We start from the raw sequence: 57,671 nt of genomic DNA on the forward strand, positions 1-57,671 counted from the left end.
GGATGTTCCTGCTGTATTGGTTGAAAATAAACCCTTCGCCAGCAGCACATGAACAAGTTTCGTCAGGTGAGTAAATCAAATATTTATTGACTTAGGTCACCAGATACTTTAACCAATATAGACATACAGCACAGACAGATAAAAATTACAGAGTACACAACATCCATGAAACGCATCAGCATCACCATTACCACAACCATCACCATTACCACAGGTAACGGTGCGGGCTGACGCGTACAGGAAACACAGAAAAAAGCCCGCACCGAACAGTGCGGGCTTTTTTTTCGACCAAAGGTAACGAGGTAACAACCATGCGAGTGTTGAAGTTCGGCGGTACATCAGTGGCAAATGCAGAACGTTTTCTGCGGGTTGCCGATATTCTGGAGAGCAATGCCAGGCAGGGGCAGGTAGCGACCGTTCTTTCTGCCCCCGCTAAAATTACCAACCATCTGGTGGCGATGATTGAAAAAACCATCGGAGGTCAGGACGCATTGCCCAATATCAGCGATGCCGAACGTATTTTCGCCGAACTGTTGACTGGACTCGCCGACGCCCAGCCGGGCTTTCCGCTGGCGCAACTGAAAGTGTTTGTTGAGCAGGAATTTGCCCAAATCAAGCATGTGCTGCATGGGATCAGCCTGCTCGGACAGTGCCCGGACAGCATTAACGCCGCGCTCATCTGCCGTGGCGAAAAGATGTCGATCGCCATCATGGCGGGGTTACTGGAAGCACGCGGCCACCACGTTACCGTTATTGATCCGGTCGAAAAACTGCTGGCGGTGGGACACTATCTTGAATCCACTGTCGATATTGCCGAATCGACTCGTCGCATCGCCGCCGGACGTATTCCCGCTGACCACATGGTGCTGATGGCCGGTTTCACCGCCGGTAATGAGAAAGGCGAACTGGTGGTGCTGGGGCGTAACGGTTCTGATTACTCAGCTGCGGTTCTGGCTGCCTGCTTACGTGCCGACTGCTGTGAGATCTGGACGGATGTCGACGGTGTTTATACCTGCGACCCGCGTCAGGTGCCTGATGCCAGGTTACTGAAGTCGATGTCTTATCAGGAAGCGATGGAGCTCTCCTATTTCGGCGCGAAAGTGCTACACCCTCGTACCATTACCCCCATCGCACAGTTCCAGATCCCTTGCCTCATCAAAAATACCGGTAACCCGCAGGCGGCAGGCACGCTGATCGGCGCCAGTCGCGATGAAGACGATCTGCCGGTGAAGGGGATTTCAAACCTCAACAATATGGCGATGTTCAACGTCTCCGGTCCTGGTATGAAAGGGATGGTGGGGATGGCGGCGCGTGTGTTTGCGGTGATGTCCCGCGCGGGAATTTCCGTCGTACTGATTACCCAGTCTTCTTCTGAGTACAGCATCAGCTTTTGTGTGCCACAGGCAGACTGTGCCCGTGCACAGCGCGCCTTGCAGGATGAGTTCTACCTCGAGCTGAAAGAGGGCGTACTGGAACCCCTGGCGGTGACTGAGCGGCTGGCGATTATCTCCGTCGTCGGGGATGGCATGCGGACGCTGCGCGGTATCTCGGCGAAATTCTTTGCCGCACTGGCGCGCGCCAATATCAATATCGTGGCGATTGCGCAGGGTTCTTCCGAGCGTTCTATTTCAGTGGTGGTTAACAATGACGACGCCACGACAGGCGTACGCGTCACCCATCAGATGCTGTTCAATACCGATCAGGTAATTGAAGTGTTTGTCATTGGCGTGGGTGGGGTAGGCGGTGCGTTGCTGGAGCAGCTTAAGCGTCAGCAAACCTGGCTGAAGAAAAAACATATCGACCTGCGCGTGTGCGGCGTGGCGAACTCCAGAGCGCTGTTGACCCATGTGCATGGCCTGAATCTTGAGAACTGGCAGGCCGAGCTGGCTGAAGCGAAAGAGCCGTTCAATCTGGGGCGCTTAATTCGCCTGGTGAAGGAATATCATCTGCTGAACCCGGTGATTGTTGACTGTACCTCCAGTCAGGCGGTGGCCGATCAATACGCTGATTTCCTGCGCGAAGGCTTCCACGTGGTCACGCCGAACAAAAAGGCGAATACCTCGTCGATGGATTACTACCATCAGTTGCGTTTCGCTGCCGCGAAATCACGGCGTAAATTCCTCTATGACACCAACGTGGGTGCCGGTCTGCCGGTGATCGAAAACCTGCAAAACCTGTTGAACGCGGGCGATGAGTTACTGAAATTCTCCGGCATTCTGTCTGGTTCACTGTCGTTTATTTTCGGTAAGCTCGACGAAGGCATGAGCCTTTCTGAAGCGACCCGCATCGCGCGTGAAATGGGCTATACCGAGCCAGACCCGCGTGACGATCTTTCCGGAATGGATGTGGCGCGTAAGCTGCTGATCCTTGCCCGTGAAACCGGACGCGAGCTGGAGTTGTCTGACATCGTCATTGAACCGGTGTTGCCGAAAGCATTTGATGACTCCGGCGACGTTGACGCGTTCATGGCGAATCTGTCGCAGCTTGACGACGCGTTCGCCGCTCGCGTGGCAAAAGCCCGTGATGAGGGCAAAGTATTGCGCTATGTTGGCAACATCGAAGAAGACGGCGTGTGTCGAGTGAAAATTTCTGAAGTGGACGGTAACGATCCGTTGTACAAAGTGAAAAACGGCGAAAATGCGCTGGCTTTCTACAGCCACTACTATCAGCCGCTGCCGTTGGTTCTGCGCGGTTATGGCGCGGGCAACGACGTCACGGCGGCAGGGGTATTTGCTGACCTGTTGCGCACCCTCTCATGGAAGCTAGGAGTTTAACATGGTTAAAGTTTATGCCCCGGCTTCCAGTGCCAATATGAGCGTTGGATTTGATGTGCTCGGGGCGGCAGTGACCCCCGTTGATGGCGCATTGCTGGGCGACGTGGTAACGGTCGAGGCGGCGGACAGTTTCAGTCTGAACAATCTGGGTCGCTTTGCTGACAAACTGCCGTCAGAACCGCGTGAAAATATTGTCTACCAGTGCTGGGAGCGTTTTTGTCAGGAGTTGGGTAAGCAAATTCCGGTGACGATGACGCTGGAAAAAAATATGCCGATCGGCTCCGGATTAGGCTCCAGCGCCTGCTCGGTGGTGGCGGCGCTGGTGGCGATGAATGAGCACTGCGGTAAGCCGCTGAATGATACGCGCCTGCTGGTGATTATGGGGGAGCTGGAAGGGCGTATCTCCGGCAGCATTCATTACGATAACGTCGCGCCGTGCTTCCTCGGCGGTATGCAATTGATGATCGAAGAAAACGGCATTATCAGTCAGCAGGTGCCAGGCTTTGATGAGTGGCTGTGGGTGCTGGCCTATCCAGGCATTAAGGTCTCCACCGCAGAAGCGCGGGCTATTTTACCCGCACAATATCGTCGCCAGGATTGCATTGCCCACGGGCGACACCTGGCCGGGTTTATTCACGCCTGCTATTCCCGCCAGCCAGGGCTTGCGGCGAAACTGATGAAGGATGTGATTGCCGAACCGTATCGCGAGCGTCTGCTGCCTGGTTTTGCCCAGGCGCGTCAGGCCGTCGCCGAAATTGGCGCGCTGGCGAGCGGGATTTCCGGTTCAGGGCCGACGCTGTTTGCGCTCTGCGATAAAATGGATACGGCGCAGCGCGTGGCGGACTGGCTGGGCAGTCACTACCTGCAAAATCAGGAAGGCTTTGTTCATATTTGCCGGCTGGATACGGCGGGCGCACGAGTACTGGGATAATTGATGAAACTCTACAATCTTAAAGATCACAACGAGCAGGTTAGTTTTGCGCAGGCCGTCACGCAGGGGCTGGGCAAAAATCAGGGGCTGTTTTTCCCGCACGATCTGCCGGAATTCAACCTGACAGAAGTTGATGAGATGCTGAACCAGGACTTCGTCAGCCGCAGCGCGAAGATCCTGTCCGCGTTTATCGGCGATGAAATCCCGCAAGAGATCCTCGAAGCGCGCGTGCGCGCTGCCTTTGCTTTTCCGGCACCGGTTGCCCAGGTGGAGGGTGATGTCGGCTGTCTGGAGCTGTTCCACGGTCCGACGCTGGCGTTTAAAGATTTCGGCGGGCGTTTTATGGCGCAGATGCTGACCCACATCAGCGGCGACAAACCGGTGACCATTCTGACGGCAACCTCCGGTGATACCGGCGCGGCTGTGGCGCATGCGTTTTATGGTCTGCCGAACGTGCGCGTGGTGATCCTCTATCCGAACGGCAAAATCAGTCCGTTGCAGGAAAAACTGTTCTGTACGCTGGGCGGCAACATTGAAACCGTCGCCATCGACGGTGATTTTGATGCCTGCCAGGCGCTGGTCAAACAGGCGTTTGATGATGAAGAGCTGAAAGTGGCGCTGGGACTGAACTCGGCTAACTCCATCAATATCAGCCGTCTGCTGGCGCAGATTTGTTACTACTTTGAAGCTGTTGCGCAATTGCCGCAGGAAGCGCGGAATCAACTGGTTGTTTCTGTTCCAAGCGGCAACTTTGGCGACCTGACGGCGGGCTTGCTGGCGAAATCCCTCGGCCTGCCGGTGAAACGTTTTATCGCCGCCACTAACGTTAACGACACGGTGCCACGCTTCCTGCGGGAGGGACAGTGGGCGCCAAAAGCGACCCAGGCAACGTTGTCCAACGCGATGGACGTGAGTCAGCCGAACAACTGGCCGCGCGTAGAGGAACTGTTCCGCCGTAAAATCTGGCGTCTGAATGAGCTCGGTTACGCTGCTGTGGATGATGAAACTACCCAGGACACGATGCGTGAACTGAAAGCGAAGGGCTACACCTCTGAGCCGCATGCGGCAGTGGCGTACCGCGCTCTGCGTGACCAGCTCAATCCGGGCGAGTACGGCCTGTTCCTCGGCACCGCGCACCCGGCGAAGTTTAAAGAGAGCGTAGAAGCTATCCTGAACGAAACGCTGGATCTGCCGAAAGAACTGGCGGATCGTGCGGATCTGCCGCTGCTTTCGCAACATCTGCCGGCAGATTTCGCTGCTCTGCGTAAGCTGATGATGACGCGCAGTTAAGTTTGTCATCGTTTTGAACAAGCCGGGGATACCCGGCTTTTTTATGGAGAAAATAAGGAGAAATTACGCAGAGAAAAAGCAGAAATTCCCAATAAATGCGGACACTTAGAGATTAGGATTGCGGAGAATAACAACTCACGTTCCCATCACGTAATCTCCTTTCATCGACCCGAAACGGGCAATGACAGAAAGGAGTTCCTCATGAACAAACTGAAACCTGTGCTTCTGGCGCTCTCCATGATGCTGGTGACTCCACTTGCCGTGCAGGCGGCTGAAATCACCCTGGTTCCTGCCGTTACATTACAGATTGGCGATCGCGATAATCACGGTAACTACTGGGATGGCGGAAGCTGGCGCGACCATGGCTGGTGGAATAAACACTATGAATGGCGCGGAAATCGCTGGCAGTCGCACGGACCGCGTCCGCAACCGCACTATGATAAACACGATGACCGTCGTCATGACGATCATCGTCCAGGTCCTGGCGGGAAACACCATTAATGCGGATGCCGGGCAGACGCGCGTCTCCCGGCAGAGTATTACTGCTCGTGACGCTTAAACACCAATTCGCCATTCCCGGAGGCGGCGTCATCAAAGAAGTAACCTTCGCTGTTGAAGTCGGTGAGCTGTTCGGGCTTCGTCAGACGGTTTTCAATGATGTAGCGGCTCATCAGGCCGCGCGCCTTTTTAGCGTAGAAACTGATGACTTTGAACGTGCCGTTTTTCTCGTCGAGGAAGACGGGTTTGATTAGCTCAGCGTTCAGTTTCTTCGGCTTTACGGATCGGAAGTATTCATCTGATGCAAGGTTAATCACCACCTGGTCGCCCTGTGCGGCGAGCGCTTCATTGAGCTTATCCGTGATGATATCGCCCCAGAATTGATACAGATCCTTTCCTTTCGCGTTCTCCAGACGAATGCCCATTTCCAGACGATAAGGTTGCATCAGATCCAGCGGGCGCAGCACGCCGTACAGACCTGAGAGCATACGCAAATGCTGCTGGGCAAAATCGAAATCGGCTTCGCTGAAGGTGTCGGCCTGTAATCCGGTATAGACGTCACCTTTGAAGGCCAGAATAGCCTGGCGCGCGTTTTCCGGCGTGAAGTTCGGCTGCCAGTCGTGAAAACGGGTGGCGTTCAGGTCAGCGAGCTTATCGCTGATGTGCATCAGTTTACCGATCTGCGGGGCTGAGAGTTGGCGCGCCACATGGATCAGTTGCTGGGAGTGGTCCAGCAACTCAGGCAGCGTATGGCGCGTTGTCGCCAGCGGGCTCTGGTAGTCGAGCGTTTTTGCAGGTGAAATCAAAATCAGCATATCCAGTCCTTGCAGGAAATTTACTGCGACTGTAGCAAAAAACACGGCTGAGTTGATCGATAGTTGCGATTAGTCTCGCGGTATGTCGTCCCAGGCATCTGGCGCCAGTTGCTGTTCAATATCCGGATAGCGCAGCGGATCAAAGACCGGACGAACCCCCAGTTTTCGCTGACGCAAGTAGTCGCTGGCCAGGGTATGCACCACCGGAGAGAGCAGCAATATTGCCGTCAGGTTAGTGATCGCCATGCAGGCCATGATGATATCTGCCAACTGCCATAGCAGCGGGAAGCTGAGCAACGTTCCGGCCACCACCGTTGAGCAGGTGGCAATACGTAAAATCCAGATGGTGCGCTTATTATCCAGGTTCAAAAAGTACAGGTTGTTTTCCGCATAGATGTAGTTGACCACAATGGAGCTGAAGGCAAAAAGAATCACGATAACCGCGACGAACGCAGCCCCCCAGTCACCGACCAGCACATTCATTGCTTTCTGCACCAGTTGGATCCCTTCCATTGGCGCATAGGTCGTGCCGTTGCCCGCCAGTAAAACCAGCATCGCCGTTGCACTACAGACGACCAGCGTATCGATAAAAATACCGATCATCTGCACAATCCCCTGCGCCGCAGGGTGCGGCGGCCAGGATGATGCGGCGGCAGCGGCGTTAGGCGTTGAGCCCATCCCGGCTTCATTGGAAAACATACTGCGTTGAAAACCGCTGGTGATCGCCTGGCTCAGCGTATATCCCGCGACGCCGCCCGCGGCTTCTTGCCAGCCAAATGCGCTTTTGACGATAGAAATGATGATGTCAGGCAACTGACCGATGTTGATCAGACAAACCACCAGGCTGGTGACCACCCACATCAGCGCCATCACCGGGACGAACCACTGCATCATCCGTGCCACGCCCTTGATCCCCCGAACAATGACCAGCAGGGCGGCTATCGCCATGACAATACCGGTGGCGATCGGCGGGAAATCAAACGCGAATTTGAGGGCGCGGGACACGGAGTTGGCCTGCACGCTGTTGAACACCAGTCCGTAGGCGATCAGCAAAAAGATGGCGAATAACACGCCCATCCAGCGCATGCCTAACCCACGCGCCATATACCAGGCGGGGCCACCGCGAAACTGACCGTGTCGATCGCGCTCTTTGTAGAGCTGTGCAAGGGCGCATTCGGCAAACGAGGTCGCCATACCAATGATGGCGGCGACCCACATCCAGAACACTGCGCCAGGTCCGCCTGCGGTAATGGCCAGCGCCACGCCCGCCAGGTTGCCGCTACCGATACGGGCGGCAAGGCTGGTACAGAGTGACTGAAACGACGTTAACCCTCCCGGCTGCGGGTTAATGCTGTTTTTCAGGCTTCTGCCAAACTGGCGGATATAGCGAAATTGTACGAAGCCTGTGCGCCAGGTAAACCAACACCCTGCCCCGAAGAGCAGGTAGATCATCACCGATCCCCATAGCACATCATTAATAAACGCGAAAAAATCAGGCATTAACATCCCTCTTGTTGCTGCCGGTACGCTGTAACAACCCTGTGTAAGCGTTACCAATTGTCAAATAGTATATACGCTGCCGGGCAATTGATAGCGACCTCGTAGTATACATGAGGTTGAGCGCCTGAATGGCGTGCCACATCAAGGCCGGGCCCAGAAATTGTCCACAGGTGCCCTCAAGGGGGATTAGCGCATTGTCTGCGGTTGCGCTGTCACTACGTCGTGTTATCATCAGGGCAGACCGGTTACATCCCCCTAACAAGCTGTTTAAAGAGAAACACTATCATGACGGACAAATTGACCTCCCTTCGTCAGTTCACCACCGTGGTGGCCGACACCGGAGATATCGCGGCAATGAAGCTGTATCAGCCGCAGGATGCCACAACCAACCCTTCTCTCATTCTTAACGCAGCACAGATCCCGGAATATCGTAAGCTGATTGATGACGCTGTTGCCTGGGCTAAGCAGCAGAGCAGCGACCGCGCGCAGCAGATTGTTGACGCAACCGACAAACTGGCAGTGAACATCGGTCTGGAGATCCTGAAACTGGTCCCGGGTCGTATCTCCACTGAAGTGGATGCTCGTCTGTCCTACGACACCGACGCATCTATCGCCAAAGCGAAACGCATCATCAAACTGTACAACGATGCAGGCATCAGCAACGATCGCATTCTGATCAAACTGGCTTCAACCTGGCAGGGCATCCGCGCGGCAGAGCAACTGGAAAAAGAAGGCATCAACTGTAACCTGACGCTGCTGTTCTCCTTCGCGCAGGCGCGCGCTTGTGCTGAAGCGGGCGTGTTCCTGATCTCCCCGTTCGTGGGTCGTATTCTTGACTGGTATAAATCCAATACCGACAAGAAAGAGTATGCTCCGGCTGAAGATCCGGGTGTGGTTTCCGTAACGGAGATCTACGAATACTACAAACAGCACGGCTACGAGACGGTTGTGATGGGCGCAAGCTTCCGTAACATCGGCGAAATCCTTGAGCTGGCTGGCTGTGACCGCCTGACCATCGCACCGGCACTACTGAAAGAACTGGCGGAAAGCGAAGGGGCTATCGAGCGTAAACTGTCCTTCTCTGGCGAAGTGAAAGCGCGCCCGGAACGCATCACTGAAGCTGAGTTCCTGTGGCAGCACAACCAGGATCCAATGGCGGTAGACAAACTGGCGGACGGTATCCGTAAGTTTGCTGTCGACCAGGAAAAACTGGAGAAAATGATCGGCGACCTGCTGTAATCATTTTTGCCCAATGTAGCGTGGTCGGTACGCCGGTCACGCTACCTCTTCTGAACCCTGTCTGTCCTTCCCTTCGCAGTGTATCATTCTGTTTAACGAGACTGTCTAAACGGAATAATCATGAACACCTTACGTATTGGCTTAGTTTCCATTTCTGACCGCGCCTCCAGCGGCGTCTATCAGGATAAAGGCATCCCTGCGCTGGAAGAGTGGCTATCGACGGCGCTGACCACCCCATTCGAGGTGCTGACGCGCTTGATTCCTGACGAACAGGCCATCATCGAGCAAACGTTATGTGAGCTGGTGGACGAGATGAGTTGCCATCTGGTGCTGACCACCGGGGGCACCGGTCCTGCACGTCGTGATGTCACGCCGGATGCCACCCTCGCGGTCGCCGATCGTCAGATGCCTGGCTTTGGCGAACAGATGCGGCAGATTAGTCTGCACTTTGTGCCGACGGCGATTTTGTCACGCCAGGTTGGGGTTATCCGCAAGCAGGCGTTAATCCTCAACTTACCGGGACAGCCAAAATCCATCAAAGAGACCCTGGAAGGGGTGAAGGATGCCGAAGGCAAGGTCGTGGTGGCGGGTATCTTCGCAAGTGTACCGTATTGTATACAGCTTCTTGAAGGGCCGTATGTGGAAACTGCACCGGAAATCGTAGCATCTTTTCGCCCGAAAAGCGCAAGGCGTGAAACAAACGCCTGAAGTTAGTCTTTTCGTAAGATAAGCGGCGGTGAAAGTGGCGTGTTGATTTGTTTACGATATAGTAAGTTTTGCTTTACAGATATCTTTCATAACATCCAACGTTCCACTGACTTATGGTTCGCTATGCCACAACATACACGCCCCCTGAATCGCCAGGATTATAAAACGCTGACGCTGGCCGCCCTTGGCGGTGCGCTTGAGTTTTACGATTTCATTATCTTCGTCTTTTTCGCAGCCGTAGTGGGGGAGTTGTTTTTCCCCGCCGATATTCCCGAATGGCTACGTCAGGTACAAACCTTCGGCATCTTCGCTGCCGGATATCTGGCGCGTCCGTTAGGCGGCATCATCATGGCGCATTTTGGCGATCTGGTCGGGCGCAAAAAGATGTTCACCCTGAGCATTCTGCTGATGGCGGTGCCAACGCTGGCGATTGGTTTGCTGCCAACTTACGCCTCTATGGGGATTGTCGCGCCGTTATTGTTGCTGCTGATGCGTATTTTGCAGGGGGCGGCGATTGGCGGTGAAGTTCCGGGCGCATGGGTGTTTGTGGCCGAGCACGTTCCCGAACGTCGTATCGGTATTGCCTGCGGAACGCTAACGGCGGGTCTGACGGTGGGGATCCTGCTGGGTTCCGTGGTGGCCACTCAGGTTAATACCCTTTTGACGCAACAGGCCGTACATGACTATGGCTGGCGAATTCCGTTCCTGTTGGGCGGGGTTTTTGGTCTGGTGGCGATGTATTTACGCCGTTGGTTACAGGAAACACCGGTTTTTCTGGAGATGCAACAGCGTAAGAGGCTGGCGCAGGAACTGCCGGTGAAGTCGGTCGTGGTTAAACACCAGAAGGCGGTGGTGATCTCCATGCTTCTGACCTGGCTGCTTTCCGCAGGGATTGTGGTGGTGATTTTAATGTCGCCAGTCTGGCTGCAAAAGCAATACGGCCTGGCCCCGGCTCTGACGTTGCAGGCAAACAGCGTGGCGACCATTATGCTCTGCGTGGGTTGCCTGTTGGCAGGCTTCATCGTCGACCGTGTAGGCGCCAGCAAAACCTTTATTGTTGGCAGCATATTATTGGCCTGTTCGAGCGGGTTGTTCTATCACCTGTCGGGCACACATCCGCAACACTTATTTCTGCTCTATGGGTTGGTGGGCCTGTGCGTAGGAGTGGTGGGCGCGGTGCCATACGTGATGGTGCGCGCGTTTCCTGCGGAAGTCCGCTTTACCGGCATTTCATTTTCCTACAATGTCTCTTACGCCATTTTCGGTGGGCTGACGCCGATTGCCGTCACGCTGCTGATGAGCGTCTCGCCGATGGCACCGGCATGGTATGTGCTGGCGTTGTCGCTGGTGGGATTGGGACTGGGAATCTGGCTGCGACAGGATATGTATTATCGCGATACGGAAATGCAGGCTGAGCTACAACAGCCGTAATAATGATCCCCCCTTAACGGGGGGATACTGACGATCAGTGTTTTTCGCCAATCGGCAGAATGGTACGACCGAACTGTTCGTTCAGCACTTCACCCATCGCCAGATAAATGGCGCTGGCACCACACACTAAGCCAACCCAACCAGCAAAGTGGATCACCGCTTCGTTACCCGCGATGTTACCCACGGCCAGCAGAGCGAACAGAACGGTCAGGCTCAGGAAGACGAACTGCAAGGCGCGTGCGCCTGTCAGCGTGCCAAAGAACATGAACAGGGTGAATACGCCCCACAGACCCAGGTAGGCACCGAGGAACTGCGCATTAGGCGCTTCTGTCAGACCCATTTTCGGCATCAGCAGGATCGCAACCAGCGTCAGCCAGAACGAGCCGTAAGAGGTGAATGCAGTCAGACCGAAGGTGTTCCCTTTCTTGTATTCCAGCAGGCCGGCAAAAATTTGCGCGATACCGCCGTAGAAAATTCCCATCGCGAGAATAATACCGTCAAGGGCGAAGAAACCCGCGTTATGCAGGTTAAGCAGAATGGTGGTCATGCCGAAGCCCATCAGGCCCAGCGGTGCCGGGTTAGCCAACTTAGTGTTGCCCATAAATCCTCAAAATCATCATTAATTGAATGGTGAAATAGTTATCCCCGCTAAAACATGACACCGTTCGGGGCGCGGCATAATAATCAGGAGAAAAGGGGCTGTCTATGATCTGAGAAGGGGAAAATGGATTATTTTCCCCTGTGACCGATATCACGCTCTTGTCGCGTTGATCATCCGGCGCAAACAGGCGATTTGCAGTACGGCCGGGATCGTGACGCGATAGGCGCTGCCGCTTACCGCTTTCACGCCGTTTAGCGCTGCGCCCACCGGGCCGCCGAGACCTGCGCCACGCAGCAAACCATGACCCAGTACGCTCATTGCGGCATGGGTGCGCAGAATACGGGTAAGCTGACCAGAAAGGAGGTGTGAAACCCCTTTTGCCAACTGGCGATCTTTCAGGAGGAGCGGCAGCAACTCTTCAAGCTCAGTGACTTTTGCATTGACAGCTTGCAGGAACACCTGCCGTTGCTCCGCGTCCATCTTTTTCCATGTGTTGCGTAGAAAATGCTCCAGTAACTGTTGCTCGATGTCGAAAGTGGACATCTCTTTATCCGCCTTGAGCGACAACCGACTGGAAACATCGAGCAAAATGGTACGATACCGCTTTCCGTGTCCCCGTAGCTTATTGACGATGCTATCGCCACCGAAATGCTGAAACTCGCCAGCAATTAGTTGCCAGTTCTGACGGTGCTGCTCCGGGTGTCCTTCCATCGCTTTAAACCGTTCGCTGTGATTTAACACGCTCGACAGACGAGTTTTCCCTTTTTCATTATGCGTCAGCAAGCGGGTAAATTCGGCCAGTTGCTCTTCGCTACAATGCTGAAGAAAATCCAAATCCTCGTCATTTAAATAAGTGACATTCATCTTAGGTTCAACTTTTGCAATTTTTCAGAAAAACAGCGGGTTAGTCGTCGCCGATAATTTTCAACGTCGCCATATCAGAAGAGTTCACCGTGTGACCTGAGAAGGTGATTTTTGATACGCAGCGTTTATTGTCGTTATCGCTATTGATGTTCATCCACTCAGTGGTCTGCCCTTCTTTAATTAAGTGCGGAACATTCAGGCTCTGGTTGGCGCTGCGTGATGCTTTGAAATAGACAGAGGCGCCGCTGAGCTGAACGTCGCCGTGATCGCTGGTTAATTGAATCCGTTTGACCGGGCGGCAGACGGGAATTTTCAGCGCCAGATCGTTGGTTTCATTACGGGGCATTGCAATGACCCCCAATACTTTGTGGTCGTTAGCCTGAGCGCTTGTGGTGAACAGAACGCCCACAAGCAAGCTGGCGGAGATCGTCAGAACAGATTTCATGGTCTTTCTCTTTTAGAGGGTCAGCAAAATGATCTTTATCTTACCCCTCTCTTTGTACTGATCCATGCCGTAATCTTTTCTTTTTATTACAATTTTCATGTGAATTGTTGCTTTGTTTTCATGGTTTCAGTGAATATTTTCGCCCATGAAAACGCTGTCGCTGGTCAGCTAACCCGGCTTTAATGGCCTTTTATTACGCTGGGAATAAATATTTTTTTTTCATTCCCCCCTTGATGAAGTGGGTTGCGACCCCACTTAGTAGTCAACCGCAGTGGTGAGTCTGAAAAAAAACGAATCAGGGTAGTTGAAACCGCACGTTTCGCCCTTATTACAGACTCACAACCACATGTTGACCGAATTTTTAGTGGAGACGTTTAGATGGGTAAAATTATTGGTATCGACCTGGGTACTACCAACTCTTGTGTAGCGATTATGGATGGCACCACCGCACGCGTGCTGGAGAACGCCGAGGGCGATCGCACCACGCCTTCTATCATTGCTTATACCCAGGATGGTGAAACTCTGGTTGGTCAGCCGGCTAAACGTCAGGCAGTGACAAACCCGCAAAACACCCTGTTTGCGATTAAACGCCTGATTGGCCGCCGCTTCCAGGACGAAGAAGTACAGCGTGATGAAGCCATCATGCCGTACAAAATCATCGGTGCTGACAACGGTGATGCATGGATTGATGTAAAAGGTCAGAAAATGGCACCGCCGCAGATCTCTGCTGAAGTGCTGAAGAAAATGAAGAAAACGGCGGAAGATTACCTGGGCGAACCGGTAACTGAAGCGGTTATCACTGTACCTGCTTACTTCAACGATGCTCAGCGTCAGGCAACCAAAGATGCCGGTCGTATCGCAGGTCTGGAAGTCAAACGTATCATCAACGAACCGACTGCCGCAGCGCTGGCTTACGGCCTGGATAAAGAAGTCGGTAACCGTACTATCGCGGTCTATGACCTCGGTGGCGGTACGTTCGATATCTCTATTATCGAAATCGACGAAGTTGACGGCGAAAAAACCTTCGAAGTTCTGGCGACCAACGGTGATACTCACCTGGGTGGTGAAGACTTCGACAGCCGTATGATCAACTATCTGGTTGACGAATTTAAGAAAGATCAGGGCATTGACCTGCGTAACGATCCGCTGGCCATGCAGCGCCTGAAAGAAGCAGCAGAAAAAGCGAAAATTGAGCTTTCTTCTGCACAGCAGACCGACGTGAATCTGCCGTACATCACTGCAGATGCGACCGGTCCGAAACACATGAACATCAAAGTGACTCGCGCGAAACTGGAAAGCCTGGTCGAAGATCTGGTGAACCGTTCCATCGAGCCGCTGAAAGTCGCTCTGCAGGACGCTGGCCTGTCGGTATCTGATATCAACGACGTTATCCTCGTTGGTGGTCAGACGCGTATGCCAATGGTGCAGAAGAAAGTGGCTGAGTTCTTTGGTAAAGAACCGCGTAAAGACGTGAACCCGGACGAAGCCGTGGCGATTGGTGCTGCTGTCCAGGGCGGTGTATTGACCGGTGATGTGAAAGACGTACTGCTGCTGGACGTTACCCCGCTGTCTCTGGGTATCGAAACCATGGGCGGTGTGATGACTGCACTGATCAACAAAAACACCACTATCCCGACCAAGCACAGCCAGGTGTTCTCTACCGCAGAAGACAACCAGTCTGCGGTCACCATCCATGTGCTGCAGGGTGAACGTAAACGTGCGTCTGATAACAAATCTCTGGGTCAGTTCAACCTGGATGGGATCAGCCCGGCGCCGCGCGGCATGCCGCAGATCGAAGTGACCTTCGATATCGATGCTGACGGTATCCTGCACGTTTCCGCGAAAGACAAAAATAGCGGTAAAGAGCAGAAGATCACCATCAAGGCGTCTTCTGGCCTGAATGAAGAAGAAATTCAGAAAATGGTTCGCGAAGCCGAAGCGAATGCTGAGTCTGACCGTAAGTTTGAAGAGCTGGTTCAGACCCGCAACCAGGGCGACCATCTGCTGCACAGCACGCGTAAGCAGGTTGAAGAAGCTGGCGAGCAGTTACCGGCTGACGACAAAACGGCCATCGAGTCTGCGCTGACCGCACTGGAGACGGCGCTGAAAGGCGAAGACAAAGCGGCCATCGAAGCGAAGATGCAGGAGCTGGCGCAGGTTTCCCAGAAACTGATGGAAATCGCTCAGCAGCAGCATGCACAGCAGCAGGCGGGCTCCGCTGACGCTTCTGCAAACAACGCGAAAGATGATGATGTTGTCGACGCTGAGTTTGAAGAAGTGAAAGACAAAAAATAATCGCCCTTTGAACGGGTAATTACTGGCACGGGCGAAGAGGTTTCCTCTCCGCCCGTGCACGCATGTTAAGGGCAGAAAAAAGAGATGGCTAAGCAAGACTATTACGAGATTTTAGGCGTTTCCAAATCAGCGGAAGAGCGTGAAATCAAAAAGGCCTACAAGCGCCTGGCCATGAAATTTCACCCGGACCGTAACCAGGGTGATAAAGAGGCCGAAGCCAAGTTTAAAGAGATCAAAGAAGCGTATGAAGTCCTGACCGACTCGCAGAAACGCGCTGCTTATGACCAGTACGGTCACGCCGCGTTTGAGCAAGGCGGGATGGGCGGCGGCGGCGGTTTTGGCGGCGGCGCTGACTTCAGCGATATCTTTGGTGACGTTTTTGGCGATATCTTTGGCGGTGGTCGGGGTCGTCAACGTGCTGCGCGTGGGGCCGATTTACGTTACAACATGGATCTCACCCTGGAAGAAGCCGTACGTGGCGTGACCAAAGAGATCCGCATTCCGACGCTGGAAGAGTGTGATGTTTGCCACGGCAGTGGCGCGAAAGCGGGGACTCAGCCGCAGACCTGTCCGACCTGTCATGGTTCCGGTCAGGTGCAGATGCGCCAGGGCTTCTTCGCGGTTCAGCAAACCTGTCCGCACTGTCAGGGACGCGGTACGCTGATCAAAGATCCGTGCCATAAGTGTCACGGTCATGGTCGCGTCGAGAAGAGCAAAACGCTGTCGGTTAAAATCCCGGCAGGCGTGGATACCGGTGACCGCATTCGTCTCTCTGGCGAAGGTGAAGCCGGCGAGCACGGCGCACCGGCAGGGGATTTGTACGTTCAGGTTCAGGTAAAACAGCACCCAATTTTCGAACGTGAAGGTAACAACCTGTACTGTGAAGTGCCGATCAACTTTGCGATGGCAGCACTCGGCGGCGAGATTGAAGTTCCGACGCTGGATGGCCGCGTGAAGCTGAAAGTCCCCAGCGAAACGCAGACCGGAAAACTGTTCCGTATGCGTGGCAAAGGCGTGAAGTCGGTTCGCGGCGGCGCGCAGGGCGATTTGCTGTGCCGTGTCGTGGTCGAAACGCCGGTCGGTCTGAACGAGAAACAGAAGCAACTGCTCAAAGATCTGCAGGAAAGCTTTGGCGGCCCAACCGGTGAAAAGAACAGCCCGCGCTCCAAGAGTTTCTTTGACGGCGTGAAAAAGTTCTTTGATGATTTGACCCGTTAATCACGTCTGCCGTATCGGCCAAAAGCCTGGGATTGCGAAATCTCAGGCTTTTTTTATGTCTCTATAACTCGAAAAAACCGATCGTTCTATCACAGATAATCTGATTTTAACGATTATTCATGCGAAGTATGATAGTAATTACGAAGTATTCACCCAATAGAGAGAATAAAAAGTGAAACATCTGCATCGTTTCTTTAGCAGTGATGCCTCTGGGGGCATCATTCTTATCATCGCCGCCGTGCTGGCTATGCTGATGGCCAATATGGGTGTAACCAGTGGATGGTATCGCGACTTTCTCGAGACGCCAGTCCAACTGCGCGTTGGCGCGCTTGAGATCAATAAAAACATGTTGCTGTGGATCAACGACGCCCTGATGGCGGTGTTTTTCCTGCTGATTGGCCTTGAGGTCAAACGCGAGTTGATGCAGGGTTCTCTGGCGAGTCTGCGACAAGCGGCTTTCCCGGTGATTGCCGCCATCGGCGGAATGATTGTTCCGGCGCTGCTGTATCTGGCATTCAACTATGCCGATCCTATCACCCGCGAAGGCTGGGCGATCCCGGCCGCCACGGATATCGCATTTGCCCTGGGCGTGCTGGCCCTGCTCGGCAGTCGGGTGCCGCTGGCGTTGAAAATTTTTCTGATGGCGCTGGCGATCATTGATGACCTGGGCGCGATCATTATCATCGCCGTCTTCTACACCCACGATCTGTCGATGGTGTCATTGGCGGTGGCGGCATTTGCGATTGCGATTCTGGCGCTCCTTAATCTGTGCGGCGTCCGGCGCACGGGGGTATACATCCTCGTCGGGGTGGTACTGTGGACCGCCGTGCTGAAATCTGGCGTTCATGCGACGCTGGCGGGCGTGATCGTCGGCTTCTTCATTCCGCTGAAAGAGAAGTACGGGCGTTCTCCGGCGAAGCGTCTGGAACACGTTCTGCATCCGTGGGTGGCGTATCTGATCCTGCCGCTGTTTGCCTTCGCCAATGCGGGCGTTTCGTTGCAGGGCGTGACAATGGACGGGCTGACCTCCATCCTGCCGCTGGGCATCATTGCGGGCCTGCTGGTGGGTAAGCCGCTGGGTATCAGCCTGTTCTGCTGGCTGGCGCTGCGTCTGAAGCTGGCGCAACTGCCGGAGGGAACCTCGTTCCCGCAAATCATGGCGGTCGGCATCCTGTGCGGCATTGGCTTTACGATGTCGATCTTTATCGCCAGCCTGGCCTTTGGCAGCGTGGATCCGGAGCTGATTAACTGGGCGAAGCTGGGGATCCTGATTGGCTCCTTGCTGTCGGCAGTGATTGGCTACAGCTTGCTGCGCGCACGTTTACGCCCGTCAGTCTGATCGGGGCGAGTTAGCTGGGGAGCCGCTTCCGGCTCCCCCTTTGTGACATTTATCAGAGAGAGTGTATGTCCCACATTAATTACAACCATCTCTATTACTTCTGGCACGTCTATAAAGAGGGATCCGTGGTCGGTGCGGCGGAGGCGCTCTATTTAACGCCGCAAACCATCACCGGGCAGATTAAAGCGCTTGAGGAACGCCTGCAGGGTAAACTCTTCAAGCGTAAGGGGCGCGGTCTGGAGCCCAGTGAGCTTGGCGAACTGGTTTTTCGCTATGCGGATAAAATGTTTACCCTAAGCCAGGAGATGCTGGATATCGTGAACTACCGCAAAGAGTCCAATCTGTTATTTGACGTAGGCGTGGCGGATGCGCTGTCGAAACGACTGGTCAGCAACGTACTGGATGCCGCCGTCGTTGAAGATGAACAGATCCACCTGCGCTGTTTTGAATCGACCCACGAGATGCTGCTGGAGCAACTCAGCCAGCATAAGCTGGACATGATTATCTCAGACTGCCCGATTGACTCAACGCAGCAGGAAGGGCTGTTTTCGGTGAAGATTGGCGAATGTAGCGTGAGCTTCTGGTGTACCCAGCCGTTACCGGAAAAACCCTTCCCGGCCTGCCTGGAAGAACGACGGTTGCTGATTCCCGGACGGCGTTCGATGTTAGGCCGCAAGTTGCTGAACTGGATCAATTCCCAGGGGCTGAAGATTGAGATTCTGGGGGAGTTTGACGACGCCGCATTGATGAAAGCCTTTGGCGCGACGCACAATGCGATTTTCGTGGCCCCAACGCTTTATGCGCATGACTTTTACGCGGACGATTCGGTGGTAGAAATTGGTCGCGTGGAGAATGTGATGGAGGAATATCATGCCATCTTTGCCGAGAGGATGATTCAGCATCCAGCGGTACAGCGTATCTGCAATACGAACTATTCGGCGTTATTTACGCCCCAGAACAAATAGTCCAGACATAAAAAAACCCGCTTGCGCGGGTTTCTTCACAAAGCAACAATCAACAGGCGATTAAGCCAGTTTGTTGATCTGTGCAGTCAGGTTAGCTTTATGACGTGCAGCTTTGTTTTTGTGGATCAGACCTTTAGCAGCCTGACGGTCCACGATTGGTTGCATTTCGTTAAATGCTTTCAGTGCAGTAGCTTTGTCGCCAGCTTCGATAGCTGCGTATACTTTCTTGATGAAAGTACGCATCATAGAGCGACGGCTTGCGTTGTGCTTACGAGCCTTTTCAGACTGAACGGCGCGCTTCTTAGCTGATTTGATATTAGCCAAGGTCCAACTCCCAAATGTGTTCTATATGGACAATTCAAAGGCCGAGGAATATGCCCTTTTAGCCTTCTTTTGTCAATGGATTTGTGCAAATAAGCGCCGTTAATCTAGCGACGCTACGTTACGTATTGATGGCGCAGGATTCTACCAGCTTGCGGGCTGTGAATACAGCTTTTCAGCGATAAAAATTGAATTGCTTTGTCAGTTTGTGGTCGGTATTTGCCTCAGGGTAATGAAATCCATCTGCTTTCTGTTTCGCCACATCAATCGCCGGTTAACCTTGACCGCCGTACAAGGTATACTTTGGCGATTTTCACTGTTTTGAGCCAGACATGAAGCTGATACGCGGCATACATAATCTCAGTCAGGCCCCGCATGGGTGTGTGCTGACTATTGGTAATTTCGACGGCGTACATCGTGGTCATCGTGCGCTGCTGCAAGGTTTGCAGGAAGAAGGGCGCAGGCGTGGCTTACCGGTGATGGTGATGATTTTTGAACCACAGCCGCTTGAACTGTTTGCGACAGATAAAGCCCCTGCGCGGCTGACCCGCCTGCGTGAAAAATTGCGTTATCTCGCGCAATGCGGCGTCGACTACGTGCTGTGCGTGCGATTTGATCGCCGTTTTGCTGCCCTCACGGCGCAGACCTTTATCAGCGAATTGCTGGTGAATCGTCTTGGCGTGCAATTTCTCGCGGTGGGGGATGATTTCCGCTTTGGCGCTGGTCGCGAAGGCGATTTCTTGTTATTACAGAAGGCCGGTGTGGAATATGGTTTCGATATCACCAGCACCCAAACCTTCTGCGAAGGTGGCGTTCGTATCAGCAGTACCGCCGTGCGTCAGGCGCTGGCAGAAGACAATCTGGTCCTCGCCGAAAGCCTGCTGGGCCATCCGTTTACCATCTCTGGTCGCGTCGTGCACGGTGATGAACTTGGGCGCACCATTGGTTTCCCGACGGCGAATTTACCGCTGCGTCGTCAGGTTTCCCCGGTAAAAGGGGTCTATGCGGTGGAAGTGATGGGGCTTGGCGAGACGCCGTTGCCCGGCGTGGCGAACATCGGGACCCGCCCGACGGTTTCGGGCGTGCGCCAGCAACTGGAAGTGCATTTGCTGGATGTTGCAATGGACCTCTATGGTCGCCATATAGATGTTGTACTGCGTAAAAAAATACGCAATGAACAGCGATTTGCCTCGCTGGATGAACTCAAAGCGCAGATTGCGCGAGATGAATTAACTGCCCGTGATTTTTTTGGGCTAACAAAACCGGCTTAAATGCCTGGGTAATCAATACGGAACCGAGAATCTGATGAGTGACTTTAAATCAACCCTGAATTTGCCGGAAACAGGGTTCCCGATGCGCGGCGATCTCGCCAAACGCGAACCGGGAATGCTGGCGCGTTGGACTGATGATGACCTGTACGGCATCATTCGTGCGGCCAAAAAAGGCAAAAAAACCTTCATTCTGCATGATGGCCCTCCTTATGCGAATGGCAGCATTCATATTGGTCACTCGGTTAACAAGATTCTGAAAGACATTATCGTGAAGTCCAAAGGACTCGCGGGATATGACTCGCCTTACGTTCCGGGTTGGGACTGTCACGGTCTGCCGATCGAGCTGAAAGTGGAGCAGGAGTTCGGTAAGCCGGGCGAAAAATTTACCGCAGCGGAGTTCCGTGCGAAGTGCCGTGAATACGCCGCAACCCAGGTTGACGGTCAGCGTAAAGACTTTATTCGTCTGGGTGTGCTCGGCGACTGGTCTCATCCGTATCTGACGATGGACTTCAAAACGGAAGCCAACATCATCCGTGCGCTGGGTAAAATCATCGGCAATGGTCACCTGCATAAAGGCGCGAAGCCTGTGCACTGGTGCGTAGACTGCCGTTCTGCGCTGGCTGAAGCGGAAGTGGAATACTACGACAAAACCTCTCCGTCCATCGACGTGGCGTTTGTTGCTGCGGATCAGGATGCGGTGAAGGCGAAATTTGGCGTGACGAATGCCAATGGCCCAATCTCGCTGGTGATCTGGACCACCACGCCGTGGACGCTGCCGGCAAACCGCGCGATCTCCATTGCGCCTGACTTTGATTATGCGCTGGTACAGATCGACGGCCAGGCAGTGATCCTGGCGAAAGATCTGGTTGAAAGCGTGATGCAACGCATCGGCGTGACGGACTACACCGTTCTCGCAACCGTAAAAGGCGCGGAGCTTGAGCTGCTGCGCTTTACTCATCCGTTTATGGGCTTCGACGTTCCGGCGATCCTTGGCGATCACGTGACGCTGGATGCTGGTACCGGTGCAGTACATACCGCGCCGGGTCATGGTCCGGATGACTATGTTATCGGCCAGAAATACGGTCTGGAAGTCGCTAACCCCGTGGGGCCGGACGGCGCTTATCTGCCGGGCACCTGGCCGACGCTGGACGGTGTGAACGTCTTTAAAGCCAACGATCTTATCGTTGAACTGTTGCGTGAAAAAGGCGCGCTGCTGCATGTTGAGAAAATGCAGCACAGCTATCCATGCTGCTGGCGCCACAAATCGCCGATCATCTTCCGTGCGACCCCACAGTGGTTCGTCAGCATGGATCAGAAAGGTCTGCGCGCACAGTCTCTGAAAGAGATCAAAGGCGTGCAGTGGATCCCGGACTGGGGTCAGGCACGTATCGAATCGATGGTTGCGAACCGTCCTGACTGGTGTATCTCCCGTCAGCGTACCTGGGGCGTGCCGATGTCTCTGTTCGTTCACAAAGACACGGAAGAGCTGCACCCACGCGCCATCGAACTGATGGAAGAAGTGGCGAAGCGTGTTGAAGTTGACGGTATTCAGGCCTGGTGGGATCTCGACCCGAAAGATATCCTGGGTGATGAGGCCGATCAGTACGTGAAAGTGCCGGATACCCTGGACGTCTGGTTTGACTCAGGGTCAACCCACGCCTCCGTCGTGGATGTGCGTCCGGAGTTCGCCGGTCATGCCGCGGATATGTATCTGGAAGGCTCCGATCAGCACCGTGGCTGGTTCATGTCTTCTTTGATGATTTCCACCGCGATGAAAGGCAAAGCGCCGTATCGCCAGGTACTGACGCACGGCTTTACCGTTGATGGTCAGGGCCGCAAAATGTCCAAGTCCATCGGTAACACCGTTTCGCCGCAGGATGTGATGAACAAACTGGGCGCCGACATTCTGCGTCTGTGGGTGGCATCAACTGACTACACCGGTGAAATGGCCGTTTCGGATGAGATCCTCAAACGTGCTGCCGACAGCTATCGTCGTATTCGTAACACCGCGCGCTTCCTGCTGGCGAACCTGAACGGGTTTGATCCGGTAAAAGACATGGTGAAACCGGAAGAGATGGTGGTACTGGACAGATGGGCGGTCGGCTGCGCGAAAGCGGCTCAGGAAGATATCCTGAAAGCGTACGAATCCTATGATTTCCACGAAGTGGTGCAGCGCCTGATGCGTTTCTGCTCCGTTGAAATGGGCTCGTTCTATCTCGACATCATCAAAGACCGTCAGTACACCGCGAAAGCGGACAGCGTGGCGCGTCGCAGCTGCCAGAGCGCGCTGTACCATATCGCGGAAGCGCTGGTACGCTGGATGGCACCGATCATGTCCTTCACCGCAGATGAAATCTGGGGCTACCTGCCGGGCTCCCGTGAGAAGTATGTTTTCACCGGCGAGTGGTACGAAGGTTTGTTCGGTCTGGCGGATAGCGAAGCGATGAACGATGACTTCTGGGACGAGCTGCTGAAAGTGCGCGGCGAAGTGAACAAAGTTATCGAACAAGCGCGTGCGGATAAGAAAGTGGGCGGTTCTCTGGAAGCGGCAGTGACCCTGTACGCGGAACCTGAACTGGCTGCCAAACTGACCGCGCTGGGCGACGAATTACGATTTGTCCTGTTGACCTCCGGGGCGAAAGTCGCTGACTATGCCGGGGCTTCTGCTGACGCGCAGCAGAGCGAAGTGCTCAAAGGGCTGAAGATCGCCCTGAGCAAAGCCGAAGGTGATAAGTGCCCGCGTTGCTGGCATTACACGACGGATGTCGGCAAGGTAGCGGAACACGCAGAAATCTGCGGTCGCTGTGTCAGCAACATCGCCGGTGACGGCGAAAAACGTAAGTTTGCCTGATGAGTAAGCCTCTTTGTTCAACAGGGCTACGCTGGCTGTGGCTGGTGGTAGTCGTGCTGATTATCGATTTGGGCAGCAAGTACCTGATCCTCCAGAATTTTGCTCTGGGGGATACGGTGCCGCTGTTCCCGTCGCTTAATCTGCATTATGCGCGTAACTATGGCGCGGCGTTCAGCTTCCTCGCCGATAGCGGCGGCTGGCAGCGCTGGTTCTTTGCCGGTATTGCGATCGGTATCTGTGTCATTCTGGCGGTGATGATGTACCGCTCCAGAGCGACGCAGAAGCTGAATAACATCGCGTATGCGTTAATCATTGGCGGTGCGCTGGGGAACCTGTTCGACCGCCTGTGGCATGGCTTCGTTGTCGATATGATCGATTTCTACGTCGGGGACTGGCATTTTGCTACGTTTAACCTCGCCGACAGTGCGATTTGTGTCGGTGCGGCGTTGATTGTGCTGGAAGGTTTTTTACCCTCCAGAGAGAAAAAAGCCGCATAACCATTGCCGGGCGGCGGCGTAAATGCCTTATCCGGCCTACAAAATAGCGTGAACCTTGTAGGCCCGATAAGCGCAAGCGCCATCGGGCAAACCGGTGAGTCACAACAAGTGAGCAACCTGCATGTCTAAATCAGTACAGAGTAACAGTGCGGTGCTGGTGCACTTCACCTTAAAACTCGACGATGGCTCCACCGCAGAGTCAACCCGTAATAACGGCAAGCCCGCGCTTTTCCGCCTGGGGGATGGTTCTCTGTCTGAAGGACTGGAGCAACATCTTCTCGGACTGAAAGACGGCGATAAAACCACCTTTTCCCTGGAACCGGATGCTGCGTTTGGCATCACGACGCCTGACCTGATTCAGTACTTCTCGCGCCGCGAATTTATGGACGCAGGCGAACCTGAAATCGGGGCTATTATGCTTTTTACCGCAATGGACGGCAGTGAGATGCCTGGTGTGATCCGTGAAATCAATGGTGACTCCATCACCGTTGATTTCAACCATCCGCTGGCCGGGCATACCGTTCATTTTGATATTGAAGTGCTGGAAGTCGATCCGGCACTGGAGGCGTAAAATGCAGATCCTGTTGGCCAACCCGCGCGGCTTTTGCGCCGGTGTAGACCGCGCTATCAGCATTGTTGAAAACGCGCTGGCCATCTACGGCGCGCCGATTTATGTTCGTCACGAAGTGGTGCATAACCGTTACGTGGTCGACAGCCTGCGCGAGCGCGGGGCGATTTTCATCGAACAAATCAGTGAAGTGCCGGACGGCGCGATCCTTATCTTCTCCGCCCACGGTGTTTCTCAGGCGGTGCGCAACGAAGCGAAAGGCCGCGATCTCACCGTCTTTGACGCAACCTGTCCACTGGTGACCAAAGTGCATATGGAAGTGGCGCGCGCCAGTCGTCGTGGTGAAGAGTCAATTCTGATTGGTCACGCCGGGCATCCGGAAGTCGAAGGCACGATGGGGCAGTACAGCAACCCGGAAGGGGGCATGTATCTGGTTGAATCGCCGGAAGATGTTTTTTCGCTTAACGTGAAAAACGAAGGCAAGCTCTCCTTTATGACCCAGACTACGCTCTCTGTGGACGATACGTCAGACGTGATTGACGCGCTGCGTCAACGCTTCCCGAAAATCGTCGGCCCGCGTAAAGATGACATCTGTTACGCCACCACGAACCGTCAGGAAGCGGTGCGCGCGCTGGCAGAGCAGGCGGATGTCGTGCTGGTGGTGGGGTCAAAGAACTCGTCTAACTCCAACCGCCTGGCCGAACTGGCGCAGCGGATGGGGAAAGCCGCGTTTCTGATTGACGATGCGACCGATATCCAGGAAGCCTGGGTGAAAGAGGCGCAATGCGTGGGTGTCACCGCGGGCGCGTCGGCACCGGATATTCTGGTGCAAAACGTCATCACGCGCTTGCAGGAGCTGGGTGGCGGCGAGGCTATCCCGCTGGAAGGGCGTGAAGAGAATATCGTTTTCGAAGTGCCGAAAGAGCTGCGTGTGGATGTTCGTGAAGTAGAATAATTTAGTTCACGCTAATCTATGCGAAGATGCCGGGTCTGATACCCGGCATTTTTTATGGAGGAATCATGCGTCTGCCCATTATTCTCGACACCGACCCGGGCATTGATGATGCTGCGGCGATTGCCGCCGCGCTGTTTGCCCCGCAGCTCGACCTGCAACTGATGACCACGGTCGCCGGTAACGTCTCCGTGGAGAAAACCACCCGCAACGCTCTGCAACTGCTGCATTTCTGGAATGCCGATGTGCCTCTCGCACAGGGGGCTGCGACGCCGCTGCTGCGGTCGCTACGCGACGCGGCTTATGTCCATGGCGAATCAGGCATGGAAGGCTACGATTTTGTCGAGCATGACCGACAACCGCTGGCGAAACCGGCGTTTATTGCCCTTCGTGACGCGCTGATGAGCGCCCCGAAGCCGATCACGCTGGTGGCTATTGGTCCGCTGACGAATATTGCGCTACTGCTGATGCACTATCCGGAATGTACCTTCAATATCCGTCGTCTGGTGATCATGGGTGGTTCTGCCGGACGGGGGAACTTTACCCCTAACGCTGAATTTAATATCGCGGTTGATCCGGAAGCGGCCGCCCGCGTATTTCGCAGCGGCATTGAGATTGTGATGTGCGGACTGGATGTCACGAATCAGGCGATGTTGACGCCGGACTATCTGGCAACGCTTCCCACCCTTAATCGCACCGGGAAGATGTTGCATGCCCTGTTCAGCCACTATCGCAGTGGAACAATGCGCACCGGCGTGCGGATGCACGATCTCTGCGCCATCGCCTGGCTGGTACGACCGGATCTGTTTACCGTGAAGCCGTGCTTCGTTGCGGTTGAAACTCAGGGGGAATATACCGCCGGGACGACCGTGGTGGATATTGAGGGACGGATGAACAAACCGGCGAACGTACAGGTCGCTCTGGATATTGATGTTTCCGGTTTCCAGCAGTGGGTGGCGGAGGTTCTGGCACTGGCACCCTAAGGAGTGTGATACGCCCCGCACTCTGTTGACAGAACAGGCAGGTTAATCGATTAATCTGCTATTCTGATTCTGTTGTTCTCCTCGGGCCGGAGACACATATGAATCATCTATTTATCCAGCCACCGCAGGTGGAATGGGCAAGCGGCGCGTTGACAAAAGGGCCGCTACTGCATAAATCAACCCGTATTCGGGATCTCACCGGCGTTTTCGTCGATGACCCCGCCCGGCAACGACTGGCGGGCGAACATGTGGTGTATGACGTTGAGATCCTGGCGACTTCCCCGGCGGAAGGCGAACTCTATACGGGCGTTACTCATCTTTATCCCGGACGCGTCGGCGGCGAATATTTCATGACTCGCGGGCACTTCCATGCGCGCCGTGAACAGGGCGAAGTCTATTTTGGCCTGCGCGGGAATGGGCTTTTGCTGCTGCAAAATGAGCAGGGGCAAGCGCGACTGGAAAGCGTCTGTGCCGGGTCAATTCATATCATTCCAGGTTTCACCGCACACCGGTTGATCAACACCGGAAGCGAAGTACTCTCTGCGCTTGCCGTCTGGCCCGGTGTGGCCGGGCATGATTATGCGGCGCTGGCGAAGGGGTTTGCTCTCAGAGTCTTTGAGGAAAACCAGCAGACTCAGGTGAGGGAGGTGCAGAATGGCTGATTCTGCGCATCTTTACGGTCTGGATATGACCGTGCATCGTCATCCGCTTGGCTTTAGTTATGGGGATGATGTGACCGGGCCGATGCCGGAAATTCGCCGACTCGATCAGATTCGTGCTTCACTGCGCGATCCGCAGTGCGAGGGGCCGGAAGAGGTGTACGCTATCGCGATGGATGTGGCGCGAATGCAGGATCGTGAAGAGCTCAAAAAACGCATGCTACTGTTTGGCGTGGTAACCTATGCGGCGGGTCGGTTGGGCGAAGAACCGATTCGCAGCCAGGGACATGTGCATCGCGTGAGTCAGCACAGCGGGTGGTCTCCGCCGGAGTTGTATGAGATCTGGCAGGGGAAAGCGATCATCTACATGCAGGAATATGTCGGTGACGATCCCGGTCGCTGCTTTGCGGTGATTGCCGGTCCTGGTGAAAAAGTGCTGGTGCCGCCCGGTTGGGGACATGCGACGATATCCGCAGATCCGAATGCGCCATTAACCTTTGGCGCGTGGTGCGATCGGGAATATGGTTTTGAGTATGAGGCCGTGCGGGCGCATAAAGGACTGGCATGGTATCCGTTACTGCAGGGTAACCACGTTATCTGGCAGCATAATCCGCGCTACATTCCCGGACGATTGCAGGCCGTTACGCCCCGCCAGTATACGGAGTTTTCACTCACTTCTGCGCCAATCTATCAGCAATTTATTACCGACCCGGGACGCTTTCAGTTTATCTCTCGTCCGGATAAGTATGCAGGGCTGTGGCAGAACTTCCATCCCTGAAAGCCGGGGCATTGCCCCGGTTGTTCAGTCTCGTCGAGATTAACCTGCAAACAGGCCTGTTGCGACGCCAAGCGCGGCCAGTATCAACAGCAGAACCATCGCTTTCACCGGCGAGACGCCGCGTTTCGCCATCAGATACCAGGTGCCGAGAACGACCACCAGCGGGAGCAGTTGCGGGAAGATGCCATCCAGCATCTGCTGAACATGGATATTCACGCCATCTTTGGTAATAAACTCCATCCCGGTTCCAAGCTTCACGTAGCTTGCCGCGACGCCGCCCATGACGAAAACGCCCAGCAGTGATAAGGCTTCACGCAGACGAGTAGACTTGCTGCTCACCAGTATTTCCACCGAGCCGGAGCCCATCTTGTAGCCTTTCAGAAACAAGAACCATGAGCCGGGAATGATGATGGCGAGCCAGGCGACGGTATAAAACAGCGGACCCAGGATATTGCCGCCCGCCGCCAGCGCCATGCCGATACTGAGCAGGATTGGGATCAGCATACCGGGGATCATCGAGTCGCCAATCCCGGCAATGGGGCCCATCAGGCCAACCTTCAGGGTGTTGATCGTCTCCCCGTCGATTGGTTCGCCGTTCGCTTTTTTCTCTTCCAGTCCCAGCGCCATTCCGTTCACGATGGCGCCAATCTGGGGTTCGGTATTGTAGAACGATGCGTGTCTACGCAACATTTCGGTTCGCTGCGCGGCATCGGGATAGAGCTTTTTCGCCACCGGCAACATGCTCAGACAAAAGCCAAAAGACTCCAGACGTTCAAAACTCATTGACGATAAGTTATGCATCATCCAGGCACGCCAGCAGCGGCGAAGATCTTTACGGGTAAGCGTACGTTCTTCCATCAGAATTCATCCTCATCATCGCGGGTAACCGCCGTCGCGTTTGTCGCCTGCGGCGGTTCCGGCTTGTAGTTATAGTGAATCAACGCCAACAGTGAACCGACGATCACCAGCGCGACCATGTTGAGTTTTAAAAAGACGATGCAGACGAAACCGACGAGGAAGTAGATCAACATGGTGTAATTTTTGATGATCTGCTTGAGCAAAATCGCAATCCCGACGGCAGGCAGAATGCCGCCCAGTACGTTCATCGTCGACAGAACGATCTTCGGCAGGCTGTCCATAAAGCCGCTGATGTACTGGGCGCCGAAGTAAACCGCAATAAAGGTCGGCACAAAACGCAGCACAAAGTTCGTCACCTGCGGCCAGATAGCACTGTTCAGGTAAATTCCCCGCTCATCGCCCCGTTCCAGCGCCGTGTCGGCGCGATGGTTCCAGAAAGAGTTCAGGACCATCATTGCATTAAACAGGATGGTTCCGGCAATCCCGATGGTGGCGGCCAGCGCGACCGCCACTTCCGGACCTTTACCTGAGAGGATCCCCAGCGCAATAGCCGGATAAGCCACAAAGTTGAGATCGGCGGGCATTGAGCCGCCGGGCGTCACCATCGCGATATATACCGCCTGAACCGCAACGCCAATCATGATCCCGGTTTTCATGTCACCAAGAATAATCCCGACCAACGTGCCGGAAATCAGCGGTCGGGTGATCAGATACCAGCCGCCCGTCAGCCCCAGAAGCCAGGGACTGCTGAGGGCGCCGAGATAACACAGAATACCAATCAACATCGCTTCGATAATCATCGTCCGCTCCTTATTTCAGCTTCTGGCGCGCATCCTGCCAGCTGTAGCAACTGGCATCCGGCACCAGCCGGAATTCAACCTGGTGCCCGTGCTGCGTCAGCCAGTCAAAGGCGGCGATCTCATGCGCATTGACTGACTGATTGGGGCCAATTGTCGTCGTATCGGCACGTGCGCTCATCGGGCCGACGTTGATTTTGCCGTTGGCATTGCGCAGGCTGATACCCGCTTCTTCGATGCGCATCAGCGTGACCGGCGACTTGCCAATCACGAAATAGCGTTTCTCACTGGCGATCACTTTGGGCAGTTTCTCAATCGCGGTGGCGGTATCAAATAACCAAACTTTAGTGTCCTGCACCGCGCCTTTCATCACTGAGGAGAGTAGCGGATCGGCCGCGACGGCATCGTCAATGGCGACAATGCCGTCGCAGGGCAGCTCTTTGGCCCAACGTGTGACGAGCTGCCCATGAATAACGCGGTCATCGATACGGACAAAAGAAATACTCATAATGGTTTCCTTTAAAAATCATCTGACTGCACGGAATAAACCGGGGCGGCTTTCGTCAGCGTGGGGGCAGTTAACGCCAGCAGTGTTTCGGCTGCGGCATGAACATCCGTAAACGGGCTTATCTCCTCGCTTAACAGCAGCATCGGGAGATTCACCCCCGCCACGACAGCGATGGGAGGCACCGTTTGCGGCGAAAAAGCGTGCTGGCAGGCGACATTCCACGGCGTGCCACTTTGCATATCGCAGAGCACCAGTACACCGTCAGCGTGTTGTCCCGCATTCGCCAGCACCTCGCAAAAGCGCACTTTAAACCCTTCGATACCGGCCTCTTCGCTGAGCGTCACGGCGTAAACATGCGGTAATTCGCCATAAACCATTTGTCCGCTAGCGAGAAGCGCGTCTGCCAGAGGACCGTGGCTGGCGACAATAATGTGGATCATCGGCTTATCCTCTTACCCAGGCTTTGATGGTCGCCAGTTGCTGGCCGACGCTGTCGCCGGAAGGTGAAATTCGGTATTCCCCAACGGCGGCGGGGATGATAAAGGTCTCTGCATAGTGAACGATAAACGGGGCAAATGCGCCGCTCGGGCTGTCAACCACCGCCTGCGCGCCTTCGACCAGATTCAGAACGTTAACCCCACCGTGAGTATGGTGCGTCACCGGCGTCGTAAACCAGTGCCGACGGGTTTCGATAAACTCTCGTTCGTGCATCCCGGTTCTTTCTTCCCGCCAGCCGTCCCCTTCAGCAATGGGCTCAATGCGATTGATCAGATTGTTGTTAACCCACTGCGTATCGCGCTGCCAGTCAATGACCTGCTGCCCATGATCCAGATGGACGGGACGCGGTAATCCGTCCAGACCCAGACGTCCCCAGTCCCACAGTTTGAAGGTGAAAATATACGGCGTGGCGCTGATCTCCAGCACCATCGTCCCGGCCCCCGAGCAGTGCACGGTTCCGGCGGGGATGAGAAAGTGATCGTGCTTACGCGCGGGGATTCGATTGACAAAGCGTTCGTCATCAAAGGCTTTCTCGCCTCGTCCCGCCGCCCGCAAATCGTCGAGCATCGCTTCAGGCGCGATCCCGGTTTTCGTACCCAGGTAGACCACCGCATCCGGTTCTGCTTCGAGGATGTAATAACTCTCATCCTGGGTATAGTGCATTCCAAATTGCTGCTGGATGTATTCGGTAACCGGGTGAACCTGAAAACTCAAATTCTGACCGCCAATGGTGTCAAGAAAGTCAAAGCGAATCGGGAATTCCGCGCCAAAGCGAGCATGAACTTTCTCGCCAAGCAGGGCGCGGGGATAAGTCAGCACCAGGTCCTGAGAGGGGATCTCGATCCGCACATGACCAAAACGCAGTAACAGGCTGTTTTCCTCGGGCACGCAATCAAAACACCACGCGTAATTGGGCGCTGAGGGATCGAGATCGAATTGTTGTTTCATCCACTGTCCGCCCCAGATGCCCGGATCAAAGAAGGGGGCGACGCGAAACGGTTGTGTGGTGGTTTGCTGTAACCCGGCACGTAGCGCATCGCCGCTGACCATCGCTGGCGCGCCTGCGACCGTGGTATCAAGCAAGTAATCTGCACGTTTAATCAGCGGCGTTTTGTGTCGGTCAAAGACCCGCCATTCAATAAAAAAGGCGCGTTTATAGCGACGAAGAATATCTTCATCTTCGTTATCCGCTCCCCAGTTCCCCAGACCATCATGGCGCATTCGCTGTTGGATCTCCCAGCGCGGGAGATCGGCATACACCAGCACATCGCCGGGGTGCGCCAGAGCCGCGCCTGACCCATAGACAATCACCAGACCATTGGGGGTTGCATCAATCTGTTGGCGTAACAGGTTGAGCTTGTCGGTATCAAAAAACTCCTCAAGATGGTGACAGGAGAGAACGCCAAATACGCGGTCATCGGTCAGATTACGCGCCAGCAAATCATGCAGTGCCTGTTCATCACGGCGTGCGGATTCGATATTGACCACTAAGGCGGCGTTAAACGTTGCGAGGAGATGTTGTTCCAGTTCATCCAGTCGCACGCCCGGATAGCAATCGACAATCAGTATGGTTTTCGATGATTCGCAAACCCGGGCGTTCAGCACAGAATGGACCGACGCCCAGCCTTGCCAGGCCTCGTCGTCATAGCCCTGAACATGAACCTCAGGGAATTTATTATAGGTTGTACGCATTTTCCGTCTCCGTATTGGCTAATTAAAGATTAATCGATTAACCTTATTTTCATAGAGTGGTTAACGCGATTAACCCGCCATAATCAGAAACCAGGGCGGTGAAAAGCGCACCAGCGTGATGAAAATCACACGTGTTGGGACAATATTGAGGTTATTCGATTAACCTTCGAGAAAAACAGGAGAAGTCATGACAACCATTACCCTGGCGCAGGTTGCGGAGCGCGCGGGCGTCTCCACGGCGACCGTGTCGATGGTGCTGCGCAATCGGGGGCGAATTTCACAGGCAACGCGCGAACGCGTGCTAAAAGCGCTGGATGATTCTGGCTATGTCTATAACCAGACCGCCGCGAATTTGCGTAATCGCAGCAGTAATCAGGTTGGGCTCTTGCTGCATGATATTACCAACCCGTTTTATGGCGAGATGACGGCGGGGCTCAGTCATGAGATGGAACGGCACGATCTGCTGCTGTTTCTGGCGAACAGCGAAGAGTCAGGTGAGCGCCAGCAAAAGTTTGTGGATTCGCTGATGCGCAATAACGCCTGTGGCATGGTGCTCTGCGCGGCGCGGGAAACGCCGACCTCGTTTTTTGAAGCGTTAAAACGGCGCAATATTCCCGCCATCATGGTCGTTCGCCCACTCAGCGATCCGGATTTTGATTTTGTCGGAACCGATAACTTTCTCGGGACGCAGATGGCAACGACTCATTTAGTCAAAATGGGGCATAAAAATATCGCCTTCATCGGCGGCAGTCCAAATTCAGGAAGTCGGGCGCAACGTATTGGCGGATTTACCAGCACGCTACTGGAACATGGCATCTCACCGAATCCGCAGTGGATCGTTGCCGCAGAGGCCAGTCAGATTGATGGCGCGAAAGTGGCGGAGTCTCTGCTTGCGCACCATCCGCACATTACCGCCGCCGTGTGTTATCAGGACATTGTGGCGTTGGGGGTGATGCAGGCGCTACGTAAAATGGGGCGTGAACCTGGGCGTGACTTTGCATTAGTCGGGTTCGATGATATTACCGAAGCGGCGTTGGTTCAGCCTGCGCTCACGACCGTATCGGTGGCGGCAAAAGAGATTGGTCGTAAGGCGGGAGAGTTACTTTATAGTCGTATTCAGGGAAACGATGAGCCGGCGAAACGCATTATTCTGCCGCCGGCGCTGGTGGTCAGAGAATCATGTGGTTTTCGCTGATTGTCATGCTTTTTACTGATATCTCTCTGTGTTTATCATTAAATTCTAATTATCGACGTTTTTGGCTAGCGGCATGACGATGTGCTGGGTAATCTGAAAACGATTTACATCATTTTAACGTAAGAGAATAACTATGCATGATGCACAGGTCCGTGTCGCAATAGCGGGCGCGGGTGGCCGTATGGGCCGCCAGTTAATTCAGGCAGCGCTACAGATGGAAGGCGTTGCGCTTGGTGCGGCGCTTGAGCGCGAGGGGTCGTCACTGCTGGGTAGCGACGCCGGAGAACTGGCGGGCGTCGGGAAGACAGGCGTTACCGTGCAAAGTAGCCTTGAGGCGGTAAAAGAGGATTTCGATGTGTTTATCGATTTTACTCGCCCGGAAGGCACGCTGAATCATCTGGCGTTTTGTCGCCAGCATGGCAAAGGGATGGTCATTGGCACCACCGGTTTTGACGATGCGGGAAAACAGGCGATTCGCGACGCCGCCCAGGAAATTGGCATTGTCTTCGCGGCGAACTTTAGCGTTGGCGTCAACGTGATGCTCAAGCTGCTGGAAAAGGCGGCGAAGGTGATGGGTGACTACACCGACATCGAAATCATTGAAGCGCACCACCGCCATAAAGTGGATGCGCCGTCAGGCACCGCGCTGGCGATGGGCGAGGCGATTGCCCATGCGCTGGATAAAGACCTGAAAGAATGCGCTGTCTACAGTCGTGAAGGCTACACCGGCGAACGTGTACCGGGAACGATTGGCTTTGCCACCGTTCGCGCCGGGGACATCGTGGGTGAACATACCGCCATGTTTGCAGATATCGGCGAGCGCGTCGAAATTACCCACAAAGCGTCCAGCCGCATGACTTTTGCCAATGGCGCCGTCAGATCGGCACTTTGGGTGAGTGCAAAGCAAAATGGTCTTTTTGATATGCGAGATGTACTTGATCTCAACAATTTATAGTCAGTTATTACCTTTCGTGATGTGGTTATTGTAATCTCAATGCATTGATTACATAGGGCAATATTTTTATTGCCCTTTTATTTTCTCTGTTTAAGCTGATTATCAGCGTTAATGGCAATAAAATTCATCTTTTCTTTCTGTTTTACGTTGCCTGAATGTAAATTTTGACCATGTGGTCCACTTTTTAAAGGCCTAAGACTGTTTTTCACGCATAATGGTGCACGCAAGCGTTTTCCTGCCAGGGTTAGGTGATCTTTTTGCCTGTTAAATCCAATGAATTCATCCTGGGTCGCAAAAGAATAGTAAAAATACCGCCTTTAAGTTGACTTTTGCCCGCCTTATCTCCAGAATGCCGCCGTTTGCCAGAAATCCGCGGGTAAGCAAATTTGCATTGATCCATGCTACGAAAATGCATTAATATGCAAATAAAGTGAGTGAATATTCTCTGGAGGGTGTTTTGATTAAGTCAGCGCTATTGGTTCTGGAAGACGGAACCCAGTTTCACGGTCGGGCCATAGGGGCAACAGGTTCGGCGGTTGGGGAAGTCGTTTTCAATACTTCAATGACCGGTTATCAAGAAATCCTCACTGATCCTTCCTATTCCCGCCAAATCGTTACTCTTACTTATCCCCATATTGGTAATGTCGGCACCAATGCCGCCGATGAAGAATCCTCCCAGGTCCATGCGCAAGGCCTCGTCATTCGTGACCTGCCGCTGATTGCCAGCAACTTCCGCAATACCGAAGACCTCTCTTCTTACCTGAAACGCCATAACATCGTGGCGATTGCCGATATCGATACTCGTAAGCTGACGCGTCTGCTGCGTGAGAAAGGGGCGCAGAACGGTTGCATCATCGCGGGCGATAACCTGGATGCTGCGCTGGCGCTGGAAAAAGCGAAAGCGTTCCCGGGCCTGAACGGAATGGATCTGGCGAAAGAAGTGACCACCACGGAGTCTTACAGCTGGACGCAGGGGAGCTGGACGCTGGCCGATGACCTGCCGGAAGCGAAGACAGAAGGCGAACTGCCTTTCCACGTTGTCGCCTACGATTTTGGCGCCAAGCGCAACATCCTGCGTATGCTGGTGGACAGAGGCTGTCGCCTGACGGTCGTTCCGGCAAAAACACCTGCCGATGAAGTAGTAAAGATGAATCCGGACGGGATCTTCCTCTCCAACGGTCCTGGTGACCCGGCGCCGTGCGATTACGCCATCGACGCGATTCAGACATTCCTCGAGACCGATATTCCGGTGTTCGGCATCTGCTTAGGCCATCAGTTGCTGGCACTGGCGAGCGGGGCGAAAACCGTGAAGATGAAATTCGGCCACCACGGCGGTAACCATCCGGTCAAAGATATCGATAACAATACCGTGATGATTACGGCGCAGAACCACGGCTTTGCGGTGGATGAAGCCTCCATGCCGGCGTGTCTTCGCGTCACTCACAAGTCGCTGTTCGATGGCACCCTGCAAGGGATTCATCGCACCGATAAACCGGCGTTCAGCTTCCAGGGTCACCCGGAAGCGAGCCCGGGGCCTCACGATGCCGCGCCGTTGTTCGACCACTTTATCGAGTTAATTGAGCTTTACCGTCAGTCCGCGAAATAATCAGGAGTTAAGAGAGCCATGCCAAAACGTACAGACATAAAAAGTATCCTGATTCTGGGCGCGGGTCCGATCGTTATCGGTCAGGCGTGTGAGTTTGACTACTCCGGCGCGCAGGCGTGTAAGGCGCTGCGTGAAGAGGGTTACCGCGTTATTCTCGTGAACTCCAACCCGGCGACCATCATGACTGACCCGGAAATGGCCGATGCGACCTACATCGAGCCGATTCACTGGGAAGTGGTGCGCAAAATCATTGAAAAAGAGCGTCCGGACGCGGTGCTGCCGACCATGGGCGGTCAGACGGCGCTGAACTGCGCGCTGGAACTGGAGCGTCAGGGGGTGCTGGCCGAGTTCGGTGTGACCATGATTGGCGCAACGGCTGACGCGATTGATAAAGCAGAAGATCGCCGCCGTTTCGACATCGCAATGAAAAAAATCGGTCTCGACACCGCGCGTTCCGGGATTGCCCATACGCTGGAAGAAGCGCTGGCGGTTGCGGCTGACGTCGGTTATCCGTGCATCATCCGTCCGTCCTTTACCATGGGCGGCACTGGCGGCGGTATCGCCTACAACCGCGAAGAGTTTGAAGAGATTTGTACCCGCGGTCTGGATCTCTCGCCAACCAACGAGCTGTTGATTGATGAATCGCTGATTGGCTGGAAAGAGTACGAGATGGAAGTGGTGCGTGATAAAAACGACAACTGCATCATCGTCTGCTCCATCGAGAACTTCGATGCGATGGGTATCCACACCGGCGACTCCATCACCGTTGCGCCAGCCCAGACGCTGACCGACAAAGAATATCAAATCATGCGTAACGCCTCGATGGCGGTACTGCGTGAAATCGGCGTGGAAACCGGCGGTTCGAACGTGCAGTTCGCGGTGAACCCGAAAAACGGTCGCCTGATTGTGATCGAAATGAACCCACGTGTGTCACGCTCCTCGGCGCTGGCATCGAAAGCGACCGGCTTCCCGATTGCCAAAGTGGCGGCGAAACTGGCGGTGGGTTACACCCTTGATGAACTGATGAATGACATCACCGGCGGTCGTACTCCGGCGTCGTTCGAGCCGTCCATCGACTATGTGGTCACCAAAATTCCTCGCTTCAACTTTGAAAAATTCGTCGGCGCTAACGACCGTCTGACCACCCAGATGAAATCTGTCGGCGAAGTGATGGCGATTGGCCGCACCCAGCAGGAATCTCTGCAAAAAGCGCTGCGCGGTCTGGAAGTGGGCGCCACCGGCTTCGACCCGAAAGTAAGCCTGGATGACCCGGAAGCGCTGACCAAAATCCGCCGCGAGCTGAAAGATGCGGGCGCTGAGCGTATCTGGTATATCGCCGATGCGTTCCGTGCGGGCCTGTCCGTTGATGGCGTGTTCAACCTGACCAATATCGATCGCTGGTTCCTGGTACAGATTGAAGAGCTGGTGCGTCTGGAAGAAAAAGTGGTGGAGCTGGGCATTAACGGCCTGACCCCTGACTTCCTGCGCGCCCTGAAACGCAAAGGCTTTGCCGATGCGCGTCTGGCCAAACTGGCTGGTGTGCGTGAAGCGGAAGTGCGCAAACTGCGTGACCAGTACAACCTGCACCCGGTCTATAAGCGTGTGGACACCTGTGCGGCAGAATTCGCCACCGATACCGCCTACATGTACTCCACTTATGAAGATGAGTGCGAGGCGAACCCGTCCGTTGACCGCGACAAAATCATGGTGCTCGGCGGCGGTCCAAACCGTATCGGCCAGGGGATCGAATTTGACTACTGCTGCGTACATGCCTCTCTGGCACTGCGCGAAGACGGTTATGAAACCATCATGGTCAACTGTAACCCGGAAACGGTTTCCACCGACTATGACACTTCTGACCGCCTCTACTTTGAGCCGGTCACGCTGGAAGATGTGTTGGAAATCGTGCGCATCGAGAAGCCGAAGGGCGTGATCGTACAGTACGGCGGCCAGACCCCGCTGAAACTGGCGCGTGCGCTGGAAGCGGCGGGCGTACCGGTTATCGGCACCAGCCCGGACGCGATTGACCGTGCAGAAGACCGTGAACGTTTCCAGCAGGCCGTTGACCGTCTGAAGCTGAAACAACCGGCGAACGCTACCGTCACCGCGATTGAAATGGCGGTTGAAAAGGCGAAAGAGATTGGCTACCCGCTGGTGGTGCGCCCGTCCTACGTGCTGGGCGGCCGCGCGATGGAAATCGTCTACGACGAAGCTGACCTGCGCCGCTACTTCCAGACTGCCGTCAGCGTTTCCAACGACGCGCCGGTTCTGCTCGACCGCTTCCTTGATGACGCGATTGAAGTGGATGTGGATGCAATCTGCGACGGCGAAATGGTGCTGATTGGCGGCATCATGGAGCACATTGAACAAGCGGGCGTCCACTCCGGCGACTCCGCCTGTTCTCTGCCGGCTTACACCCTGAGTCAGGAAATTCAGGATGTGATGCGCCAACAGGTGCAGAAACTGGCCTTCGAACTGCAGGTGCGCGGTCTGATGAACGTTCAGTTTGCGGTGAAAGACAACGAAGTCTACCTGATTGAAGTCAACCCGCGTGCGGCGCGTACCGTCCCGTTTGTTTCCAAAGCGACTGGCGTACCGCTGGCGAAAGTCGCGGCACGCGTGATGGCAGGCAAATCGCTGACCGAGCAGGGCGTGACCAAAGAAATTATCCCGCCGTACTACTCGGTGAAAGAAGTGGTGCTGCCGTTCAATAAGTTCCCGGGCGTCGACCCGCTGTTAGGGCCAGAAATGCGCTCCACCGGCGAAGTAATGGGTGTGGGTCGCACCTTCGCAGAAGCCTTTGCCAAGGCGCAACTGGGCAGCAGCTCGACCATGAGAAAGCAGGGGCGTGCGCTGCTCTCTGTGCGCGAAGGCGATAAAGAGCGCGTGGTAGACCTCGCGGCGAAACTGCTGAAGCAGGGCTTTGAGCTGGATGCGACCCACGGCACCGCGATTGTGCTGGGGGAAGCCGGTATCAACCCGCGTCTGGTGAACAAAGTGCATGAAGGTCGTCCGCACATTCAGGACCGTATCAAGAATGGCGAATATACCTACATCATCAACACCACCGCAGGTCGTCGCGCAATCGAAGACTCCAGAGTGATTCGCCGTAGCGCGCTGCAGTACAAAGTGCACTACGACACCACGCTGAACGGGGGCTTTGCCACGGCGATGGCGCTGAATGCCGATGCGACGGAGAAAGTAACCTCCGTTCAGGAAATGCACGCGCAAATTAAAAAATAAGCGGCAGCGTCAATATCCTGTGTTTTAAAAACGGTTCCGGAAACGGAGCCGTTTTTTTATGCGTTCAGTTCAATCCTGGGGGTATATTGCGCATCAGGACGATTTTCAATGTGACAAGCAAGATTTGGCTCACACTAATGCGTCGCCAAGTTGCTTACTATCATTTAATCCCACAATTTTAACATGGTCTTGTTTTGTATTTTCTGGACAGGGCATAACAAGATTTTTAATTTGTGAAATGGTGTGCTTATGTGTGAAGAATATGTTGAAAAGCCGCTTTACCTGCTGATCGCCGATTGGGTGATGGCAGAAAAGCGTTGGGTGAGTGCGAAAGAGATTGCGAAGCACTTTAATATGGATCACTGCAAAGCGATCAATACCGTCTCTTATATTCTCGCTGAGGTCGGGGAAATTAATTGCGAGACTAAGACTATCCCTAATCAACTGGAAGGTCGCGGATGTCAGTGCCAGCGACTGGTCAGAGTGACACATATTGATCCGCAACTGTATGCCCGTCTCGGGCATAGCGCTCAGGAGAAGATGGTCAACAAATCGCCGCGGATGTCGTCGGTGCCGCCGTCAGAACTGAACCGCGAGCAGAAATGGCAGATGATGCTGTCAAAAAGTATGCGTCGATAATCTTTTGTTTACCGGATGGCGCAGCGCCATCCGGTTGTTTACATTGCCGATTTCGGCTTCACCTCGGTTGTGCCCTTCAGGCGCGGTCGGTTTGCTTCAACCGCCGTTAACGGCGACGTTTCCCGTAGCGATGTCCGACAGCGTACGGCAAGATCCTGATATTCCTGGGTATTCAGCCGCTTCCAGTGCAGTTCCTGTTCACTGACGTCACGCATGACGCGGGCTGGCGTACCGACCAGCAACTGCCGCGCAGCGCCGGTAAATCCGGCTTTGACGAAGCTCATAGCGGCGACAATGCTTTCGTCGCCGATCACCGCACCGTCCATGATTACGCTGTTCATTCCGACCAGCGCGTCCCGGCCAATCACGCAGCCGTGCAGGATGGCGCCGTGTCCGATGTGTCCGTTCTCGCGTACCACCGTGTCCATATCGCAGTAGCCATGCATGATGCAGCCATCCTGAAGGTTGGAACCCGCTTCGAGGATCAGACGACCATAGTCACCGCGCAGTGACGCCAGCGGACCGACGTACACGCCAGCCCCCACGATCACATCGCCAATCAGTACCGCGCTGGGATGCACATACGCCTCGGGATGAACCACGGGAATCAGGCCTTCAAAGGCGTAGAAACTCATCGACATTCCTCAATTGTTTTTTGCCGGATGGCGGCGTAAACGCCTTATCCGACCTACGGACAGCGTATATTTTGCCGGATGGCGGCGAAGACGCCTTATCCGGCCTACGGGCCGCGCATATTTTGCCGGATGGCGGCGTAAACGCCTTATCCGGCCTACGGGCCGCGCATATTTTGCCGGATGGCGGCGTAAACGCCTTATCCGGCCTACGGGCCGCGCATATTTTGCCGGATGACGGCGTAAACGCCTTATCCGGCCTACGGGGATGCGTATATTTTGCCGGATGGCGGCGTAAACGCCTTATCCGGCCTACGGGCCGCGCATATTTTGCCGGATGGCGGCGTAAACGCCTTATCCGGCCTACGGGGCTGCGCATATTTTGCCGGATGGCGGCGTAAACATATGGGGCGGCGTAGGCCTGATAAGCGCAGCGCCATCAGGCATTACCGTCCTTTCCAGACCGGATCGCGCTTTTCAGCAAACGCCAGCGGCCCTTCGAATGCATCTTCGGAGTGCAGCACGGACGGATAGTGCTTCAGCACGCCGCTGCGGATGAAGCGATAAGCTTCTTCCACCGGCATTTCACTGGTCGCGCGGTAAATCTCTTTCAGCGCGGCGATCGCCAGCGGTGCGCTGTTCACCAGCTGTAGCGCCAGTTCACGTGCGCTGGCCATCAGTTCCTGCTGGCTGACCACGCGGTTGACTATCCCCCAGCGCAGCGCTTCTTCCGCATTCATGCGTCTGCCGGTCATGACCATTTCGTTGACGATGGCCGGGGGCAGTATTTTCGGCAGGCGCAGAACACCGCCGCTGTCCGGTACGATGCCGAGTTTGGCTTCAGGTAGCGCAAAACTGGCGTTATCGGCACAAACAATAAAGTCTGCCGCCAGCGCCAGTTCAAAGCCCCCACCGAAGGCGTAGCCATTGACGGCGGCGATCACCGGTTTGTCGAGATTGAATATTTCGGTCAGGCCAGCGAATCCGCCGGGGCCAAAATCGGCGTCCGGTGCTTCCCCTTCCGCAGCGGCTTTTAAATCCCAACCGGCGGAAAAGAATTTTTCACCCGCGCCGGTGACGATCGCCACGCGCAGTTCGGGATCGTCACGGAAATTAAGAAAAACCTCGCCCATTTGAAAACTGGTTTTTGCATCAATGGCATTCGCTTTTGGCCTGTCCAGCATAATTTCCAGAATCGGCCCGTTGCGGGTTAAATGTAAAGATTCACTCATGGTTCATCTCCAAAAATAGAGTGTCGGGCAGGAGTTATTCCTGCCTGTAGGGTTATTTCAGGTTTTTTTTGATTATTTTTCCTGAACAATTTCGCGGCAGGTCAGTTCTAATCTCCATAATTGAAGGGACTTTAAATTTCGCCATATTTTTTTCACAGAAACTGAAAAACTCCTCTTCACTGAGCGTTTCTCCCTCGTTGAGTACCACAAAGGCTTTTATTGCCTCGTCGCGAATGGAATCTTTAATTCCAATCACGACAATGTCCTGAATTTTGGGGTGCGCCGAAATAATATTTTCCAGTTCCACGCAGGAGACGTTTTCCCCTCCGCGCTTAATCATGTTGCAGCGACGGTCGACAAAATAGAAAAAACCGTCTTCATCGCGGTAGCCGGAATCTCCGGTATGCAGCCAGCCGGTCGGCTCGAGCGCTTTGGCGGTGGCGTCGGGTCTGCCGTAGTACTCTTTGAAAATCGTCTTACCCGGCACGCCCTTGATGCAGATTTCCCCAATTTCACCCGCGGGTAGCGCGCGGTTCTGCTCATCGCGAATTTCCGCTTCGTAACAAAATCCGGGGCGTCCGATGGATGGCCAGCGTCGCTTATCGCCGGGGCGATCGCCGATGATGCCGACGATGGTTTCCGTCATGCCGTAGGAGGTCAGCAGACGCACGCCGAAACGCTCAAGGAACGCGTCTTTTTCCTGCACTGACAGGTTGAGGTAGTACATCACTTCCCGTAAGCAGTGCTCTCTGTCCAGCGACGAGGCGGGTTGAATCATCAGCGTTCTGATCATCATCGGGATACATTCCGTGACGGTCGCGCGGTATTTACGTATCTGTCCCCAAAAGGCGCGGGCGCTGTACTTCTCAATCAGCACAAAGGTTGCGCCTGCCGAGAAAGCGGCCATGGCGGCAGTGCACTGGCAGTCGATGTGAAACGCAGGCATCACCGTCAGGTAAACGTCGTCATCTCGCAGGGCGCATTGCCATGACGAGTAGTAGCCAGCAAAACGCAGGTTGTAGTGGGTGATAACCACCCCCTTGGGTCGGGAAGTGGTGCCGGAGGTAAACAGGATTTCGGCCATGTCGTCCGTGGACAACGCAGGGGTATAGCGCAATGTCGTCGGCTGCTGGTCCTTCAACGACGTAAAATGGCTTACGCCGTCAGCCACAGGTAACGCCTCGCCAATCAGGCAGATATGGTTAAGCAGCGTTGTGTTTTCCTGTTGGATCTGGCGATACATCGGATAAAAAACGATGTTGGTCACCAGTAGCTGAACCCCGCTGTTTTGCAGGATCCACATGCTTTCGTCGCGCAGCAGGCGGGCATTAATCGGCACCATGACCGCGCCAATTTTTGCCAGCCCGAACCAGCAAAAGAAAAACTCCGGGCAGTTATCCAGATGCAGGGCAACCTTATCGCCTTTGCGAATGCCCAACGCGTGGAAAAGGTTTGCCGTCCGATTGATTTCCTCGTTAAGCGAGGCGTAGCTGTACTGGCGCACAACCTCTTCGCTGGATTCACAAATCAGCGCCGTTTTACTGCCATATAACCCTGCCAGGTCGTCCCACATCTGACGTAGGTGTTGTCCGCCAACGATATCCATTGCACTCCTGTCCATCTTCACAAGCGTTGCGCTAACCAGAGGGTCTGGTCAGCGCGTCGCATTTAGTTCTCAACCTTGGCCAGACCTTTACTGACCAGTTCCTTAATGTCTGCGTCGTTGTAACCGATATTTTTCAGAATGGCGGCCGTATCCATGCCATGCGACGGCATGCCACGCCAGATTTTCCCTGGGTTGTTTTTGAATTTCGGCATGATGTTTGGCCCTTTGCAGGTGCGGCCATCCATCGTTTGCCACTGGGTGATGGATTCGCGGGCAACGTATTGCGGATTGCCTTCCAGTTCAGGAATGGTCAGCACTTTGGCGCAGGCGATGTTCAGCTCAGCGAAACGCGCCTGAACTTCCGCGATGGTGTGCGCAGCCAGCCACGCATCCAGTTTCTCTTCGACCAGCGGTCCGTACGGGCACTCGACGCGATGAATCAGCTGTGTTCCTTCCGGCACTTCCGGCGTACCGAGAATGTGGGCCAAACCGATGTCTTTAAAACATTCGGTAACCTGCGTAATCCCGACCAGTTCCATCACGATGTAGCCGTCGGCGCATTTATATAGCCCGCAACCGGCGTAGTAGGGGTCTTTACCTTTGGTCATGCGTGGGCAAATTTCGCCGCCGTTGAAGTAATCCATCATGAAGTACTGACCCATGCGCAGCATCACTTCATACATCGCGACATCGATACTTTCGCCTTTGCCGGTTTCCCGTACTTTATGCAATGCCGCCAGCGCGGCTGTGGTGGCCGTCATACCGGAAAAGTAGTCGGCGGTGTAGGGAAACGCGGGCATCGGTTGGTCGACGTCTCCGTTTTGGATCAGATAGCCGCTGAAGGCCTGAGCAATCGTGTTATAGGCCGGAAGGTTGGTGTACTCCTCGGTACCATACTGGCCGAAGCCGGACAGGTGGGCGATAACCAGTTTCGGGTTATGTTGCCACAGGACGTCGTCGGTAATTCCCCGACGGGCAAATGCCGGGCCTTTACTGGCTTCAATGAAGATATCGGTGGTTTCCATTAGCTTCAGAAACGCTTCCCGACCTTCATCTTTAAAAATATTCAGCGAGAGTGCGTGCAGGTTACGCCGCGACAACTGCGGATAGTTCGGCTGAACGCGGATGGTATCGGCCCAGGCGACGTTTTCAATCCAGATAACTTCAGCACCCCATTCGGCAAACATCTGTCCGGCGAACGGCCCGGCGATTTCGATCCCGGAGAAAACCACCCGCAGCCCGGCAAGTGGCCCAAAAGCCGGCATTGGTAGACGATCCATAAAATACTCCTGATAAATTTGTAGGCCTGATAAGACGCAAGGCGTCGCCATCAGGCAATCAATGCCGGATGGCGGCGTAAACGCCTTATCCGGCCTACAAAACATTGGCCCGGTAAGCGCAGCGCCACCGGGCATGTCACCGTGTTAACGGTATTGCTTCAGTACGGCACGGCCGAGCGTCAGGATCTGCATTTCGTCAGAGCCACCGGATACGCGGTCAACGCGCAGGTCACGCCAGAAGCGGGTGATGCGGTGGTTGCCCGCAATCCCCACGCCGCCGAGAACCTGCATGGCGGTGTCCACCACGTCAAACGCGGCATTGGCGCAGAAGTATTTACACATCGCCGCATCACCCGAGGTGATGGTGCCGTTGTCTGCTTTCCACGCCGCTTCCAGCAGCATGTTTTTCATGGAGTTTAATTTGATCGCCATATGGGCGAATTTCTCCTGGATCAACTGGAAACGACCGATCGTTTCGCCAAACTGCACGCGCTGGTTGGCGTAGCGCGCGGCATCTTCAAAGGCGCACATTGCCGTACCGTAGTTGGTGAGGGCGACGAGGAAACGTTCATGGTCGAACTCTTCTTTTACGCGGTTAAAGCCGTTACCTTCCCGACCGAACATGTCTTTTTCGTCCAGTTCGACATCGTCAAAGTTGATTTCACAGCAGCTGTCCATGCGCAGGCCCAACTTCTCAAGTTTGTTGACCTTGATGCCGGGTTTACTCATGTCGACAAACCATTCGGTATAGATGGGTTTATCCGGGGACGCGCCGTCTCTTGCCATAACCACGATATAAGGGGTGTAGGCGCTACTGGTGATAAAACACTTACTACCATTAAGATAAACCTTACCATCTTTGCGGGTATAAGTGGTTTTCAAACTCCCCACATCCGATCCCGCTCCCGGTTCGGTGATGGCGGAGTTCCACATTTGTTTCCCTGTTCCCTGGAACGCCATGATTTTATCGATCTGCTCCTGAGTGCCTTCGCGCAGGAAGGTATTAAAACCGCCCGGCAACTGATACAGCACGTAGGTGGGCGCGCCGAGACGTCCCAACTCCATCCAGACGGCAGCCACGGTGACGAAGCCGGCTTCCAGGCCGCCATGTTCTTCCGGGATCAGCAGGCTATCGATGCCCATATCCGCCAGCGCTTTCACGAAACGCTCCGGATACACGCTGTCGCGATCGCACTCGGCAAAATAGGCTTCCCAGTTCTCACTGGCCATCAGTTCACGAATACCGGCGACAAACAGTTCCTGCTCATCATTGAAATTGAAATCCATCTTCTAACCTCTATGTCATGGGGTAATTAGGTTTATTTATCTTTCCAGTGCACTTTGGCGTCTTTGATAAAGGAGAGCGTCACCATAATGTTGACGAAGAACAGCGGACAGCCCCCGGCAATAATCGCGGTTTGTATTGGTTTCAGGCCGCCGAGCGCCAGCAGCACGATGCCAATCACGCCGACCAGCACGGACCAGCCGATACGCACCAGCAGCGGCGGCTCTTCGCCATCGCGAACTTCACGACAGGTCGACATCGCCAGGGTATAAGAACAGGCGTTGATCAACGTGACGGTGGCAATAAAGCAGAGGATAAAGAATCCCCACATCGTGGCGGTACTGAGCGGCAGGGCGGCCCAGGTTTCGATAATCGCGCGCGGCACGCCGTGATCGGCAATCAGTTGCGGGATGTTGATGATGTTCTTATCCATCAGCAGCAGAGTGTTACTGCCCAGCACGGTCCACAAAATCCAGGTTGAAGCGGTCAGGCCCAGCACCATGCCGAAGCACAGTTCACGCACGGTACGGCCACGGGAAATACGCGCCAGGAAGATACTCATCTGAATGGCGTAAATAACCCACCATGCCCAGTAGAAGACCGTCCAGCCCTGCGGGAAACCGCCTTTGCCGATGGCATCGGTATAGAACAGCATGCGCGGCAGGTACATCATCAGCATCCCGACGGAGTCGGTGAAGTAGTTCATGATGAAGCTGGCGCCGCTGACGATGAACACCCAGCCGAGCATCAGGAAGCTTAAATAGCTGCGCACGTCACTGGCGATTTTGACCCCTTTTTGCAGGCCGCAGGCCACGCAAATGGCGTTCAAAATAATCCAGCAGGTGATGATGATGGCATCCAGTTGCAGGGTGTGCGGAATGCCAAATAGCCACTGCATGCACTCGGTCACCAGCGGCGTCGCCAGCCCAAGGCTGGTTCCCATCGCGAAGATCAGCGCCACCAGGTAGAAGTTATCAACAATAGTGCCGAATAACCCTTTCGCGTGTTTTTCGCCAACCAGTGGAACCAATGTTGAACTTGGGCGAATAACGTCCATTTTGCGAACAAAGAAGAAGTAGGCGAAGGCCACGGAAAGGAAGCTGTACGTTGCCCACGGCAGCGGCCCCCAGTGGAACAGGCTGTAGGCCAGACCTATCTCTTTCGCCGGCGTTGAACCCGGCGTCAGCGCGAACGGTGGCGTGGAGATGTAGTAGTAAATCTCAATCGATCCCCAGAACAGTACGGCGGCTGAAGTACAGGAGGCAAACATCATAAAAATCCAGCTTGCGGTGCTGAACTCCGGTTTCTCGTCGCCTAATTTCTTTTTCGCGTAGGGGCCGAACACCAGCCAGAACCAGCCGATGAGCATAATGACCATATACCACTCAAATGCCCATCCCCAGACATTGGTGACATAACTGAAGACGGCATTAATAACGATGTTTGCGGCATCGAGATCGCGTACCGTTAGCCAGCAAAGTATCCCGACTATTATTAGCGGCGGGAAAAAAACCTTTGGCTCAATTCCAGACTTTCTCTTTTCATTTTTCATGAGTGAATTCCAGGTTGAAAACGAAATTTATTTGGTGTTCCCGTTTGTTTTATTTTTGTTTATTTTTATTAACTATTTGTTGATACCTGTTTAACCTCAGGACGCGTTGGCAAGTAACTCATAATGGGTATTCATTTTGCGGCATTCTGTAACGTTCGTCACACTTCTGGGTTGGGGCATTTTGGGGCTGGTATTTCTTTAAAGTTAATATAAATCATGGTGTTAACTTTATAATTGTTCGGTTTTACACCGTTTGGCTTTCAATATTGGTGATCTGCCAGGCAATATTGAAAATCTTTCTTTTTGACGCCGAGTTTCAATATTGGTGAGGCGCTTAACAATATTGAAAGTTGCGAATATCAGTGTGTGACATTTTCAATATTGGTGATTATGGTTTTATTTCCGAATTAAAGAGCGTGATATCTGTATTTAACACCGCCGATATAAATACGTTTCCTTCATGATATCTGGAGATGCAATGAAGATAATTACTTGCTACAAGTGTGTACCTGATGAACAGGATATTGTCGTCAATCACGCAGATGGTTCATTAGATTTCAGCAAAGCCGATGGCAAAATCAGCCAGTACGATCTGAATGCGATTGAAGCGGCCTGCCAGCTGAAACAGCAGGTCAGCGATGCGCAGGTGATCGCCCTGAGCGTGGGAGGCAAAGCGTTAACCAACGCGAAAGGGCGTAAGGATGTCCTCTCCCGCGGTCCGGATGAACTGGTGGTGGTCATTGACGACCAGTTCGAACAGGCGCTGCCACAGCAGACTGCTGCGGCGCTGGCCGCTGCGGCACAAAAGTCGGGATTTGACCTGATTATCTGCGGCGACGGCTCTTCCGATCTCTACGCACAGCAGGTCGGCCTGCTGGTGGGGGAAACACTGAACATTCCCGCCATCAACGGCGTGAGCAAAATCCTCTCCCTGACGGAAAGCACGCTGACCGTCGAACGTGAACTGGAAGATGAAATTGAAACGCTGAGCATTCCGCTTCCGGCGGTCGTGGCCGTCTCCACTGACATTAACTCCCCACAAATTCCGTCCATGAAAGCCATTCTGGGGGCGGCGAAAAAACCGGTTCAGGTCTGGTCGGCGGCCGATATTGGCTTCAGCGGCGGGGACGCGTGGTCCACACAAACGGTGGCCGCGCCAAAACAACGTGAGCGCCAGCGCATTGTGATTGAAGGCGATGGTGAAGATCAGATTGCTGCGTTTGCCGATAGTCTGCGCAAAATCATTAATTAAGAAGGGGATGTTATGAGCAAGTTTTCCAGCGTCTGGGTATTCAGCGATACCGCGTCTCGTCTGCCGGAACTGATGAGCGGCGCGCAGATTTTAGGTGAGCAGGTTAACGCATTTGTGCAAAGCGCCGAGGAGGCGACCACCGCCATTCAGTTGGGCGCGCATCACGTCTGGCAACTGGGCGGCAAGCCGGACGATCGCATGGTGGAAGATTATGCGCACGTGATGGCACAGACCGTTCGTCAGCAGGGCGATTCTGGCCTCGTGCTGCTGCCCAACACGCGTCGCGGCAAGTTGCTGGCGGCAAAACTGGGCTATCGCCTTGCGGCAGCGGTCTCTAATGACGCCAGCGCGGTGACGCAGCAGGATGGCCGGGCGACGGTCAAACATATGGTGTATGGCGGTCTGGCGATGGGCGAAGAGACGCTCGCTACGCCGTTTGCGGTACTGACGCTCAGCAGCGGCACCTTTGACGCGCAGCAGTTGGATGCCACACGCAGCGGCGAGACGCACAGCGTGGCATGGCAGGCGCCGGAGATTACCGTCACGCGTACCGCCACCCAACCACGTAAAAGTAACAGCGTCGATCTCGATAAAGCCCGACTGGTGGTCAGCGTCGGACGCGGTATAGGCAGCAAAGAGAATATCTCACTGGCGCAAGCGCTGTGCCAGGCCATTGGCGCAGAACTGGCCTGTTCGCGCCCGGTCGCCGAAAACGAGAAGTGGATGGAGCATGAGCGCTACGTCGGGATCTCGAACCTGATGCTCAAGCCGGAACTGTACCTGGCGGTGGGGATCTCCGGGCAGATCCAGCACATGGTGGGGGCGAACGGCGCGCAGACCATTTTTGCCATCAACAAAGACAAAAATGCGCCGATCTTTCAGTATGCGGATTACGGCATTGTCGGCGACGCGCTGAAGATCCTGCCCGCGCTGACGACCGCACTGGCACGCTAATCCATTCAGGCAGGGAGTACGTATGTCCGAAGATATCTTTGATGCCATTATCGTGGGCGCAGGGCTCGCCGGTTCCGTCGCGGCCCTGGTGCTCGCCCGTGAAGGGGCCCAGGTGTTGGTTATCGAGCGCGGAAATTCCGCTGGCGCGAAGAATGTCACCGGTGGGCGCATTTACGCCCACAGTCTGGAGCGCATTATTCCGGGCTTTGCTGAGCAGGCCCCTGTTGAGCGGGTCATTACCCACGAAAAGCTTGCCTTTATGACTGATACCGGGGCGATGAGCGTGGACTATCTCAACGGCGAAAAGGCAGGCCCGTCGCAGGTCTCTTATTCGGTGTTGCGCAGTAAATTTGACGCCTGGCTGATGGAGCAGGCGGAAGAGGCGGGCGCGCAGTTGATCACCGGGATCCGCGTCGATAACGTCGTTCAGCGCGATGGCAAAGTCGTTGGCGTGGAGGCGGACGGCGACATCATTGAATCCAGAGTGGTCATCCTCGCCGATGGCGTCAACTCCCTGCTGGCGGAAAAACTGGGGATGGCGAAACGCGTTGAGGCCGCACATGTGGCGGTCGGCGTGAAAGAGCTGATCGAACTGCCGAAGTCGGTAATTGACGATCGTTTCCAGTTGCAGGGTAACGAAGGGGCGGCCTGTCTGTTCGCCGGATCGTCCACGGATGGTCTGATGGGCGGTGGTTTTCTCTATACCAACGAAAACAGCCTGTCACTGGGGCTGGTGTGCGGTCTTCATCACCTGAAAGAGGCGAAAAAATCCGTCCCGCAAATGCTGGAAGATTTCAAACAGCATCCGGCCGTTGCGCCGCTGATCGCCGGTGGCAAGCTGGTGGAGTACGCCGCGCACGTGGTGCCGGAAGCGGGGATGAACATGCAGCCTGAACTGGTGGGCGACGGCGTGCTGATTGCCGGCGACGCGGCGGGCATGTGTATGAACCTCGGCTTCACGATTCGCGGGATGGATCTCGCGGTGGCGGCGGGCGAAGCGGCGGCGAAAACGGTGCTCTCCGCTATGCAAAGCAACGACTTTAGCCGTCAGGGGCTGGCGGAGTATCGCCAGCATCTCGACAACGGTCCGATGCGTGATATGCGCATGTACCAGCGGCTGCCCGCGTTCCTCGATAACCCGCGCATGTTTACCCGTTATCCGGAAATGGTCGTCGGTATCGCACGCGAGCTCTTTACCGTCGATGGCAGTGCGCCGGTGCCGATGCGTAAGAAGATCCTGCGTCATGCGAAGAAGGTGGGCTTCATCAACCTGATGAAGGATGGCATTAAAGGAGTGACCGTATTATGACTTCTCCCGTCAACGTGGACGTTAAGCTTGGCGTCAACAAATTCAATGTCGATGAAGAGCATCCGCACATCATCATGAAGGTGGCACCGGACAAACAGGTGCTGGAGGTGCTGATCAAGGCGTGTCCGGCCGGGTTATACAAAAAGCAGGATGATGGCAGCGTGCGCTTTGACTACGCCGGATGTCTGGAGTGCGGCACTTGTCGGATCCTGGGACTTGATACGGCGCTGGAGAAGTGGGAGTACCCGCGCGGTACCTTCGGCGTGGAGTTCCGTTTCGGTTAAACCCGGTGCCGGATGGCGGCTTCGCCTTATCCGGCCTACAGGGGATTATGTAGGCCTGATAAGTGCAGCGTCATCAGGCAGTTTGCCGGATGGCGGCACAAGGCCTTATCCGGCCTACGGGGGATTATGTAGGCCTGATAAGTGCAGCGTCATCAGGCAGTTTGCCGGATGACGGCACAAGGCCTTACCCGGCCTACGGGGAATTATGTAGGCCGGATAAGCGCAGTGTCATCAGGCAGTTTGCCGGATGACGGCACAAGGCCTTATCCGACCTACGGGGGATTATGTAGGCCTGATAAGCGTAGCGCCATCAGGCAGTTAAGCACTAATAGCCGAATGTCGGCAAACAGGACATCGCCATGCAACAGCCCAGGAACTTTGATGATATTCAGTTCTCCTCTATTCACCGCAGGATCATGCTGTGGGGAAGCGGTGGCCCGTTTCTGGACGGTTATGTGCTGGTGATGATTGGCGTTGCGCTGGAACAGCTCACGCCAGCGCTGAAGCTGGATGCCGACTGGATTGGTTTGCTGGGCGCGGGAACGCTGGCCGGGCTGTTTGTCGGTACTTCTTTGTTTGGTTATATCTCGGATAAAGTGGGGCGGCGCAAAATGTTTCTCATCGATATCATCGCCATTGGGGTGATATCGGTGGCGACCATGTTTGTCTCGTCGCCGGTTGAGCTGCTGGTGATGCGGGTGCTGATTGGGGTCGTGATTGGCGCGGATTATCCCATTGCCACCTCAATGATCACCGAGTTTTCCAGTACGCGCCAACGCGCCTTCTCGATCAGTTTTATTGCGGCGATGTGGTATGTCGGCGCGACCTGCGCCGATCTGGTGGGGTACTGGCTGTATGATGTCGAAGGCGGCTGGCGCTGGATGCTCGGAAGCGCGGCGATCCCCTGTATTCTGATTCTGATCGGTCGTTTCGATCTGCCCGAGTCCCCGCGCTGGCTGTTGCGCAAAGGGCGGGTTAAAGAGTGCGAAGCGATGATGATCAAGCTGTTTGGCGAGCCGGTGGCATTCGATGAGGACACGTCGCAGGAGACGCGTTTTTTGCAACTGTTTAATCGTCGCCACTTTCCGTTCGTGCTGTTTGTCGCGGCGATCTGGACCTGTCAGGTGATCCCCATGTTTGCCATTTATACCTTTGGCCCGCAGATTGTCGGTCTGTTGGGACTGGGTGCCGGGAAAAGCGCAGCGCTGGGAAATGTGGTGATCAGCCTGTTCTTTATGCTGGGCTGTATTCCGCCGATGTTCTGGCTGAACAGCGCGGGGCGGCGACCGCTACTGATTGGCAGTTTCGTGATGATGACGCTGGCGCTGGCGGTGCTGGGATTGATCCCGGAAATGGGCATCTGGCTGGTGGTAACGGCATTCGCGGTATACGCCTTTTTCTCCGGCGGTCCGGGTAATCTACAGTGGCTCTATCCCAATGAACTGTTCCCGACCGATATTCGCGCCTCCGCCGTGGGGGTGATCATGTCGTTGAGCCGCATTGGCACCATTCTCTCCACCTGGGCGTTGCCTATCTTCATTACTAAATACGGTATCAGCCAGGTGATGCTGATGGGGGCGGGGATTTCGTTGGTCGGGCTGCTGGTCTCCATTGCCTTTGCGCCAGAAACGCGCGGCCTGACGCTTGCTCAGACCAGTACGATGACGATTCGCAGGAAACCGTTGTCTTAAGGTGAACCTTCAGAGTGTTCTGTATTTGCCCTCAGCCTCAGTCAGTGCGTCTACAGTTAATGGGTATATCACTGAAAATGACTGAAAAGCAGGGAGAACACCATGCAAAAGAAACTGTTGATCGCTTCCATTTTTGCCGCAGCAACCGTCTTCACCGTCGCCGGCTGCTCGTCGAACCAGGCTGTGCGTACGACCGATGGTCGAACCATTGTCACCGACGGTAAACCGCAGGTGGACGATGACACGGGTCTGGTCTCCTATAAAAACGCGGAAACCGGCCAGACGGAGCAAATTAACCGCGATCAGGTGAAAAATATGAGCGAGCTGGATAACTAGTTCAGTTTTCTCCATTTGTCTGCTCAATAATATTCACTATTAGCCTGTTGGATTACTGACTACACTCTCTTATAAAACAGAGTGGTAAAATAACAGGCTTATCATGATTCTCATCATTTATGCGCATCCCTATCCGCAGCATTCGCATGCGAATAAACGGATGCTTGAGCAGGCAAGGACGCTGGAAGGCGTCGAGGTTCGTTCGCTCTATCAACTCTATCCTGACTTCAATATCGATATCGCTGCGGAACAAGAGGCGCTTTCTCGCGCTGACCTGATCGTCTGGCAGCATCCCATGCAGTGGTACAGCGTTCCCCCCTTACTTAAACTGTGGATGGATAAAGTGCTTTCCCACGGCTGGGCCTATGGCCACGGCGGGACAGCGCTGCGCGGTAAACCCGTGATGTGGGCGGTGACCACCGGCGGCGGCGATAATCACTTCGATATCGGTTCGCACCCAGGCTTTGACGTGCTCTCACAACCGCTCCAGGCGACGGCGATTTACTGCGGACTCAACTGGCTTCCACCGTTTGCGATGCACTGTACGTTTATCTGCGATGACGAAACGCTGCAGGCGCAGGCACGTCATTACAAGCAACGACTGATGGAATGGCAGGAGGCGCACAATGGATAGCCATACGCTCATACAGGCGCTGATTTATCTTGGGTCAGCGGCGCTGATCGTGCCGATTGCCGTCCGGCTGGGCTTAGGCTCGGTGCTGGGTTATCTCATTGCGGGCTGCATCATCGGCCCCTGGGGGTTGCGTCTGGTAACGGATGCCGAGTCTATTCTGCACTTTGCCGAAATCGGCGTGGTGCTGATGCTGTTCGTCATTGGCCTGGAACTCGATCCTCAGCGGTTATGGAAACTGCGCGCCTCAGTGTTTGGCGGCGGCGCGCTACAGATGGTGGTCTGCGGTGGCCTGATTGGTCTGTTCTGTATGTTCCTCGGCCTGCGCTGGCAGGTGGCGGAACTGATTGGTATGACGCTGGCGCTCTCCTCCACGGCGATAGCCATGCAGGCGATGAATGAGCGCAACCTGACCGTTTCGCAGATGGGGCGTAGCGCCTTTGCCGTGCTGCTGTTCCAGGATATCGCGGCGATTCCACTGGTGGCGATGATCCCGCTACTGGCGACCAGCGGGGCGTCAACCACGCTCGGAGCGTTCGCGCTGTCGGCACTGAAGGTCGCTGGCGCGCTGGTGCTGGTGGTGCTGCTGGGGCGCTATGTGACCCGTCCGGCGCTGCGTTTTGTTGCGCGTTCTGGCCTGCGCGAAGTGTTCAGCGCCGTCGCGCTGTTTCTGGTTTTTGGCTTCGGGCTGTTGCTTGAAGAAGTGGGGCTGTCGATGGCGATGGGGGCATTCCTGGCTGGCGTATTGCTGGCAAGCTCCGAGTATCGCCACGCGCTGGAAAGCGATATCGAACCGTTCAAAGGGTTGCTGCTGGGGCTGTTTTTCATCGGCGTCGGCATGTCTATCGATTTTGGGACGCTTATCGATAATCCGCTACGTATCATTATTCTGCTGGTCGGCTTCCTGGTGATTAAAACCGGAATGCTGTGGCTGATTGCCCGTCCTTTACAGGTGCCGAATAAACAGCGGCGCTGGTTTGCGGTACTGCTCGGACAGGGCAGTGAGTTCGCGTTTGTGGTCTTTGGCGCGGCGCAGATGGCGAATGTGCTCGATCCGCAATGGGCGAAGGCGCTGACGCTGGCGGTCGCGCTGTCGATGGCGGCGACGCCGATTTTCTTAGTCATCCTCACGCGAATGGAGAAATCAGCCGCGGGTGAGGAACGGGAAGCCGATGAAATTGATGAAGAGCAGCCGCGGGTGATTATTGCCGGATTTGGGCGCTTCGGACAGATCACCGGCCGTTTGCTGCTCTCCAGCGGGGTGAAGATGGTCGTTCTCGATCATGATCCAGACCACATCGAGACGCTGCGTAAATTCGGCATGAAGGTGTTCTACGGTGACGCAACCCGAATGGATCTGCTGGAGTCCGCCGGGGCGGCGAAAGCGGAAGTGCTGATCAACGCCATTGACGATCCACAAACCAGCCTGGAGTTGACGGAGATGGTAAAAGACCATTTCCCGAACCTGCAAATTATTGCGCGAGCGCGCGATGTCGATCATTACATTCGTCTGCGCCAGGCGGGTGTGGATCAACCGGAGCGTGAAACGTTTGAAGGCGCACTCAAAACCGGGCGTCTGGCGCTGGAAAGCCTCGGGCTTGGCCGTTATGAAGCGCGTGAACGCGCTGACCTGTTCCGCCGTTTTAATACGCAAATGGTGGAAGAGATGGCGAAGGGTGAGGACGACGCGACCTCCCGGGCGGCGGTCTATAAACGTACCAGCGCGATGCTGAGCGAAATCATCACCGAGGATCGCGAACATCTGTCGTTAATTCAGCGTCATGGCTGGCAGGGAACCGACGAAGGCAAGCACACGGGAGACGTTGCCGATGAGCCGGAAGTTAAACCGTCAACCTGAGTCAAAAATGTGATGTACTGCAAACTTTACTGTTAACCGATTGTTTTTGCGCTACTGTAATGCCGGGAGTCCACTGCGAAGTCGTGGACTCGCCAGCAGATCGGAAAATTTTCGTGCTCTTCTTCTGTTCGTTAGTCGACGAAAGATTGCTCTTTCCGTATAGTGGCGACAATTTTTTTTGCTTCCGGGAAATATTCAATGATCAGTCTGATTGCTGCGTTAGCGGTAGATCGCGTTATTGGCATGGAAAACGCCATGCCGTGGAATCTACCTGCTGATCTCGCCTGGTTTAAACGTAATACGTTAAATAAACCTGTCGTTATGGGACGCCATACCTGGGAATCCATCGGCCGACCGTTGCCGGGACGTAAGAACATCGTCATCAGCAGCCAGCCGGGTACTGACGATCGCGTGCAGTGGGTGAAATCGGTTGATGAAGCGATTGCGGCCTGTGGTGATGCGCCAGAAATTATGGTGATTGGCGGAGGACGTGTGTACGAGCAGTTCCTGCCAAAAGCGCAGAAACTGTATCTGACGCACATCGACGCGGAAGTGGAAGGGGATACGCATTTCCCTGACTACGAGCCGGACGACTGGGAATCGGTGTTCAGTGAGTTTCACGATGCTGACGGACAGAACTCGCACAGCTATTGCTTCGAAATTCTGGAACGTCGCTAAGCGATGAGGGCCGGATGGCGGCGTGACGCCTTATCCGACCTGCAAAACCAGCCCGTAGGCCTGATAAGCGTAGCGCCATCAGGCAAGCATCCAGCCGGATGGCGGCGTGAATGTCTTATCCGGCCTACAAAGCCAACCCGTAGGCCTGATAAGCGCAGCGTCATCAGGCATTAATACCCTCAGGCGCTAACCGCCTCACCGTCATCCAGATCCATCTGTCGGTTTGACGGCTGAACAAAGTACTGCTTATCTTCCCAGCGCAGGCAGGTTAAATTCCCTCCCCAGCAGCAGCCGGTATCCAGCGCATAGATCCCGTCCGGCGTCCCTTTTCCTTCCAGAGAAGCCCAGTGACCAAACGCGATGCTGTAGGCCTCGCTGACCGGCCCGGGAATGGCAAACCACGGTTTCAATGGCGCCGGGACATCCTCCGGGGACTCTTTGCTGTACATATCCAGCTGTCCGTTCGGGAAGCAGTAACGCATCCGGGTAAAGGCATTGGTGATAAAGCGCAGACGCGCCAGCCCGGTCAGTTCCGGCGTCCAGTTATTCGGCATGTCGCCATACATGGCATCGAGGAAGAAAGGGTAAGAGTCGCTCGACAGCACCGCTTCAACATCGCGTGCGCACTCTTTGGCGGTCTGCAAATCCCACTGCGGCGTGATACCCGCATGCGCCATCACCAGCTTCTTCTCTTCGTCTATCTGCAACAGCGGTTGACGGCGTAGCCAGTTGAGCAGTTCGTCCGCATCCGACGCTTCCAGCAGCAGGCTCAGACGGTCTTTCGGTTTGTTGCGACTGATACCGGCGAAAACCGCCAGCAGATGCAGATCGTGGTTGCCCAGCACCAGGCGCACACAGTCGCCGAGTGATTTCACATAGCGCAGCACGTCCAGTGAGCCGGGGCCACGGGCGACCAGGTCGCCCGTCAGCCACAGGGTATCGCTTTCAGGGGTAAAATTAACTTGTTGCAGCAAGGCGATCAGTTCATCGTAGCAACCGTGAACGTCGCCAATAAGGTATGTTGCCATCGCTATTGTTTTAGTGAATGAGAGTGGAAACGGCGAGTCGGAAAACCGGAATATCGATGGTAAAGGCGACGCCGTTCTCATCAATCATTTCGTAATGACCCTGCATGGTGCCCAGCGGCGTTTCGATAACGGCGCCGCTGGTGTACTGGTACTCTTCGCCAGGTTCAATGTGCGGCTGAACGCCGACCACACCTTCTCCCTGGACTTCAGTTTCTCGGCCATGACCGTTGGTTATCAACCAATAGCGTCCCAGCAGTTGCACGGGCGCTCGCCCCAAAT

The 57,671-nt window shown here is 54.8% G+C and carries 54 protein-coding genes, 1 pseudogene and 1 other annotated feature (1 of these 56 running past the window's edge); of the genes and pseudogenes, 35 read left to right on the forward strand and 20 right to left on the reverse strand.

Annotation, left to right across the window (positions count from 1 at the left end):
- The first annotated feature begins 165 nt into the window (after window positions 1-165).
- The 5 genes from thrL (at window position 166) to F384_RS00020 (ending at window position 5,496) form a co-directional block, all read left to right on the forward strand.
- Entirely contained in the window at window positions 166-231 is a 66-nt protein-coding gene (gene thrL / locus F384_RS28320) for a thr operon leader peptide (RefSeq protein WP_032337689.1), read from the forward strand.
- Window positions 167-286, forward strand: a sequence feature (Thr leader region). It overlaps the preceding gene by 65 nt.
- Window positions 287-311: 25 nt before the next feature.
- The gene (thrA, locus tag F384_RS00005; protein WP_046475209.1) at window positions 312-2,774 is read left to right on the forward strand and encodes a bifunctional aspartate kinase/homoserine dehydrogenase I; all 2,463 of its coding nucleotides are present in this window, start codon (window positions 312-314) and stop codon (window positions 2,772-2,774) included.
- A 1-nt stretch (window position 2,775) separates the two neighbouring features.
- On the forward strand, window positions 2,776-3,705 hold the full coding sequence (gene thrB / locus F384_RS00010) for a homoserine kinase (RefSeq protein ID WP_046475212.1): 930 nt from the start codon (window positions 2,776-2,778) through the stop codon (window positions 3,703-3,705).
- A gap of 3 nt (window positions 3,706-3,708) precedes the next feature.
- Complete coding sequence (gene thrC / locus F384_RS00015) at window positions 3,709-4,995, forward strand: threonine synthase (RefSeq protein ID WP_046475214.1); 1,287 nt, start codon at window positions 3,709-3,711, stop codon at window positions 4,993-4,995.
- A 201-nt stretch (window positions 4,996-5,196) separates the two neighbouring features.
- Entirely contained in the window at window positions 5,197-5,496 is a 300-nt protein-coding gene (locus F384_RS00020) for a DUF2502 domain-containing protein (protein ID WP_046475215.1), read from the forward strand.
- Window positions 5,497-5,534: 38 nt separating this feature from the next.
- Here F384_RS00020 and yaaA read toward each other — a convergent pair whose 3' ends face one another.
- Together yaaA and F384_RS00030 are read right to left on the reverse strand one after the other, a co-directional pair.
- Window positions 5,535-6,308, reverse strand: coding sequence for a peroxide stress protein YaaA (gene yaaA, locus F384_RS00025; protein ID WP_046475218.1), 774 nt, complete (start codon window positions 6,306-6,308; stop codon window positions 5,535-5,537).
- A 69-nt stretch (window positions 6,309-6,377) separates the two neighbouring features.
- The gene (locus tag F384_RS00030; RefSeq protein ID WP_046475221.1) at window positions 6,378-7,808 is read right to left on the reverse strand and encodes an alanine/glycine:cation symporter family protein; all 1,431 of its coding nucleotides are present in this window, start codon (window positions 7,806-7,808) and stop codon (window positions 6,378-6,380) included.
- A gap of 285 nt (window positions 7,809-8,093) precedes the next feature.
- Between F384_RS00030 and tal the strand changes: the two genes are divergently transcribed.
- The 3 genes from tal (at window position 8,094) to F384_RS00050 (ending at window position 11,186) form a co-directional block, all read left to right on the forward strand.
- Window positions 8,094-9,047, forward strand: a complete 954-nt coding sequence (gene tal / locus F384_RS00040; protein WP_046475226.1) for a transaldolase — start codon at window positions 8,094-8,096, stop codon at window positions 9,045-9,047.
- Window positions 9,048-9,167: 120 nt separating this feature from the next.
- Entirely contained in the window at window positions 9,168-9,755 is a 588-nt protein-coding gene (gene mog, locus F384_RS00045) for a molybdopterin adenylyltransferase (RefSeq protein WP_046475230.1), read from the forward strand.
- 123 nt (window positions 9,756-9,878) lie between these two features.
- Window positions 9,879-11,186: an MFS transporter gene (locus F384_RS00050; RefSeq protein ID WP_046475233.1), complete on the forward strand. Its 1,308-nt coding sequence runs from the start codon at window positions 9,879-9,881 to the stop codon at window positions 11,184-11,186.
- Between the two features lie 34 nt (window positions 11,187-11,220).
- Here the strand turns inward: F384_RS00050 and satP are convergent, their stop codons facing one another.
- From satP to F384_RS00065, 3 genes are all read right to left on the reverse strand, one after another.
- The gene (gene satP / locus F384_RS00055; RefSeq protein WP_046475236.1) at window positions 11,221-11,787 is read right to left on the reverse strand and encodes an acetate uptake transporter; all 567 of its coding nucleotides are present in this window, start codon (window positions 11,785-11,787) and stop codon (window positions 11,221-11,223) included.
- Between the two features lie 150 nt (window positions 11,788-11,937).
- A complete protein-coding gene (gene msyB / locus F384_RS00060) occupies window positions 11,938-12,651 on the reverse strand; it encodes an acidic protein MsyB (protein WP_046475239.1) in 714 nt (237 codons plus the stop codon).
- A gap of 40 nt (window positions 12,652-12,691) precedes the next feature.
- Complete coding sequence (locus F384_RS00065) at window positions 12,692-13,096, reverse strand: DUF2541 family protein (protein WP_046475242.1); 405 nt, start codon at window positions 13,094-13,096, stop codon at window positions 12,692-12,694.
- 378 nt (window positions 13,097-13,474) lie between these two features.
- On the opposite strand from F384_RS00065, the gene dnaK reads away from it, so the two are divergent.
- The 4 genes from dnaK to nhaR all read left to right on the forward strand — a co-directional run bounded on the left by dnaK (window position 13,475) and on the right by nhaR (window position 18,913).
- Window positions 13,475-15,391, forward strand: coding sequence for a molecular chaperone DnaK (dnaK, locus tag F384_RS00070; protein WP_046475244.1), 1,917 nt, complete (start codon window positions 13,475-13,477; stop codon window positions 15,389-15,391).
- Between the two features lie 84 nt (window positions 15,392-15,475).
- Window positions 15,476-16,609 carry a molecular chaperone DnaJ gene (gene dnaJ, locus F384_RS00075; RefSeq protein ID WP_046475247.1) on the forward strand — a complete coding sequence of 378 codons (1,134 nt, stop codon included), beginning with the start codon at window positions 15,476-15,478 and terminating at the stop codon, window positions 16,607-16,609.
- A 172-nt stretch (window positions 16,610-16,781) separates the two neighbouring features.
- Window positions 16,782-17,948, forward strand: coding sequence for a Na+/H+ antiporter NhaA (gene nhaA, locus F384_RS00080; RefSeq protein ID WP_046475249.1), 1,167 nt, complete (start codon window positions 16,782-16,784; stop codon window positions 17,946-17,948).
- A 65-nt stretch (window positions 17,949-18,013) separates the two neighbouring features.
- Window positions 18,014-18,913 carry a transcriptional activator NhaR gene (gene nhaR / locus F384_RS00085; RefSeq protein ID WP_046475251.1) on the forward strand — a complete coding sequence of 300 codons (900 nt, stop codon included), beginning with the start codon at window positions 18,014-18,016 and terminating at the stop codon, window positions 18,911-18,913.
- 60 nt (window positions 18,914-18,973) lie between these two features.
- Here the strand turns inward: nhaR and rpsT are convergent, their stop codons facing one another.
- On the reverse strand, window positions 18,974-19,237 hold the full coding sequence (gene rpsT / locus F384_RS00090) for a 30S ribosomal protein S20 (RefSeq protein ID WP_003018940.1): 264 nt from the start codon (window positions 19,235-19,237) through the stop codon (window positions 18,974-18,976).
- 124 nt (window positions 19,238-19,361) lie between these two features.
- On the opposite strand from rpsT, the gene F384_RS30270 reads away from it, so the two are divergent.
- The 9 genes from F384_RS30270 to F384_RS00130 all read left to right on the forward strand — a co-directional run bounded on the left by F384_RS30270 (window position 19,362) and on the right by F384_RS00130 (window position 27,793).
- Entirely contained in the window at window positions 19,362-19,559 is a 198-nt protein-coding gene (locus tag F384_RS30270; RefSeq protein WP_052746862.1) for a DUF2575 family protein, read from the forward strand.
- A gap of 7 nt (window positions 19,560-19,566) precedes the next feature.
- Complete coding sequence (gene ribF, locus F384_RS00095) at window positions 19,567-20,505, forward strand: bifunctional riboflavin kinase/FAD synthetase (RefSeq protein ID WP_046475284.1); 939 nt, start codon at window positions 19,567-19,569, stop codon at window positions 20,503-20,505.
- A gap of 34 nt (window positions 20,506-20,539) precedes the next feature.
- Entirely contained in the window at window positions 20,540-23,356 is a 2,817-nt protein-coding gene (gene ileS / locus F384_RS00100; RefSeq protein ID WP_046475287.1) for an isoleucine--tRNA ligase, read from the forward strand.
- A complete protein-coding gene (gene lspA / locus F384_RS00105) occupies window positions 23,356-23,853 on the forward strand; it encodes a signal peptidase II (RefSeq protein ID WP_046475289.1) in 498 nt (165 codons plus the stop codon). The genes ileS and lspA overlap by 1 nt, the downstream gene beginning before the upstream one ends.
- A 121-nt stretch (window positions 23,854-23,974) precedes the next feature.
- Window positions 23,975-24,424: an FKBP-type peptidyl-prolyl cis-trans isomerase gene (gene fkpB, locus F384_RS00110; protein WP_042998001.1), complete on the forward strand. Its 450-nt coding sequence runs from the start codon at window positions 23,975-23,977 to the stop codon at window positions 24,422-24,424.
- Between the two features lies 1 nt (window position 24,425).
- Window positions 24,426-25,376, forward strand: coding sequence for a 4-hydroxy-3-methylbut-2-enyl diphosphate reductase (gene ispH, locus F384_RS00115; RefSeq protein WP_046475295.1), 951 nt, complete (start codon window positions 24,426-24,428; stop codon window positions 25,374-25,376).
- Window positions 25,377-25,441: 65 nt separating this feature from the next.
- Window positions 25,442-26,356 carry a ribonucleoside hydrolase RihC gene (gene rihC, locus F384_RS00120; protein ID WP_046475298.1) on the forward strand — a complete coding sequence of 305 codons (915 nt, stop codon included), beginning with the start codon at window positions 25,442-25,444 and terminating at the stop codon, window positions 26,354-26,356.
- Between the two features lie 98 nt (window positions 26,357-26,454).
- Window positions 26,455-27,018: a glucose-6-phosphate isomerase family protein gene (locus tag F384_RS00125; RefSeq protein WP_046475300.1), complete on the forward strand. Its 564-nt coding sequence runs from the start codon at window positions 26,455-26,457 to the stop codon at window positions 27,016-27,018.
- A complete protein-coding gene (locus F384_RS00130) occupies window positions 27,011-27,793 on the forward strand; it encodes a glucose-6-phosphate isomerase family protein (RefSeq protein WP_046475303.1) in 783 nt (260 codons plus the stop codon). The genes F384_RS00125 and F384_RS00130 overlap by 8 nt, the downstream gene beginning before the upstream one ends.
- A 39-nt stretch (window positions 27,794-27,832) precedes the next feature.
- Here the strand turns inward: F384_RS00130 and F384_RS00135 are convergent, their stop codons facing one another.
- From F384_RS00135 to F384_RS00155, 5 genes are read right to left on the reverse strand one after another with little or no spacing between them, the layout of a single operon-like run.
- Window positions 27,833-28,651, reverse strand: a complete 819-nt coding sequence (locus tag F384_RS00135; RefSeq protein WP_042997996.1) for a PTS system mannose/fructose/sorbose family transporter subunit IID — start codon at window positions 28,649-28,651, stop codon at window positions 27,833-27,835.
- Complete coding sequence (locus F384_RS00140) at window positions 28,651-29,451, reverse strand: PTS mannose/fructose/sorbose/N-acetylgalactosamine transporter subunit IIC (protein ID WP_046475307.1); 801 nt, start codon at window positions 29,449-29,451, stop codon at window positions 28,651-28,653. Before F384_RS00140 ends, F384_RS00135 begins: the two co-directional genes overlap by 1 nt.
- 10 nt (window positions 29,452-29,461) lie before the next feature.
- A complete protein-coding gene (locus F384_RS00145) occupies window positions 29,462-29,956 on the reverse strand; it encodes a PTS system mannose/fructose/N-acetylgalactosamine-transporter subunit IIB (RefSeq protein WP_042323970.1) in 495 nt (164 codons plus the stop codon).
- A gap of 11 nt (window positions 29,957-29,967) precedes the next feature.
- Complete coding sequence (locus F384_RS00150) at window positions 29,968-30,396, reverse strand: PTS sugar transporter subunit IIA (protein ID WP_046475311.1); 429 nt, start codon at window positions 30,394-30,396, stop codon at window positions 29,968-29,970.
- 4 nt (window positions 30,397-30,400) lie between these two features.
- The gene (locus F384_RS00155; protein WP_046475314.1) at window positions 30,401-32,146 is read right to left on the reverse strand and encodes a class I mannose-6-phosphate isomerase; all 1,746 of its coding nucleotides are present in this window, start codon (window positions 32,144-32,146) and stop codon (window positions 30,401-30,403) included.
- Between the two features lie 187 nt (window positions 32,147-32,333).
- Between F384_RS00155 and F384_RS00160 the strand changes: the two genes are divergently transcribed.
- The 5 genes from F384_RS00160 to caiF all read left to right on the forward strand — a co-directional run bounded on the left by F384_RS00160 (window position 32,334) and on the right by caiF (window position 39,784).
- Window positions 32,334-33,341, forward strand: a complete 1,008-nt coding sequence (locus tag F384_RS00160) for a LacI family DNA-binding transcriptional regulator (protein WP_046475317.1) — start codon at window positions 32,334-32,336, stop codon at window positions 33,339-33,341.
- 133 nt (window positions 33,342-33,474) lie between these two features.
- Window positions 33,475-34,296 (forward strand): 4-hydroxy-tetrahydrodipicolinate reductase, encoded by an 822-nt coding sequence (dapB, locus tag F384_RS00165; RefSeq protein WP_046475319.1) that lies wholly within the window; start codon window positions 33,475-33,477, stop codon window positions 34,294-34,296.
- 457 nt (window positions 34,297-34,753) lie between these two features.
- Window positions 34,754-35,902, forward strand: coding sequence for a glutamine-hydrolyzing carbamoyl-phosphate synthase small subunit (gene carA, locus F384_RS00170; protein ID WP_046475321.1), 1,149 nt, complete (start codon window positions 34,754-34,756; stop codon window positions 35,900-35,902).
- 18 nt (window positions 35,903-35,920) lie between these two features.
- Window positions 35,921-39,145, forward strand: coding sequence for a carbamoyl-phosphate synthase large subunit (gene carB / locus F384_RS00175; RefSeq protein ID WP_046475324.1), 3,225 nt, complete (start codon window positions 35,921-35,923; stop codon window positions 39,143-39,145).
- A gap of 249 nt (window positions 39,146-39,394) precedes the next feature.
- Window positions 39,395-39,784 (forward strand): carnitine metabolism transcriptional regulator CaiF, encoded by a 390-nt coding sequence (gene caiF / locus F384_RS00180; protein ID WP_046475326.1) that lies wholly within the window; start codon window positions 39,395-39,397, stop codon window positions 39,782-39,784.
- 38 nt (window positions 39,785-39,822) lie between these two features.
- Here the strand turns inward: caiF and caiE are convergent, their stop codons facing one another.
- The 7 genes and pseudogenes from caiE to caiT form a co-directional block, all read right to left on the reverse strand.
- Window positions 39,823-40,419, reverse strand: coding sequence for a carnitine operon protein CaiE (gene caiE, locus F384_RS00185; RefSeq protein WP_046475329.1), 597 nt, complete (start codon window positions 40,417-40,419; stop codon window positions 39,823-39,825).
- 326 nt (window positions 40,420-40,745) lie between these two features.
- Window positions 40,746-40,866, reverse strand: a pseudogene (locus tag F384_RS30715) (hypothetical protein); the annotation flags it as partial.
- Entirely contained in the window at window positions 40,863-41,648 is a 786-nt protein-coding gene (caiD, locus tag F384_RS00195; RefSeq protein WP_046475334.1) for a crotonobetainyl-CoA hydratase, read from the reverse strand. The pseudogene F384_RS30715 and the gene caiD, both read right to left, overlap by 4 nt.
- A 52-nt stretch (window positions 41,649-41,700) precedes the next feature.
- Window positions 41,701-43,254: a crotonobetaine/carnitine-CoA ligase gene (gene caiC, locus F384_RS00200; RefSeq protein WP_046475336.1), complete on the reverse strand. Its 1,554-nt coding sequence runs from the start codon at window positions 43,252-43,254 to the stop codon at window positions 41,701-41,703.
- Window positions 43,255-43,316: 62 nt separating this feature from the next.
- The gene (gene caiB, locus F384_RS00205) at window positions 43,317-44,534 is read right to left on the reverse strand and encodes an L-carnitine CoA-transferase (protein WP_046475339.1); all 1,218 of its coding nucleotides are present in this window, start codon (window positions 44,532-44,534) and stop codon (window positions 43,317-43,319) included.
- Between the two features lie 144 nt (window positions 44,535-44,678).
- Window positions 44,679-45,821, reverse strand: coding sequence for a crotonobetainyl-CoA dehydrogenase (caiA, locus tag F384_RS00210; RefSeq protein WP_046475342.1), 1,143 nt, complete (start codon window positions 45,819-45,821; stop codon window positions 44,679-44,681).
- 32 nt (window positions 45,822-45,853) lie between these two features.
- Window positions 45,854-47,371, reverse strand: coding sequence for an L-carnitine/gamma-butyrobetaine antiporter (caiT, locus tag F384_RS00215; protein ID WP_046475344.1), 1,518 nt, complete (start codon window positions 47,369-47,371; stop codon window positions 45,854-45,856).
- 478 nt (window positions 47,372-47,849) lie between these two features.
- Between caiT and F384_RS00220 the strand changes: the two genes are divergently transcribed.
- The 9 genes from F384_RS00220 to folA all read left to right on the forward strand — a co-directional run bounded on the left by F384_RS00220 (window position 47,850) and on the right by folA (window position 56,364).
- Window positions 47,850-48,623, forward strand: a complete 774-nt coding sequence (locus tag F384_RS00220; RefSeq protein WP_046475347.1) for an electron transfer flavoprotein FixA — start codon at window positions 47,850-47,852, stop codon at window positions 48,621-48,623.
- A gap of 12 nt (window positions 48,624-48,635) precedes the next feature.
- Complete coding sequence (locus tag F384_RS00225) at window positions 48,636-49,577, forward strand: electron transfer flavoprotein subunit alpha/FixB family protein (protein WP_046475350.1); 942 nt, start codon at window positions 48,636-48,638, stop codon at window positions 49,575-49,577.
- A gap of 22 nt (window positions 49,578-49,599) precedes the next feature.
- Window positions 49,600-50,886 carry an FAD-dependent oxidoreductase gene (locus F384_RS00230; protein WP_046475353.1) on the forward strand — a complete coding sequence of 429 codons (1,287 nt, stop codon included), beginning with the start codon at window positions 49,600-49,602 and terminating at the stop codon, window positions 50,884-50,886.
- On the forward strand, window positions 50,883-51,170 hold the full coding sequence (gene fixX, locus F384_RS00235; RefSeq protein ID WP_046475357.1) for a ferredoxin-like protein FixX: 288 nt from the start codon (window positions 50,883-50,885) through the stop codon (window positions 51,168-51,170). The genes F384_RS00230 and fixX overlap by 4 nt, the downstream gene beginning before the upstream one ends.
- Window positions 51,171-51,529: 359 nt before the next feature.
- A complete protein-coding gene (locus tag F384_RS00240; protein ID WP_046475360.1) occupies window positions 51,530-52,861 on the forward strand; it encodes an MFS transporter in 1,332 nt (443 codons plus the stop codon).
- Between the two features lie 102 nt (window positions 52,862-52,963).
- Window positions 52,964-53,197: a YgdI/YgdR family lipoprotein gene (locus F384_RS00245; protein WP_042323934.1), complete on the forward strand. Its 234-nt coding sequence runs from the start codon at window positions 52,964-52,966 to the stop codon at window positions 53,195-53,197.
- 103 nt (window positions 53,198-53,300) lie between these two features.
- Window positions 53,301-53,831 carry a glutathione-regulated potassium-efflux system oxidoreductase KefF gene (kefF, locus tag F384_RS00250; RefSeq protein ID WP_046475363.1) on the forward strand — a complete coding sequence of 177 codons (531 nt, stop codon included), beginning with the start codon at window positions 53,301-53,303 and terminating at the stop codon, window positions 53,829-53,831.
- Window positions 53,824-55,686: a glutathione-regulated potassium-efflux system protein KefC gene (gene kefC, locus F384_RS00255; protein ID WP_046475364.1), complete on the forward strand. Its 1,863-nt coding sequence runs from the start codon at window positions 53,824-53,826 to the stop codon at window positions 55,684-55,686. Before kefF ends, kefC begins: the two co-directional genes overlap by 8 nt.
- A 198-nt stretch (window positions 55,687-55,884) precedes the next feature.
- Entirely contained in the window at window positions 55,885-56,364 is a 480-nt protein-coding gene (gene folA, locus F384_RS00260; protein ID WP_042323929.1) for a type 3 dihydrofolate reductase, read from the forward strand.
- A gap of 179 nt (window positions 56,365-56,543) precedes the next feature.
- On the opposite strand, the gene apaH is transcribed toward folA, so the two are convergent.
- Window positions 56,544-57,392 carry a bis(5'-nucleosyl)-tetraphosphatase (symmetrical) ApaH gene (gene apaH, locus F384_RS00265; protein ID WP_046475367.1) on the reverse strand — a complete coding sequence of 283 codons (849 nt, stop codon included), beginning with the start codon at window positions 57,390-57,392 and terminating at the stop codon, window positions 56,544-56,546.
- A 10-nt stretch (window positions 57,393-57,402) separates the two neighbouring features.
- Window positions 57,403-57,671: the 3' portion of a Co2+/Mg2+ efflux protein ApaG gene (gene apaG / locus F384_RS00270; protein ID WP_046475370.1), read on the reverse strand. The gene runs 109 nt beyond the window's last position; the window shows 269 of its 378 coding nt (coding positions 110-378); the start codon falls outside the window, past its right edge — the gene reads right to left on this strand; it ends in the stop codon at window positions 57,403-57,405.

The organism is Citrobacter amalonaticus Y19, from assembly GCF_000981805.1.
In the GTDB taxonomy this organism is placed as follows: domain Bacteria; phylum Pseudomonadota; class Gammaproteobacteria; order Enterobacterales; family Enterobacteriaceae; genus Citrobacter_A; species Citrobacter_A amalonaticus_C.

Excerpts from the sequence above, each read along its gene's own strand:
- carB (WP_046475324.1), top strand. The coding sequence starts at position 35,921 with ATGCCAAAACGTACAGACATAAAAAGTATCCTGATTCTGGGCGCGGGT.
- yaaA (WP_046475218.1), bottom strand. The coding sequence starts at position 6,308 with ATGCTGATTTTGATTTCACCTGCAAAAACGCTCGACTACCAGAGCCCG.
- F384_RS00155 (WP_046475314.1), bottom strand. The coding sequence starts at position 32,146 with ATGCGTACAACCTATAATAAATTCCCTGAGGTTCATGTTCAGGGCTAT.
- thrC (WP_046475214.1), top strand. The coding sequence starts at position 3,709 with ATGAAACTCTACAATCTTAAAGATCACAACGAGCAGGTTAGTTTTGCG.
- F384_RS00240 (WP_046475360.1), top strand. The coding sequence starts at position 51,530 with ATGCAACAGCCCAGGAACTTTGATGATATTCAGTTCTCCTCTATTCAC.
- F384_RS00245 (WP_042323934.1), top strand. The coding sequence starts at position 52,964 with ATGCAAAAGAAACTGTTGATCGCTTCCATTTTTGCCGCAGCAACCGTC.
- ispH (WP_046475295.1), top strand. The coding sequence starts at position 24,426 with ATGCAGATCCTGTTGGCCAACCCGCGCGGCTTTTGCGCCGGTGTAGAC.
- kefC (WP_046475364.1), top strand. The coding sequence starts at position 53,824 with ATGGATAGCCATACGCTCATACAGGCGCTGATTTATCTTGGGTCAGCG.
- F384_RS00140 (WP_046475307.1), bottom strand. The coding sequence starts at position 29,451 with ATGATTATCGAAGCGATGTTGATTGGTATTCTGTGTTATCTCGGCGCC.
- dnaK (WP_046475244.1), top strand. The coding sequence starts at position 13,475 with ATGGGTAAAATTATTGGTATCGACCTGGGTACTACCAACTCTTGTGTA.
- folA (WP_042323929.1), top strand. The coding sequence starts at position 55,885 with ATGATCAGTCTGATTGCTGCGTTAGCGGTAGATCGCGTTATTGGCATG.
- fixX (WP_046475357.1), top strand. The coding sequence starts at position 50,883 with ATGACTTCTCCCGTCAACGTGGACGTTAAGCTTGGCGTCAACAAATTC.
- F384_RS00160 (WP_046475317.1), top strand. The coding sequence starts at position 32,334 with ATGACAACCATTACCCTGGCGCAGGTTGCGGAGCGCGCGGGCGTCTCC.
- F384_RS00225 (WP_046475350.1), top strand. The coding sequence starts at position 48,636 with ATGAGCAAGTTTTCCAGCGTCTGGGTATTCAGCGATACCGCGTCTCGT.
- nhaR (WP_046475251.1), top strand. The coding sequence starts at position 18,014 with ATGTCCCACATTAATTACAACCATCTCTATTACTTCTGGCACGTCTAT.
- F384_RS00130 (WP_046475303.1), top strand. The coding sequence starts at position 27,011 with ATGGCTGATTCTGCGCATCTTTACGGTCTGGATATGACCGTGCATCGT.
- F384_RS00150 (WP_046475311.1), bottom strand. The coding sequence starts at position 30,396 with ATGATCCACATTATTGTCGCCAGCCACGGTCCTCTGGCAGACGCGCTT.
- kefF (WP_046475363.1), top strand. The coding sequence starts at position 53,301 with ATGATTCTCATCATTTATGCGCATCCCTATCCGCAGCATTCGCATGCG.
- fkpB (WP_042998001.1), top strand. The coding sequence starts at position 23,975 with ATGTCTAAATCAGTACAGAGTAACAGTGCGGTGCTGGTGCACTTCACC.
- caiE (WP_046475329.1), bottom strand. The coding sequence starts at position 40,419 with ATGAGTTTCTACGCCTTTGAAGGCCTGATTCCCGTGGTTCATCCCGAG.
- msyB (WP_046475239.1), bottom strand. The coding sequence starts at position 12,651 with ATGAATGTCACTTATTTAAATGACGAGGATTTGGATTTTCTTCAGCAT.
- F384_RS00065 (WP_046475242.1), bottom strand. The coding sequence starts at position 13,096 with ATGAAATCTGTTCTGACGATCTCCGCCAGCTTGCTTGTGGGCGTTCTG.
- dapB (WP_046475319.1), top strand. The coding sequence starts at position 33,475 with ATGCATGATGCACAGGTCCGTGTCGCAATAGCGGGCGCGGGTGGCCGT.
- mog (WP_046475230.1), top strand. The coding sequence starts at position 9,168 with ATGAACACCTTACGTATTGGCTTAGTTTCCATTTCTGACCGCGCCTCC.
- thrA (WP_046475209.1), top strand. The coding sequence starts at position 312 with ATGCGAGTGTTGAAGTTCGGCGGTACATCAGTGGCAAATGCAGAACGT.
- caiC (WP_046475336.1), bottom strand. The coding sequence starts at position 43,254 with ATGGATATCGTTGGCGGACAACACCTACGTCAGATGTGGGACGACCTG.
- caiT (WP_046475344.1), bottom strand. The coding sequence starts at position 47,371 with ATGAAAAATGAAAAGAGAAAGTCTGGAATTGAGCCAAAGGTTTTTTTC.
- rihC (WP_046475298.1), top strand. The coding sequence starts at position 25,442 with ATGCGTCTGCCCATTATTCTCGACACCGACCCGGGCATTGATGATGCT.
- dnaJ (WP_046475247.1), top strand. The coding sequence starts at position 15,476 with ATGGCTAAGCAAGACTATTACGAGATTTTAGGCGTTTCCAAATCAGCG.
- lspA (WP_046475289.1), top strand. The coding sequence starts at position 23,356 with ATGAGTAAGCCTCTTTGTTCAACAGGGCTACGCTGGCTGTGGCTGGTG.
- caiB (WP_046475339.1), bottom strand. The coding sequence starts at position 44,534 with ATGGATCGTCTACCAATGCCGGCTTTTGGGCCACTTGCCGGGCTGCGG.
- F384_RS00220 (WP_046475347.1), top strand. The coding sequence starts at position 47,850 with ATGAAGATAATTACTTGCTACAAGTGTGTACCTGATGAACAGGATATT.
- caiD (WP_046475334.1), bottom strand. The coding sequence starts at position 41,648 with ATGAGTGAATCTTTACATTTAACCCGCAACGGGCCGATTCTGGAAATT.
- thrB (WP_046475212.1), top strand. The coding sequence starts at position 2,776 with ATGGTTAAAGTTTATGCCCCGGCTTCCAGTGCCAATATGAGCGTTGGA.
- F384_RS00050 (WP_046475233.1), top strand. The coding sequence starts at position 9,879 with ATGCCACAACATACACGCCCCCTGAATCGCCAGGATTATAAAACGCTG.
- caiA (WP_046475342.1), bottom strand. The coding sequence starts at position 45,821 with ATGGATTTCAATTTCAATGATGAGCAGGAACTGTTTGTCGCCGGTATT.
- F384_RS00145 (WP_042323970.1), bottom strand. The coding sequence starts at position 29,956 with ATGAGTATTTCTTTTGTCCGTATCGATGACCGCGTTATTCATGGGCAG.
- satP (WP_046475236.1), bottom strand. The coding sequence starts at position 11,787 with ATGGGCAACACTAAGTTGGCTAACCCGGCACCGCTGGGCCTGATGGGC.
- ribF (WP_046475284.1), top strand. The coding sequence starts at position 19,567 with ATGAAGCTGATACGCGGCATACATAATCTCAGTCAGGCCCCGCATGGG.
- tal (WP_046475226.1), top strand. The coding sequence starts at position 8,094 with ATGACGGACAAATTGACCTCCCTTCGTCAGTTCACCACCGTGGTGGCC.
- F384_RS00135 (WP_042997996.1), bottom strand. The coding sequence starts at position 28,651 with ATGGAAGAACGTACGCTTACCCGTAAAGATCTTCGCCGCTGCTGGCGT.
- F384_RS00030 (WP_046475221.1), bottom strand. The coding sequence starts at position 7,808 with ATGCCTGATTTTTTCGCGTTTATTAATGATGTGCTATGGGGATCGGTG.
- ileS (WP_046475287.1), top strand. The coding sequence starts at position 20,540 with ATGAGTGACTTTAAATCAACCCTGAATTTGCCGGAAACAGGGTTCCCG.
- F384_RS00020 (WP_046475215.1), top strand. The coding sequence starts at position 5,197 with ATGAACAAACTGAAACCTGTGCTTCTGGCGCTCTCCATGATGCTGGTG.
- caiF (WP_046475326.1), top strand. The coding sequence starts at position 39,395 with ATGTGTGAAGAATATGTTGAAAAGCCGCTTTACCTGCTGATCGCCGAT.
- apaH (WP_046475367.1), bottom strand. The coding sequence starts at position 57,392 with ATGGCAACATACCTTATTGGCGACGTTCACGGTTGCTACGATGAACTG.
- F384_RS00230 (WP_046475353.1), top strand. The coding sequence starts at position 49,600 with ATGTCCGAAGATATCTTTGATGCCATTATCGTGGGCGCAGGGCTCGCC.
- F384_RS00125 (WP_046475300.1), top strand. The coding sequence starts at position 26,455 with ATGAATCATCTATTTATCCAGCCACCGCAGGTGGAATGGGCAAGCGGC.